Genomic DNA, 52,352 nt, shown 5'->3' with positions numbered 1-52,352 from the left:
CCTCTTCCCGGCTGAAGCCGGTCCCACTAACCAGTCAATGCCCGTGGCTACGGCCTACGTGGGAGTGTTCGACATCCGCGGTCACGACGCTGCCACTGATTTCCAGTCGATCCAGAATTCCACAGTGATCCGGCGCGCCTTCGCTGCAGCGTTGGCGCAGGTCGACCAGTTGCTCCTGCAGCGCTTGCAGGCTCGCAACGCGGGCGTTCACGTGCTGGATGTGTTCGTCGATCAGCGCGTTGACGTTCTCGCACTGATCCCGCGGACTGTCGCGCAGGGCCAGCAGGCTGCGGATTTCGTCCAGCGTCATATCCAGGCTTCGGCAATTGCGGATGAAGGTCAGGCGCTCGACGTGCTCCTGAGTGTACAAACGGTAGTTGCCTTCGCTGCGCGCGGGTTCGCTGAGGAGACCCTCTCGCTCGTAGTACCGAATCGTTTCCACCGGACATTCCGTGAGTTTTGCCAGTTCGCCGATTTTAAATGAAGGGTTCATGCGCAAGATCTCGATAGGACGCTTGACCCTATAGTGGCTACAGGGTGTTCACTTGGCAACAAGCACATCTAGAGACTCAATCCATGAGTGACTCTGTACACACATCTTCCCCGAACAAACCCGCTCACGACGCGCATAACCATGCCGATCACGATCACGCTGGCCATGACCATTCCGCCCATGACCACGCCGATCACGATCATGCCGGTCATGACCATGGGCAAGCCAAACTCACGCCCGTGCACAAACACGACCACGCTGCCCACGCCTGCTGCTCACACGACAGCGCGCCCGCCGTCGTGACCATCGATGGCGCATCAGACGCCGACGGTCAGCTCAGTAGCTTCCGTATCGAAGCCATGGACTGCCCCACCGAGCAGACGTTGATCCAGAACAAGCTCGGCAAGATGAAGGGCATTCAGAAGCTTGAATTCAACCTGATCAACCGCGTGCTGGGCGTGTGGCATGAGTTGCCGTCCACCGATCCCATCCGTGAAGCCATTGGCTCGCTGGGCATGCAGGCGGACCTGATCGAAGAGGGCGCTGACAAGGAAACCGCGTCGCTGCCGCCCGCCAACAAGCCGTGGTGGCCGTTGGCGTTGTCGGGTGTCGCTGCTTTGGCTGCGGAAGTTATCCATTTCACCAACGCCGCGCCCACTTGGGTGGTCGCCATCGTCGCGCTGGTCGCCATTTTCAGCGGCGGCCTGACCACGTACAAAAAGGGCTGGATCGCCCTGAAAAACTTCAACCTGAATATCAATGCGCTGATGAGCATCGCTGTCACCGGCGCGGTGCTGATCGGCCAGTGGCCGGAAGCGGCGATGGTGATGTTTCTGTTCACCGTCGCCGAGCTGATTGAAGCCAAATCCCTGGACCGTGCCCGCAACGCCATCGGCGGCCTGATGCAGCTGACGCCGGAAACCGCGACCGTGCAGCAGAACGGCGAGTGGTTCGAGCTTGAGGTCAAGGATATTGCGTTGGGCAGCGTCGTCCGGGTCAAGCCGGGCGAGCGCATCGGGCTGGACGGTGAAGTGGTTGCCGGCCAGTCGAGCATCGATCAAGCGCCGATCACCGGCGAAAGCTTGCCGGTCGAGAAAACCGTCGGCGACAAGGTTTTTGCCGGCACGATCAATCAGGCCGGTTCGCTGGAATACAAAGTGACCGCCGCTGCCAACAACTCGACGCTGGCGCGGATCATCCATGCCGTCGAGGCGGCCCAGGGTGCGCGCGCGCCGACTCAGCGGTTCGTGGACAGCTTTTCGAAAATCTACACCCCCGCCGTGTTCGCGTTGGCCTTGGCGATCGCCATCATCCCGCCGCTGTTCATGGGCGCGGTGTGGTTCGACTGGATCTACCGCGCGCTGGTGCTGCTGGTTGTCGCGTGCCCGTGTGCGCTGGTGATTTCGACGCCGGTGACGATCGTCAGCGGTCTGGCGGCGGCGGCGCGCAAAGGCATCCTGGTCAAGGGCGGCGTATACCTGGAGATGGGGCATAAGCTCGATTACCTGGCCCTCGACAAGACCGGCACCATCACCCACGGCAAGCCGGTGCAGACCGATTACGTATTGCTCGATACGTCACTGGGTGAGCAGGCTGTGGCGATCTCGGCGAGCCTTGCCGGTCGCTCGGATCACCCGGTGTCTCAAGCCATTGCCAAGGCGGCGCAAGAAGGCGCTCGCTTGCCGGTTGAGGCGTTCGAAGCCCTTGCGGGGCTTGGCGTGAAGGGCGAGGTGCAAGGGCGTTTGTATCACTTGGGCAACCACCGTCTGGTGCATGACGCCGGGTATTGCTCGCCGGAACTGGAAGCGCAGCTCGAAGCGCTGGAAAGCCAGGGCAAAACCGTGGTGCTGCTGTTCGACGCCTCCGGCCCGCTGGCGTTGTTTGCGGTCGCCGACACGGTCAAGGACAGCAGCCGCGAGGCCATCGAGCAACTGCATGCGCTGGGCGTGAGGACGATGATGCTGACGGGCGACAACCCGCACACGGCCAAGGCCATCGCCGCTCAGGTGGGGATCGATCAGGCGCAGGGCAATCTGATGCCGACCGACAAGCTGCAAGCCATCGAAGCCCTGTACGCGCAGAACCACCGCGTAGGCATGGTCGGGGATGGCATCAACGATGCGCCGGCGCTGGCCCGGGCGGAGATCGGTTTTGCCATGGCGGCGGCGGGGACGGACACCGCCATCGAAACCGCCGACGTGGCGCTGATGGACGATGATCTGCGCAAGATCCCGACGTTTATTCGCCTGTCGCGGGACACGGCTGCTGTGCTCAAGCAGAACATTGCGCTGGCGCTGGTGATCAAGTTGATCTTTCTGGCGGTGACCTTCGCCGGGATGGCGACCATGTGGATGGCAGTGTTTGCCGACATGGGCGTGAGTTTGCTGGTGGTGGCCAATGGATTGCGGTTGTTGAAGAAGTAACGCTGACGATCAGGAAGCTGACGGCGCTCAGACAGGCCTCTTCCCGGCTGAAGCCGGTCCCACTAACGGCACGTGCGCATCCAGTGGGATTGTGATCGTGCCCACGCTCTGCGTGGGCACGCGGGTGGCGGACGCTCCGCGTCCTTTGACGCGGAGCGTCAGGGGGATTGGTTCCCACGCAGAGCGTGGGAACCATCAAGAAAATCATCAACCCAGGCCTACTTCCCGTACGTCTCCCGCCCCCAGGCGATCATTTCTTCCAGCAGCCCTTTCAGCACCAACTGCGTCGGCTCGGCCAGATCGGGGCGGTAGTGGAAGGGCACGAACTCGTCCATGTACGTGCTCTGCGCCAGTTCCAGTTGCACCGCGTGGATGTGGTTGGCCGGGTCGCCATAGTGGCGGGTGATATGGCCGCCCTTGAAGCGCCCGTTGAGCACATGGCTGTAGTTCTTCGCGGCGGCGCACGTTGAATCCAGACGCTGAGCCAGCGCTTCATCACAACTCGCACCATTGAACGTCCCGAGATTGAAGTCCGGCAGCCGACCGTCAAACAGATGCGGAATGTGCCCACGAATGGAATGCGCATCAAACAGCAACGCATAACCGAACTCGGCGCGCAGGCGTTCGAGCTCGTTGCGTAGCGTCTCGTGATACGGCGTCCAGATCTTCTCCAGATAGCTCGCGCGTTCTTCCTGGCTCGGCGCCAAACCCTCTTTGAACAGCGGATCGCCCTCAAACAGCGTCGAGGGGAACAGCCCGGTGGTCGCGCCGGCGTACAGCGGCGTGTCGTCGGAGGGGCGGTTGAGGTCGATGACGAAGCGTGAGTATTCCGCCGCAAGCACGCTTGCCCCCAGATCAGACGCAAAGTCATACAGACGCGGGATGTGCCAGTCGGTGTCCGGCAGGCTCACCGCCTCGTCCACCAGGCCATCACGCACGGCGGGCGTCAGGTGCAGTCCCGGGTGCGGCATGCTGATCAGCAGCGGTACGCGACCGCGAGTGAAACTCAGAACCTTGTCCACAGTATTCCCCTGATTAGAGAGTGCGTTCCACGCCATGACGCACGACGCGTTTGTCCAGATCGCCGCCCAGCCAATAGGCGAGGTCGGCAGGCCGTTCGATGTGCCAGGCGACGAAATCCGCCGTTTTGCCCACTTCCAGCGAACCATGGGTCTCGGCCATGCCCAGCGCCTGCGCCGCGTGAATGGTTACCCCGGCCAAGGCTTCTTCTGGCGTCATGCGGAACAGTGTGCAGGCCATGTTCAGCATCAGCCGCAGCGACAGGCCCGGCGATGTGCCCGGATTAAGGTCGGTGGAAATGGCGATCTTCACCCCGTGTTTGCGCAGGGCATCCATCGGCGGCAATTGAGTTTCGCGCAGGAAATAAAACGCCCCCGGCAGCAAAACGGCGACTGTGCCTGAGGCCGCCATCGCGATGGCGTCTTCTTCGGTCATGAACTCAAGATGGTCAGCCGAAAGCGCTTGATAACGCGCCGCCAGACTCGAGCCGTGCAGCGAAGACAACTGCTCGGCATGCAGCTTCACCGGCAGGCCTAACTGGCCGGCAGTGATGAACACCTGTTCGACCTGCGCCGGCGAGAACGCCAGGTATTCGCAGAACGCATCGACCGCATCCACCAGATTTTCTGCCGCCAACGCCGGCAGCATTTCGCTGCAGATGTGGGCGATGTAGTCATCGGCGCGGTCTTTGTACTCCGGCGGCAAGGCGTGGGCGGCGAGACAGGTGCTGCGCACGGTGATCGGCAGGTTTTCACCCAGTTGGCGAATCACCCGCAGGATTTTGCGTTCGCTGGCGAGGTCCAGGCCGTAGCCGGATTTCATCTCGATGGTGGTCACGCCATCTCTGAGCAGGTGCACCAGACGACGCTCGGCGCTGGCGTAGAGCTCTTCTTCACTGGCAGCCCGGGTAGCCCGCACGGTGCTGGCAATGCCGCCGCCCGCTGCGGCGATCTCGGCGTAGCTGACGCCCTGCAACCGCTGTTCGAACTCACCGCTGCGGTTACCGCCGAACACTGTGTGGGTGTGGCAATCGATCAGTCCCGGCGTCACCCACGCACCGTTCAGGTCGACGCGCTTGATGTCGCCCTGGTCCGGAAACTCCTGGAGAGGACCGATCCAGACGATCTGCGCTCCGTCGGTCACGATGGCGGCGTCCTCGATGATCGAGTACGTGGCGTTCGCCATGGTTGCTGCGTGACAGTGGTGCCAGAGCGTTTTCATCGATCTCTCCAAGAGTGGGTCAATTAATCAGCTATTCGATGGGGCCTTGATCAGGTTCTGCTTCGGCTTGACCCAGATCCAGTACGCAGCCACCAGCAGAGCAATCCACACCGCTCCCACCACCAGCGCCGCCTGGCTGTCCGGGAAATAACCCAGCACGCCAAACACAAACACCATGAACAACGTGGCAACAATCGGTGCGACGGGCCAGAACGGCACCGGGAATTTCAGCTGGGCGACTTCTTCTGCGCTCATCGAGCGGCGCATGGCGATCTGCGTGACCAGAATCATCAGCCACACCCAGACCGTCGCGAAGGTCGCGATCGAGGCGATCAGCAGGAACACGTTTTCCGGAATCAGGTAATTCAGCACAACGCCGCAGAGCAGCGCGACACCCATCACCAGCACGGTCATCCACGGCACGCCCTGAGCGGACAACTGAGCAAAACCCTTTGGCGCCTGACCTTGTATCGCCAGTCCGTACATCATGCGTCCGGCACCGAAGATGTCGCTGTTGATCGCCGAAACGGCTGCGGTGATCACTACGATGTTGAGGACGGTGGCTGCTGATGAAATCCCCAGGTGATCGAAGATCTGGACGAACGGGCTGCCCTGGCTGCCGATCTGCTGCCACGGGTACAGCGACATCAGGACGAACAGCGTGAGAACGTAAAACAGCAGAATTCGCAGCGGGACCGCGTTGATCGCGCGGGGAATCACGCGCTCCGGGTTCCGAGCTTCACCGGCGGTGATGCCGATGATTTCGATGCCGCCAAAGGCGAACATCACCACGGCCAGCGAGGCCACGAGACCGCCGATGCCGTTGGGCATGAAGCCGCCGTAGGCCCACAGATTGCTCACGCTGCTGACGCCGCCGCCCGAGACCGAGCCGAGGCCGAACAGCATGATGCCGAAGCCGGCGAGGATCATCGCGATGATCGCGCCGACCTTGAGCAGCGAAAGCCAGAACTCGGTTTCACCGAAGACTTTGACGCTGCACAGGTTAAGCGCGCCGATCAGAAAGACGATGCCGAGCACCCAGATCCAGCGTGGCACCTCTGGAAACCAGAAGCCCATGTAAATACCGAAGGCGGTGACGTCGGCCAGGCAGACGATGACCATTTCGAAGGCGTAGGTCCAGCCGAGGACGAACCCTGCTAGCGGACCCAGATAGGTGGTGGCGTACTCGCCGAACGAGCCGGACACTGGATTGCGCACGGCCATCTCGCCCAAGGCGCGCATGACCATGTAAACCGCAGCACCGGCAATGATGTACACCAGCAGAACGGCGGGACCGGCCAGCTTGATGGCCGACGCGGAGCCGTAGAACAACCCGGTGCCAATGGCCGAGCCCAGCGCCATGAAGCGAATGTGGCGAGCGCTGAGCCCGCGTTTCAGATCTGTAGCGTTTTGCGATGTCATTTCACACGTTCCTAGTCTTACTTTTTGCTGCGAAACGAGCGGCTCTTGTAGGAGTGAGCTTGCTCGCGATTGCGGTGTGTCAGACGGCAAATGCGTTTCTGACCTATTGCATCGCGAGCAAGCTCACTCCTACAGGGGTAAATCCCCTTCACTCATTTCAACGACAGGCCATCCCGGCCTGTCCCGATCAGAAGCTCGGCAGCAGGTCAGCAGAAACCAGGTCGCTCAGGCAGTTGGAAGCCAGCAGCTCGATGGCGGCCTCGATATCAGGGGCGAAGAAGCGGTCTTTCTCGTAGAACGGGACTTTGCCGCGCAGCGTGGTGCGGGCGACTTCCAGTTTTTCCGAGGTCTTCAGACCGTTGCGCAAGTCCAGACCCTGACACGCAGCCAGCCATTCTACAGCCAGCACGCCGCGAGTGTTCTCCGCCATTTCCCACAGACGCTTGCCAGCGGCAGGTGCCATCGACACATGGTCTTCCTGGTTGGCGGAGGTCGGCAGGCTGTCGACGCTGTGCGGGTGGGACAGCGCCTTGTTTTCACTGGCCAGCGCTGCGGCCGTGACCTGAGCGATCATGAAACCCGAGTTAACCCCGCCGTTGGCCACCAGGAACGGCGGCAGCTGCGACATGTGCTTGTCCATCATCAGCGAGATGCGGCGTTCGCTCAGCGAGCCGATTTCGGCGATGGCCAGGGCGATGTTGTCGGCCGCCATGGCAACGGGTTCGGCGTGGAAGTTACCGCCGGAAATGACTTCGCCTTCGGCTGCGAACACCAGCGGGTTGTCCGACACCGCGTTGGATTCTATCGCCAGCACTTCGGCGGCCTGACGCAATTGGGTCAGGCAGGCGCCCATGACTTGTGGCTGGCAGCGCAGGGAGTAGGGGTCCTGAACCTTGTCGCAGTCGCGGTGGGAGTCGGAAACCTGACTGCCTTCGCCGAGCAGGTTGCGATAGGCCGCTGCCGAATCGATCTGGCCGCGCTGACCGCGTGCCGCATGAATGCGTGCGTCGAAGGGCGCGCGGGAGCCGAGCACGGCTTCAACGGTCAGGGCGCCGCAGCTCAGGGCACCGGCGAACAGGTCTTCGGCTTCGAACAGGCCGCGCAGCGCGTACGCCGTCGATACTTGCGTGCCGTTAAGCAGCGCCAGGCCTTCTTTGGCCGCGAGTGTCAGCGGCTTAAGCCCGGCAACCGCCAGCGCTTCCACGGCATTCAGCCATTCGCCCTTGTGGCGCGCCTTGCCTTCGCCCAGCAGCACCAGCGACATGTGCGCCAGTGGTGCGAGGTCGCCGGATGCGCCAACGGAACCCTTGAGCGGGATGTGTGGGTAAACCTCGGCGTTGATCAGGGCGATCAGCGCGTCGATGACCTGACGGCGAATCCCGGAGAAGCCCCGGCTCAGGCTGTTGACCTTGAGCACCATGATCAGGCGCACCAGCTCATCGCTGATCGGCCCGCCAACGCCTGCGGCGTGAGACAGCACCAGCGAACGCTGCAGGTTCTCCAGGTCGGCGCTGGCGATGCGCGTCGACGCCAGCAGGCCGAAACCGGTATTGATGCCGTAAGCGGTGCGGTTTTCGGCGAGGATCTGTTCAACGCAGGCCACGCTGTCTTCGATCTGGCGATCGGCGCTGGCGTCGAGGGTCAGCGTTACCGGCCGCTGATAGATCGCGCGCAATTGGGCGAGGCTCAACTGGCCAGGGATCAGATTCAGCGGGGTCGCCTGTTGGGTATCGGTCACGATGCTGCTACTCCTTAATGGGTATCGGTCGTCTGCGCTGAACCGGCTCCTGCCTGTCCCGCGCGGGGGGCGCTTGCGCTGCGACCGTTGTTGTCGGTGTCGGGGTTAGCGCCTGCCGCGTAGTCGCGGCAGCGCTGGAATACGGTTTCCAATGACTCTTCGTTCTTCAGCAGCGTCACGCTGCTGGCGATGTCCGGGGCCAGCCAGCGGTCTTCGTCGTAGGCCGGCACGCGCTCGCGCAAAAGACGCCACGCGACTTCTGTGCCGACGCCAAAACGCGGGCCCTTGAAAAACTCGAACGCCTGGGCGGCCAGCAGATACTCGATGGCGAGGATCTGCGTCACGTTCTCCAGCACCTTGTGCAGCTTCAAGGCGGCGCTGGTGCCCATGCTCAGATGATCCTCCTGCAGGCCAGACGTCACGTAGTTATCAATGACCGCCGGTTGTGCCAACTGGCGGTTTTCGGCACACAGCGAGGCGGCGACGTATTGGGTGATCATCATCCCGGAGTTGACCCCCGGCTGGCTGACCAGAAACGCCGGAAGTCCGCTGACTGTCGGGTTGATCAGCCGATCCAGGCGCCGCTCGGCAATCGAGCCCAGTTCGGCCATGGCAATCGCCAGCAAGTCAGCGGCCATCGCCACGGACTGGCCGTGGGGGTTGGCCTGGGAAACCACCCGATACGCTTCGGGTGTGCCCATCAGCAGCGGGTTGTCGGTGGCCGAGTTGAGCTCTATTTCGATCTGCCGCGTCGCGTGGGCCAACTGGTCGCGGGTGGCGCCGTGGACCTGCGGGATCGAGCGGATGCTCAAGGCGTCTTGAGTGCGGATGCCCTGACTGTTGGCGAGCACCTCGCTGCCGGCGAGCAGGCCGCGCAGGTTTTTGCCGACCTGCTGCATGCCGGGGTGCGGCTTGAGCGCAATGATGGTTTCGTCAAAGGCGTCGAGCTGGCCCCGCAGACCTTCGAAGGTCATGGCGCTGATAACATCGGCCCACTGCATCAGGCGATTCACGTCGGCAATCGCCAGGCAACTGAGGCCGGTCATGCACGGCGTGCCGTTGACCAGACACAGACCGTCCTTGGCTCCCAGCTCTACCGGCGACAGGCCTTCTTCGCTGAGCGCCTGCAACGCCGACATCACTTGCCCGCGATAACTCACCTGACCGACGCCCAACAGCGCGACGCCGATGTGTGCCATGTGCGTGAGATATCCCACGGACCCCTGGGACGGCACTTGCGGTGTGATGCGGCGATTGAGCAAGGCGAGCAAGGCCTCGACGACCTGACGATGAATCCCGGACTTGCCCTGGCTGTAGTTGATGATCGCGGCGCAGGTGATCGCGCGGGTCTGCTCGTCCGGTAACGCCGGACCGACGCCGCAGGCATGGCTGAGCAAGGTGTTGCGCGACAGCCGACCCAGTTGCTCGCCGGCCAGCGACACATTGCACAGCGCGCCGAGGCCGGTGTTCACGCCGTAGGCGCGCTCCCCGCTGGCAACGATGCGCTGGACGATCGCCTGGGCATTGTCGATGCGCGCCCAGGCGCCTTCCGACAACGAAAGTGTCGCGCCATGACGGGCAACGGCGGTCACCTCCTGCCAGCTGACCGGGCCCTCGCCGATGATGATCAGTTCTGCTCGCGACATGACCACAGCGTCCTTAGAGAGTCGCCACGCGCCGCTGCACGAAACGATCAACGTAATCGTCGGCAGGCGAGTAGAGGATTTCTTTCGGCGTCCCGACCTGGATCAACTGACCGTCCTTCAAAATCGCGATGCGGTTGCCGATGCGCACGGCTTCGTCGAGGTCGTGGGTGATGAAAACGATGGTCTTCTTCAGGTTCGACTGCAGCTCCAGCAACTGGTCCTGCATCTCCGCGCGGATCAGCGGATCGAGGGCGCTGAACGCTTCGTCCATCAGGATGATGTCAGTGTCAGCCGCCAGCGCCCGTGCCAGGCCGACACGCTGCCGCATGCCGCCGGAGAGCTGATGGGGGTACTTCTTCTCGTAGCCCTTCAGGCCCACGGTGGTGATCCAGTGCTGCGCGCGCTCGGCGCATTGCGCTTTGCTTTCGCCACGAACGGTCAGGCCGTAGGCGACGTTGTCGATCACGGTCTTGTGCGGCAGCAGGCCGAAGCTCTGGAACACCATGCTGATCTTGTGCCGACGGAAGTTGCGCAGCGCTTCCATGTCGTAGGTCAGGATGTTCTCGCCATCGACCAGAATCTCGCCGCTGGTGGGATCGATCAGGCGGTTGAAGTGGCGCACCAGGGTCGATTTGCCGGAACCCGACAGGCCCATGATCACGAAGATCTCGCCGCTGGAGATGGACAGCGACAGGTCGTTCACGCCGACCACGCAGCCCGTCTGCGCCAGGACCTGATCCTTGGTCTGGTTGTTCTGAACCATCGCCAGGGCATCCTTGGCGCGGTTGCCGAAGATCTTGTACACGTTCTTGACGACGATTTTGCCGCCCGGGCTCACCGCACTGTCTGGGCCGCCCGAGCTCGCTGGATTGATAGTCTCGACGCTCATTTGTTCGCCTCATGCCGTGGACGGCCGTAGGCCTGCGTAATACGGTCGATCACGACCGCCAGAATGACGATGGCCAGGCCCGCTTCCAGGCCGCGTCCGACGTTGAGGGTCTGGATGCCGACCAGCACGTCTTCGCCCAGACCGCGCGCACCGATCATCGAGGCGATCACCACCATCGACAGCGCCATCATCGTGGTCTGGTTGATCCCGGCCATGATGCTCGGCAGCGCCAGCGGCAGTTGCACGCCAAACAGTTGCTGCCAGCGGTTGGCGCCGAACGCGTTGATCGCTTCCATGACCTCGCCGTCGACCTGACGAATGCCCAGGTCTGTCAGACGAATCAACGGCGGCGCGGCGTAGATGACGGTGGCGAAAATCGCCGGGACTTTGCCCAGACCAAACAGCATCAGCACCGGAATCAGGTACACGAAGCTGGGCATGGTCTGCATGATGTCCAACAGCGGCATCAACACCGAACGCAGGCGATTGCTGCGCGCCGACAGAATGCCGAGCGGTATGCCGATGATTACCGAAATGAGCGTGGCCACCAGCATCAGCGCCAGGGTCTGCATCAGCTTGTCCCACAGGCCTACGGCGCCGACCAGAAACAGCAGGCCGACGATGACGACTGTGGTGGTGATCTTGCGGGTCGCGTGCCAGGCGATCAGGCCGACGATGGCCAGCAGCAGCCACCACGGCGCAACGCGCAACAGGCCTTCGAGCTTGACGATGGCCCACAGCAGCGTGTCGGAGATGTGCCGGAATACGTCGCCGTAGTTGGTGACCAGCTTGTCGACCCAGTCATTGACCCAATCGGCGATGGAGAACGTGAAGCTTTCGGGGAACATATCGTTATCTCGATGTTTAGAGTGGCGGCCTGGTTCCTGTAGGAGCGTGGCTTGTCCCGCGATCTGCCGCGAAGCGGCAGCAAAATCAAACGCTGCGGTGTGTCTGACATACCGCGTTCGGCTTATCTACGACCGGTTCCCGGCCGATCGCGGGACAAACCACGCTCCTACAGACAGTGGTGCCTGTCAGAGAGAGGCATCCACCTTCTTCGCCGCATCCTCGCTCACCCACTGATGCCACACTTCCGGGTGTTCCTTGAGGAAGATCTTCGCCAGCTTCGGCGACTCGATGCGCTCCTTGGTCATGCGCGCCAGATTCTGGTTGAGCAGGTCGATCGGGATGTTGACCTTCTCCATCACTGACACCAGTTCAGGCGCCTGTTCGTGGAACGCCTTGGACAGGCCGACCTTGATCTCAATGGTCTTGTTCACGCCGGCTTTCTCTTCCAGACGCACCATGTCCACCTGGCCCATCAGCGGGGTCGGCGACCAGTAGTAAGCCAGGATCGGCTCGCCACGCTTGTAGCTGGACAGGATCGCCGCATCCAGCGCCGGGCCGGTGCCCGGGCGGAAGTTGGTGTACTTGCTTTCCAGGCCATAGCTTTTCAGCATCTCGCTGTTTTCCAGCTCGCAGGTCCAGCCGGCCGGGCAGTTATAGAAACGGCCTTTTTCCGGCTCCTCGGCGTCTTTGAACAGGGCTGCGTATTTGCCCAGATCGGCGATGGACTTGAGGTCCGGTGCCTTGGCTTCCAGCTTGCGCTTGGCGTCGCCTTCGATCACGTAACGCGGCACGTACCAGCCTTCCACCGCACCCTTCACCGGTGAGCCGACGCCGACCACTTTGCCGGCGGCTTCAGCCTTGTTCCAGACCTCGCTGCGGCCGACCCATTCTTCGGCAAACACTTGAATATCGTTGGTGCTCAGGGCGTTTTCCATGGTGATGGAGTTGCCCGGCAGACTATCCACTTCGCAGCCATAGCCCTTGTTCAGCACAACTTGCAGCACGTCGGTCAGCAGCATTGCGCTTTCCCAGTTCAGGCCGGCGAATTTCACCGGCTTGCCGGACTCGCACCATCCCGCCGCCTGACTGGCGCCACTGGCGAGCACGCCCGCGGTGAGCAACGTGGATAGCAGGGCCTTTTTCGTGTTCATTGAGTGACGCTCCGGTCTTTTAGTGGATGACGGCAGTAGCGAAAACAGACGGCTTCCAGCCAAGGGGAGAGGCACTTGTCGGCCTCGTCCCGCTTCTCTCTCCAGCATGCCTCCTGCAACAGACGTGCATGACGAACGGTCAGTTCACCGCGACGTGCGCAGGGGCAACGGTGCAGCTTGCCTGAAGCGCCTCGGAATCCGTCGGCAGGATCAGGCGATCGGCCACGTTGCCCGGCCACTTCTTCGCCGCCACGTAGTACAGCACAGCGGGCACGATGAGGCCGATGATCCACGAAATGTCGGTGTCATCAAGGCTCGCCACCAGCGGGCCGGTATAAAAATGGGTGGAGATGAACGGCATTTGAATCAGCACGCCCAGCACGTAAATTCCGATGCCCATCCCGTTCCAGCGGCCATAGCGACCGTTCGGGTCCGAGAGCGCCGGGATGTCGTAGCGTTCTTTGGTGATGCAGTAGAAGTCCACCAGATTGATCGCGCTCCACGGTGTGAAGAACGCCAGCAGAAACAGGATGAAGGCCGAGAAGTCCTTGAGGAACGAGTCCTTGCCCAGCAGCGCCAGGGCCGTTGCGATGCCGACCATGGCGAAAATGTACGTCAGCCGCAGCGCGCTGGAGATGTGCCGATTGCCACGGAAGCCGCTGACAATGGTGGCGATGGACATGAAGCTGCCGTAGGCGTTGAGCGTAGTGATGGTCACCTTGCCGAACGCAATGCTGAAATACAGCGCTGCCGCGACCGCGCCTGTCCCGCCAAGGCCGACGATGAACGAGACCTCGTGATGGGCGAAGTTTTTGCCGGCCAGCGCCGCCGCGAACACGCCGAACACCATCGACGCCTGCGCGCCGATCACCGACCCCAGACCTACCGCCCAGAACGTTTTGCCGGCTGAGGTGCTACGCGGCAGATAGCGCGAGTAGTCCGCGACGTAGGGACCGAAGGCTATCTGCCAGGACGCCGAGAGGGAAATCGCCAGCAGGAAGCTGCTCAGCGAAAAGTGCTTGTTGCCCAGCAACGCGCCAACGTCATTGCCCGCCAGCAGCGCGGCGAACAGGTAGACGAAGGCGATCACGCCGATGAGGCTGGCGACCCGGCCGATCAGGTGGATGACCCGGTAGCCCAGAATCGTCAGTACCACGATGGCCGCCGCGAAGATCACCACGCCTTGCCAGTCCGGCACGTTGATCAGTTGTGCCACCGCTTGACCGGCAAGCAACGAGCCGCTGGCAGAAAAACCGATGTACATCAGGCACACCAGCACCAGCGGAATCACCGCGCCGTAGACGCCGAACTGCACCCGGCTGGAAATCATCTGCGGCAGGCCGAGCTTCGGGCCTTGTGCCGCGTGGAGCGCCATGACGCCGCCGCCGATGAGTTGCCCGATGAAAAGCCCGATCAGCGACCAGTGCACATCACCGCCCAGCACCACGGCCAGCGCCCCGGTGACGATCGCGGTGATCTGCAGGTTGGCGCCCAGCCAGAGGGTGAACTGGCTGAACAGACGACCGTGTCGCTCGGCATCAGGGATGTAATCGATCGAACGCCGCTCGATCACGGAAGCAGGTGCAGCACGATCATCTTGAACAGCCATTGCGAAGATCCCCGTAAGTCGAATGTTGGGACGCATAACTGCGGAATGCATCTCTCCGTAGGAGTGGGCTTGCTCGCGATTTCGTAATGTCGGGCGCCATCAATGTTGAATGGTCCGACGCTATCGCGAGCAAGGTGGAGCGCCACCGCGGTCACTCCTATAGGGAAGTGCTTTAGCCGTTAATCATCGGCAGGTTGAGACCCTGCTCTTTGGCGCAGTCGATCGCGATCTGATACCCCGCATCGGCATGACGCATCACACCGGTGGCCGGGTCGTTGTGCAGGACTCGGGCGATACGTTCGGCAGCTTCATCGGTGCCGTCGCAGACGATGACCATGCCCGAGTGCTGCGAGAAACCCATGCCGACGCCGCCGCCATGGTGCAGCGAGACCCAGGTCGCGCCGCTCGCGGTGTTGAGCAGGGCGTTGAGCAGCGGCCAGTCGGACACGGCGTCGGAGCCGTCCTGCATCGACTCGGTCTCGCGGTTGGGGCTGGCCACGGAGCCGGAGTCGAGGTGATCACGACCGATCACCACCGGCGCCGACAGCTCGCCGCTGCGGACCATTTCGTTGAAGGCCAGGCCCAGTTTGGCGCGCTGGCCCAGGCCGACCCAGCAGATACGCGCCGGCAGACCCTGGAAGCTGATGCGCTCGCGGGCCATGTCCAGCCAGTTGTGCAGGTGCGCGTCGTCCGGGATCAGCTCTTTGACTTTGGCGTCGGTCTTGTAGATGTCTTCAGGATTGCCCGACAGCGCGGCCCAGCGGAACGGACCGACGCCACGGCAGAACAGCGGGCGAATGTAAGCAGGCACAAAGCCGGGGAAGTCGAAGGCATGGGTTACGCCGACTTCTTTGGCCATCTGACGGATGTTGTTGCCGTAATCGAACGTCGGCACGCCCATTTTCTGGAACGCCAGCATGGCTTCGACGTGCTCGGCCATGGACTGCTTGGCAGCCTTGACCACTGCGGCAGGCTCGGTGGCGGCGCGCTCGCGGTACTGCTCCCAGGTCCAGCCTTTTGGCAGGTAGCCGTTGAGCGGATCGTGGGCGCTGGTCTGGTCGGTGACCATGTCCGGGCGCACGCCACGACGGACCATTTCCGGAAGGATCTCGGCGGCGTTGCCGCACAGGGCGATGGAGATCGCCTTGCCTTCGGCGGTGTATTTGGCGATGCGGGCGAGGGCGTCGTCGAGGTCCGTGGCTTGCTCGTCGACATAGCGGGTTTTCAGGCGGAAATCGATGCGGCTTTGCTGGCATTCGATGTTCAGCGAGCAGGCGCCCGCCATGCCGGCAGCGAGTGGCTGCGCGCCGCCCATGCCGCCGAGGCCTGCGGTCAGTACCCAACGGCCTTTCAGGTTGCCATCGTAATGCTGGCGGCCGGCTTCGACGAAGGTTTCGTAGGTGCCTTGAACGATGCCCTGGCTACCGATGTAGATCCAGCTGCCGGCGGTCATCTGGCCGTACATCGCCAGGCCTTTTGCATCCAGTTCGTTGAAGTGCTCCCAGCTCGCCCAGTGAGGGACCAGATTGGAGTTGGCGATCAGCACGCGGGGCGCGTTGCTGTGGGTCTTGAACACGCCGACCGGTTTGCCGGACTGCACCAGCAGGGTTTCGTCGTCATTCAGGTTCGTCAGGCTTTCGACGATCTTGTCATAGCATTCCCAGTTACGCGCCGCACGACCGATACCGCCGTAGACCACCAGTTCGTTCGGGTTCTCGGCGACTTCCGGGTCGAGGTTGTTCATCAACATCCGCAACGGCGCCTCGGTCATCCAGCTCTTGGCGGTCAGTTGCGTGCCACGGGCTGCGCGGATTTCCACATCGCGGCGTTTGGTCCATTGCGGAGCAGGGGTGTTGTGGTCAGTAGTCACTTAACAATCCTCGATGATCAATCCGGCCTGGACGCGGGGCCCGTGACGAACGTGGGAATAAGGTTCTGCATGAGTCTCGCCGTGTAATCCGAACTGATCGGGAGCGGCTTTTATCGACTCATGCTTACTTGTACATACAAGCATATGCAACCAAGAGGCCAATGTTGGTTTCGCAGGCGCAGAAATCCCGTCGGCCCGCATTGCGTCGGGCTTGCCAGGGATTCAGTCGTGCGAAGGGTTATGGATGCAAGGAAGGTGAAAAGAAGGAAATTGTTACTTTTCGGTGCGCGCGCCCCAGCACAGTGCGTGGCTGGGGGTAACAGAGAGTCTGCTGTCAGAGCTGGATCAGTGCTGAGCCAGCTTGCTGCGCAACAGCCACACCCCGGCAAGCGCCGACGCGATCGAGCCCAGCAACACGCCCACTTTCACTTCATCGATCAAATGCGCTGCGCCCGGGAAGGCCAGGTTGCCGATGAACAGGCTCATGGTGAAGCCGATCCCGCAGAGCAGGGCTACGCCATACAGCTGCGTCCAGTTGCTGCCTTCCGGCAGTGTCGCCAGCCCGGATCGGATCGCCAGCACCGCCGCGAGAAATACACCGATCTGCTTGCCGACAAACAACCCCAGCGCGACACCCAGCGGCACCGGGTCGACCAGATTGCCGAGGGTAATCCCCGACAGGGACACGCCCGCGTTGGCAAAGCCGAAAATTGGCACCACCGCAAATGCCACCCAGTAGTGCATTTTTTCTTCGAGAAACAGCAGCGGCGAGCGGGCTTCTTCTTTACGCGTGCCCAGCGGAATGCACAGGGCCAGCGCCACACCGGCCAACGTTGCGTGCACGCCTGATTGCAGCACGAAGAACCACAACAACAGACCCAGCAGCAGATACGGCAGCAATCGCTGCACGCCCATGCGGTTCATGATCACCAGCACGGCCAGCGTCGCGAACGAGGCGCCGAGCATCGGCATGTTCAGGCCGGTGCTGTAAAACAGCGCGATGATGGTGACGGCGCCCAGGTCATCGAGAATCGCCAGTGCGGCCAGAAACACCTTCAGCGACGTCGGCACCCGCTTGCCCAGCAACGACAGCACGCCAAGGGCAAAGGCAATGTCGGTGGCGGCAGGGATCGCCCAGCCACTCATGGTTTCGGCGTTGCCCATGTTGACGCCGATGTAGATCAGCGCCGGCACCAACATGCCACCCGCTGCCGCAAAACCGGGGAGCGCACGCTGGCCCCAGGTGGAAAGACCACCGGCCAATACTTCGCGTTTGATTTCCAGACCGACCATCAGAAAGAAGATCGCCATCAGCCCGTCGTTGATCCATAGCTCGATCGACAGCCCGCCCCAGACACTGTGCAGTGCGGCGAAGTACGAGGGGGCGAGGGGGGAGTTGGCGACGATGATCGCTGCGAGGGCGGCACCCATCAGCACGAGGCCGCCTGCCGATTCCGATGCGAGAAAACTGGCAAGGATGGCGAGGGCTCGTGGGCTTTCTTTGTTGTCGTTGAGCGTCGTCATGGTCGTCCCTGTGCTGGCGAAAAAAAGACGCAATCTAACACAGGGGTGGCGGGACTCAGACGCGCGACAGCTCGATCACGCACACGCGGCTGGCGCGCGGGGCGTAGAGCACCGTCTCCAGCAGCGTGCCCGGGGCATTGTCCAATTGTAAGCAGTCATGTTTTTCGAGCACTTGCGGCGGGTGCTCGCCGACATTGGCGGCCATCTGCTCGGCGGTGCTGAACACCAGAAACACATCGGCCGAACTAAAAAAACGCTGGGGCTGCATCACATCGATCCACTGCAGGCGCGCGCGGTAGCGGGCTGGCGAGTAGATCAGGTTGAAGTCGCGGATCGGGCCGTCGAGCAGTGTGCACGACACCGCGCTGTCGCCGCTGAACGCGAACGGATCGGACGGCAGCAGTGGCTCGCTGTCCTTGCCATCGATATTCAGCGTCATGCCTGTGCCTTGCAGCACGGTAATGATGCGCTGATAACCGGCGAACACCGAAAAGCCGCCCGACTGGCCGATGTCGGCAATCGACAGCCGCCAGCCGAAACCTTCCAGGCCTTCGCCGGCATCGCGGGTGATTTCCTCGGTGCTGCCGCCACCGTTTTTCCAGGGCATGCGCGGGTAGTCCGCAGCGCGCAGAACAGTCAGTTGAGTCATTTACTGAAGCGTCCTTCCAGGCGGTGGCGTGAGCCGGGGTGAATCAGGCGGGCGGCGGTCACCGGTTGACGGCCGGACCAGGTGCGTCGACGCACCAGCAGGCACGGCTCGCCCTTCTCGATCTGTAGCAACTTGCATTCGTCGGGCTCGGCGAGAATCGCCTCAACCACGTGCTCACCTTCGGTCAGCGGCGCGACCTGGGATAGGTAGGCGTAGGGCGTTTGTTGGGTGAAATCCTGCTGTAGGTAGTCCGGCGCGACGAGGGCGTTGACGAAACGGTCTTCGATTTGCACGGGAATGTCGTTTTCGAAATGCACGATCAGCGAATGAAACACCCGCTGGCCTTCACGCATGTCCAGCGCCAGCGCGCGTTCGGAACCGGCAGCTTCTTCGGTGAGGATGATGACCTGGCAGGTGTGGGCGTGACCGCGGGCGGCGATCTCGTCGGCAATGTTATGCACCTCGAACAGCGCGGATTGAGTCTTGGGCTCGGCGACGAACGTGCCGACGCCCTGCATGCGCACCAACATCCCTTCGGCGGTCATCTCGCGCAGGGCACGGTTGATGGTCATGCGGCTGAAGCCCAGTTGCGTCACCAGTTCGCTCTCGGACGGCACGCGGTGGTGCGGCGGCCAAGTGCCGTTCTGAATCTGCTGGGTGATCATGTGCTTCACCCTGGCGTACAGCGGCGCCGGACTGTCACCCATCTGGGAAGCCAGCGGCAAATTGGCAGGCGGAGTCGGCACAGAGAAATCCTTGTTATGGCGTTATTCAGGCGAAAGAGATTACAGCGTCCACGCTAGCGATTAACACGTGTGCCGACAAGCGCGGCGAAGTTTACCGACCGTATAAACGTCTGTATATGTATAGACAATTTCAAGCGAGGGGTGCCGAGTCATGTCCGTTTTCTTTGCCGAACGCGCGTTATTGCCCACCGGCTGGGCCAGCAACGTACGTTTCGAGGTCAGCGCTGATGGGCTGTTGAGTCATGTTCAGGCCGACGCCGATGCCGGTGACGCCGAACTGCTCAACGGGCCTGTCGTGCCGGGTATGCCCAATCTGCACTCCCACGCTTTTCAGCGCGCCATGGCGGGCCTGGCGGAAGTGGCCGGCAATCCCAATGACAGTTTCTGGACCTGGCGCGACCTGATGTATCGCCTCGTCGGGCAGATCAGCCCGCAGCAGCTCGGCGTCATCGCGCGGCAGCTGTATATCGAAATGCTCAAGGGCGGCTTCACCTCAGTGGCGGAATTCCACTACGTCCATCAGGACACCTCCGGCAAGCCCTATGCCGACCCTGCCGAGCTGGCGCTGCAGGTCAGTCAGGCCGCGAGTTCGGTCGGCATCGGCATGACCCTGCTGCCGGTGCTCTACAGCCACTCCGGTTTTGGCGGCCTGACGCCGAACGGGGGCCAGCGCCGGTTCATCAATAGCACCGACAGTTACCTGGATCTGCAGTCCCGCCTGAAGCCCGTCATCGCCGCGGAACCCGCCCAGGCGCTGGGGCTGTGCTTTCATTCGTTGCGCGCCGTGACCCCGCAGCAGATCAGCGACGTGACGGCCGCCAGCGACCGCCATTGCCCGATCCACATCCATATCGCCGAGCAGCAAAAGGAAGTCGACGATTGCCTGAGCTGGAGCGGTCGCCGGCCATTGCAATGGCTGTACGAAAACGTCGAGGTCGATGGGCGCTGGTGCCTGGTTCATGCGACCCATGCCCAGCCGGACGAAGTGGCGTTGATGGCGAAAAGTCGTGCGATCGCGGGACTGTGCCTGACCACCGAAGCGAACCTGGGCGACGGGATTTTTCCGGCGGTGGATTACATCGCCCAGGGCGGGCGTTGGGGCATTGGCTCTGACAGCCATGTGTCGCTGAGCGTGGTGGAAGAGTTGCGTTGGCTGGAATACGGCCAGCGTCTGCGCGATCAACGTCGAAATCGCCTGTACCGGCCGGATCAACCGATGGTCGGACGCACGCTGTACGATGCGGCGTTGTTGGGCGGTGCACAAGCGATGGGGCAACCGGTAGGCGCTTTGGAAGTTGGCAAACGTGCGGACTGGCTGGTGCTGGACGGCAACGATCCGTATCTCGCGACGGCGTCCGGCGATGCCATTCTCAATCGCTGGCTGTTCGCCGGTAGTGATCGTCAGATCAAGGATGTGATGGTCAATGGCCGCTGGGTGATCCGCGACGGCCATCATGCCGATGAAGGCCCTTGCAGCCGTGCGTTCACTCAGGTATTGCGGGAATTGCTGGGCTGATGCATCTGCGGTGAGTGCCCCGAGACACTCGCAAGCAATGTGGAGCGCCACACCGGTCGCTTCCACAGACATATGAACATCCTGTGGGAGCGAGCTTGCTCGCGAAGGGTTAGTCTGCCTTGCCTACTTTTGAATCCGCCACCCGCCAGATCAGCTTGGTGGTGTCGTAACCCTGCTGCTGCGCTCTCATCAGCATGTCGTTACGGACTGAGTCCGACACCTGAGGCGTGCGCGACAGCAGCCACAGGAACTTGCGGCTCGGGCTGCCGACCAGAGCGACTTTGTAATCGGGGCTCACGTACAGCACCCAGTAATCACCCTTCGCCACACCCGGGAAGAGGTTCGAGAACCAGTTATCGAACACGACCCACAGCTTGTCGGTCTTGCCCTGAATCTGCGGCGAAGCCGTCCCGCTTGCCTCCTCCCACTTGCCCTCGATCGTACGGCAGCGGTTGGTGACGGCAATATTCCCATCATCCTTCAGCGTGTAGTGCGCTTCGGACTGCGCGCAGTTGCGCTGGAAGAACATCGGCAGCCTCGCCACTTCGTACCAAGTGCCCTGGTAACGCTTGAGGTCGACGTGATCAACCGTCTTCGGCGCCATGGATTCGCTTTCAGACTTGACCGCACAGCCAGCCAGCCAAACCGCCGCTATCGCCACAGCGCCGAACTTCAATGCCTGACGAATACTCATTCAAGGCCCTGCGCGGAAAACAGCACGACCTTGTCGGCGGCGTACTGGACGCTGATGAACGTCTTCGCATCGCCCCATGTGCAGCTGGACATGCCCAACGCGCCGGAGCACTCGGTCGGGCTGCCGAGCAATTGCTCGACCTGCGCCTTGGGCATGCCGGCCGTGATTTTCGAGTAGTTTTCCTGAGTGACCTTGCTGCAGGCCGCCAGCAGAACGCAGAACGACAACACCGCGAGAGTGCGTAAAGACATGAGATGAAGCTCCTGAATCGAAGGGGGGGCAGCGTCGCAGCGCCTAACGTCAGTCATTGATGTTGATGACGGACTCAGCGCTCGCCGCGAACCCTGTAGGAGCGCGCTTGCCCGCGATTACGTTTTGTCGGTCACGAATAGGTTGCTGACCCACCGCATTTCGCGGGCAAGCGCGCTCCTACAGAGTGGTGCGGCGGGCATGCCATTCACGTCGTAGGCCAAAAGCGGCCATTCAGAACTTTATTCCTTGTGATACGCCGTGGCGCGCTCGACTTCTTCTTTGGAACCCAGAAACACGGCGACCCGCTGGTGCAGGCCTTCGGGCTGGATGTCGAGGATGCGCTGATGGCCGTCGGTCGATGCGCCGCCGGCCTGTTCAACCAGGAACGACATCGGGTTGGCTTCGTACATCAGGCGCAGCTTGCCCGGCTTGGAAGGCTCGCGGGAGTCGCGCGGGTACATGAACAGACCGCCACGGGTCAGGATGCGGTGGACGTCGCCCACCATCGCCGCGACCCAACGCATGTTGTAGTTCTTCTTCAGCGGGCCGTCTTCGCCAGCCAGCAGCTCTTCGACGTAGCGCTTGACCGGGGCTTCCCAGTGACGCTGATTGGACATGTTGACCGCGAATTCCTGGGTGGACTCCGGGATCTTGATGTCTTCGTGGCTGAGGACAAAGCTGCCCATCTCGCGGTCCAGGGTGAAGCCCTTGACGCCGTCACCCAGGGTCAGTACCAGCATGGTCTGCGGGCCGTAGATGGCGTAACCGGCGGCGACTTGCTGAGTGCCTGGCTGCAGAAACGCCTTCTCGTTCAGCGCTTCGTTCTGGCTCAGATACTCGTTGGGGCAACGCAGCACCGAGAAGATCGTGCCGACCGGGGCGTTGATGTCGATGTTGGACGAACCGTCCAGTGGGTCGAACACCAGCAGGTAGGCGCCTTTCGGGTATTTACCGGGGATCTGGTAGGCGTTGTCCATTTCTTCGGACGCCATGCCGGCCAGGTGACCACCCCATTCGTTGGCTTCGAGCAGAATCTCGTTGGACATCACATCCAGTTTCTTCTGCACTTCACCCTGCACGTTTTCGGTGCCCATGCTGCCGAGCACGCCGCCCAGAGCACCTTTGGATACCGCGTGGCTGATCTCCTTGCACGCACGCGCCACGACTTCAATCAGAAAGCGCAGATCGGCAGGGGTGTTGTTGGTGCGGGTCTGCTCGATCAGATAACGACTCAAGGTAACGCGGGACATGGAGAGCTCCGAAATGGGGGATAAAAACGCGCACAGTCTAGCGTGAGCGGAGATTTAATACTGCCTGTCAGACCGGGCAGGTAGTGATTCAGTTCACGGGCTACATCCTGGTGGGACCGGCTTTAGCCGGGAAGACGCCAGTGTGAACACTACAAATCTTGCAGCGTGACGACCGACGCCTTCCCGGCTGAAGCCGATCCCACAAGGGATCGCAGTACCCAGTCGCATAGGTTGTACGTTAAGCGTAACGCGGACGGGGTGACGAATTGGTGGGCATCGTCTGCAATTTTTTCGATACCGGATCGATTCAGCGTCATCACCCCGACACTTATTCTCTGGCGCCTCAGTTGAGCGCCTCGGTTGGCGCTTTATCGTGCGCGTTACTTGCCACGAGAACCACGCAGCGTGCCAAGCGCCATCCATGCCAGAAAAACCACCCCGATTATCAGCACGGCCCACAGACCGATGCGCTTCAGGTCAGGCATGGCCTCCACGGGCGCAGCCGCAGCAACTGGCGCGACCGGTGTGGAGGCCATTGACGCACTGCCCAGTGCTGCCAGCTTCTCCGGGCTGACACCGGGAATCAGCGTCGCCAGTGGCAACGCCGCACTTTTCACCGTGGCGTTGCCGACGGCCAGGCTGTAAGGCGGCGCGCCGCGACCGAGGAACACCAGTTGCGTGGCGCGCACGGCAAAGCTCAGCGTCGGCGCGTCATTGCCCAGGCCGCCGCCGCGGTCATCGACCTCAAGTTTAAGCTGTTGCACGACATTGCCGGGCAGCTCCATTTCGTCCTGCACAACGTCCTGACCGTTCTGGCTGAGCCGATAAAGCAGGCCGTTGTCGATCATTTGCCAAGGCGCGTTGCTGTCGCGACGCCCATAGAGCGTGGCGGGGGCGAGGCTGTTGGGTTGCGCGATATCGATCCGCATGCGTTCCAGCGGCAGGGCCACCGGCAGTTGCCATACATAAACGCCGGGTTTTTCGACGCGTCCATTGATGGCCGGCGACCAGCTCAACGGCAGCACGCCGGGTTGCGTGCTGATCAGTTGCACGGCGTTCAACGTCGGCGCGGACTGGGGCGATTTCCACAGCAAGCGTAGGTAGCGAGCGCTGCGCCCCGGCAGATTAACAACGCGCTGCTCAACCAACTCTTCCGCGAATGAAAGCCTCGCGACCTGACCTTCGCCCCAGCGCTGCCAATGCTGGAGGTCGTCACTGGCCTCGATGCTGAACCGCTGAAAACCGTCGCGCTCGCTGCTCCAGTCCAGAATCAGTTGATCCAGCGGCGCGTTGATCGCGCTGGTGTCCAGCAACCAGCCGCGCAGGATCTCTTCGCCCGCCTCGATCTCACCCTGAGGCTGAACCTCTACCAGCGTGCCGGTGGGCGTGCGCTCGATGCGGATTTTCGGCTCGGCGTCTTTCGCGGCATCACTGTTGTACAGCGGGAACCACTTCACCGAGACCGGGGTTGCCTCGGCTGCGCGCTGGGGCGGGCTTTGGGTGATTGCGTAGGGTTGGGCCTGGCCGTCGGCATTGAAAACGCGCACGTCGTTGAGAGTGCTTTGGCGCGCGTTCAGCTGCACGCCGAGGGGCAATTCCAGCCGATACCAAGGCCCTTCGCCGCTGACGGTCAGCGGCGCATGGGTGGTGAAATCATCCGGCAGATCCTCCGCCTGGCTGAGCGGCGCCGCGCACAGCAGCGAGCCCAGCAACGGGGCAAGCAGGGCGGCCTTGATGACGAACTGACGACTCAACTGAACACTCCTTACGCGCTTCATTTTGATGCCCGGTCCGCCGCGTCGGCATCGGTCAGGCCCTCTCTTCGGGCCGGATGCCGGGGCGGAAGGGGGGCGAAATATCCCACCACCAGCAACAGAACGCCAACGCCGATAAAGGAAATGATTCGCTCCAGACCGCCACGATTGCTCAGCTCGACGAAGAACAGCTTGGCCACGACGACGCCGATCAGTGCGGCGCCGACGATCCACAGGTCGCGGCGGGCGCGCAGATGGCCGCCGATCATCAGCGCCAGCGCGGTCAGGGTCCAGACGATGGAAAGGCCGGCCTGCACGCGCATTGATTCAAACAGCGCGTCGGGGTACCAGGCCACGCCGGCCCAGTGATGCGCCGTGCGCAGCACCATGGCGGTGATCAGCGCGAACAGCGATGCGCCGGCAATCACCAGCGCCGCTTTCTGCGCACGCCCCTCGCTGACGCCCAATTGCGGAAGTTGCTGGCGGGTCCAGCTGAAGATGCCGGTCAGCGTGATCAGCAAGCCCAGCTCCAGCGGGTTCAGCAATGGCAGATAGGGCAGGGGATCGGCAGCGCCGTCGCTGAACCCGTTCGCCAGCCAGAACCAGGCGAGCATCAATGCAGCCAGCGGCGCCGCAGCCCAGACGCGGTACTCACGCGGATACGCACTGACAGGCCAGGGCCACGTGCGGGATGCCGTCATCGCCAGCAAATACAAGCTTGGCAGCAACGCCCAGCCCAGCCAGCGCCAAGCGTTATACGCCTCCGACAACACCAGCAACCCGTAACGAAGTTGCAGCGAGAGCACGCCGATGATCAGCCAGCAGCCGATCACGTGGGCAGCACCGCGCAGGCGCGGGAGCAGCAGTTTGTCGAGCCGCTTCAAGGACCAGAGGTGAACCGCAAACACCGCAAGCCAGCCCAGCCAGCCCCAATCGGCGGCAGGGTTGTAATAGGAGTTGAAGCTCATCAGCGCGAGCAACACAGCGCTCATCGGCGTCAACAGCGTCGATAGCTGAGCGATTCCCGTCCAGTTCAGGCGCAGGGCAGCCATTGTCCACAGCCCGGCGCTGACCGCACCCAGCACCAGCAACGCCGAGAACACGTTAGTGCCTGCTACATGGTCAGTCATGATGAACAGCGCGACAGACCACCACAGCGTCCCCCACATCAACAACGCAGGTTGCAATACACGCTCGCTTAGCGACAGACGCAAAGTCCCGATGCGTTCCACGGTGAACGCGCTTACCAAGCCAGCCAGCGCGATGATCAAGGGGGTCCAGAAATCCCCCTGATTGAACGTAGGGACATACCAACGCCCGACCACGCCCATGAACGCGATCCCTGCGCCCAGTTGCAACAGCAGCCCGAAACCTCGAGCCAGCACGCGGTTCTGGCGCATACCGAGCCAGAACACCGCCGCGCCTTCGACCGCCCAGGCGACGGTCGTCCATTGCGCGCTCAGGCCAAGGGGAATCGCCAGCGTCCCGAACACCACGCCCAGCGACAGGCACGTTTCAACCAGCAGCAACGCCCGACCCGGTGCGCGCCCGGCCAGGAACCGGGCGATGCCCATGTACAGCAAGCCCAGCGCCAGTGCGCTCAACGCAGCGCCGAATTCCAGATGTTTGACGAGCGCGTACTGCAGGCCGAAACCGACGATGGGCGTGCCGAACAACAGGCTGCCATCGACGTAGTGGGTTTGGCGTGCGGACCAGCGCAGGGTCGCTTCCCGGCTGTCGTCGTCGGGCCCGGCGGCGTGTTCCTGCAGCTTGCGCCGGGCGAACAGCAGACCGATGGCCAGGTACATCAGGAAGAACAGAATCAGGAAGGGTTCGGTGCTCCAGAACAGCTCGGGCGTGTACGCGTCCATGCCCCAGGCGAAGCCGATGCCGAATGTGCCGATGAAGCCGATCAGGTTCAGCGGGCGCCATGCCTTGAACCAGGCGATGGCGAAGATGCCAGCATTGAGCAGGGCGAAATAACTGAACAGCGCGACGTGACTGCCCTCGCCCGAGGACGTCAGCAGCGGCGCGGCAAATCCGCCCAGGGCGGCGACGCAGGCGAGGGCCAGGGAGTTTTGCGTGACGGCGAGAATGGCCGAAAACACGGTGACCGCAACCAGCAGGCTGAATGCCATGCCCGGCGCCAGCAGGGTGTGAACTTTCATCGCGGCGAACACGGTCAGGTACAGCACCGCGACGCCCGTCCCCTGCAGCATCAGCGCGAAGGATTCATTGCGATGACGCAGCCACCAACCCAGACCCAGCAGCGCCAGCGCTGCCACTGCGACGCCGGCATAACGGGCCTCAATCGGCACGACCATGCCTTCGGTGGCGTAGCGCAGCAGAAACGCCAGGCCGAGAAACAGCAGCACCACGCCGACCCGCAGCACGGTGTTGCCGCCGAGCAGCCAGTTTTTCGCGCGCAGTAAGGCGCTTTCGAAAAGGCTGTGCTGGGGAGGAGCGGGCTGGGTTGAAGCGTGCTGAGAGGCGGGCACGTAACTCGGGGCTGTGGATGATGGCGCCGGTGCAGGGCGACTCCATTCCGAATCGCCGACATCCGGGGTGACTGGCTCGAGGTCCGGAAGATCCCACAGCAGTTCCGGGCCGTCGTCTGCGATGGGCTGAACATTTAACGGCGCTGACACGGGCGCATCCGGCAACTGGGCGGCGGCGGAATCCAGCTGGCTTAAGCGTTGTTGTACGGCGTCCAGGTCCAGCCGGGTCTTGGCAAGTTCGGCTTTCTGCGCGGCGGTTTCCCGTGTCAATGCGCTCAGCCGGAAGCTCAAACCCGCGGCCAGACCAATGACCGCACCGACAGCGCCGCCCAACAGCGACTCATCAAGAAGCGCCCCGAGAACAAGCCCGGCCAGCAGAAGAATCCATTGCACGCGACGACATCCCTTTTCGGCCGATTACCGGCGATGCCGAAAAGTATATCGGGGCTCAGGAAAGGGGAAACATTTTGTGTCGGGGAAGGAGAACTGAGTCGCTGGTGCATCAGGGCGCAAACATATCCGGCGTTCGAATGCTGATCTGTTGATGCTGCTGGCCCAAACGGTGGGTTGAGAGAACGTTGCGTGGTCGGCGCAGACCTGTAGGAGCGCGCTTGCCCGCGAAAGCATTCCGTCAGCAAATAATTAGCCGTCTGATCCACCGCAATCGCGGGCAAGCGCGCTCCTACAGTGGATTTATGTCGTTGGCGAGAGGTGTGATCGACGCGATTCTGCGGGACCTTCAGCCAGTCATCTCAGTGAGCAGCCTATGCAAAGCAGCGGTGGTCGTTTCGGGGAGAAACGACCACCTCCAGGCTTTTAATCCAGCGCGTTCCAGATTTCGGTCGCGTACTCGCGGATGGTCCGGTCCGAGGAGAACCAGCCCATGCGCGCGGTGTTGAGCACCGCCGAGCGCCACCATTCTTTCGAATCGTGCCAGCGCGCTTCGACCTTGGCCTGTGCGTGCCAGTACGACTCGAAGTCAGCGCAGACGAAGAAGCGGTCGTAGTTGATCAACTGATCGATCAACCCGGCGTAGCGATAAGGATCATCCGGCGAGAACACCCCGCCCCGAATCGCTTGCAGCACGTCATTCAAACGCCCGGATGCGGCGATGTCCTGATGCGCGTTGAACTCACCGGCATGCTTGCGCGCTTCGACTTCCTGCGAGGTCATGCCGAAGATGAACATGTGCTCCAGGCCGACCTGCTCGCTCATCTCCACGTTGGCGCCGTCGAGGGTGCCGATGGTCAGTGCGCCGTTGAGGCCGAACTTCATATTGCTGGTGCCGGACGCTTCCAGGCCCGCCGTGGAAATCTGCTCCGACAAATCCGCCGCCGGAATGATGCTTTCCGCCAGGCTGACGTTGTAGTTGGGCATGAACACCACTTTCAAACGGCCGCGCAGCGTAGGGTCGTTGTTGACCGTGCGCGCGATGTCGTTGGTCAGCTTGATGATCAGCTTGGCCGAGTGATAACTGGCCGCCGCCTTGCCGCCGAAGATCTTCACGCGAGGCACCCAATCGGTGCTCGGGTCGGCACGCATGGCCTGATACAGCGCCACGGTGTGGAACAGGTTCAGCAACTGACGCTTGTATTCGTGGATACGTTTGACCTGGACGTCAAACATCGCCTCAGGGTTAACCACGATGCCCATGCGGTCCTGAATGATCGTCGCCAGGGCCTGTTTGCTTTGCAGGCGTTGGGCAGCGAATTCCTTCTGGAATCGTGCGTCGTCGGCTAGGGGCTCCAGTTTCAGCAGCGCGGTCTCGTGGTTGTCGAGCACCTGCTCGCCCAACTCGTTGACCAGCATGGACGTCAGTTGCGGGTTGGACTGGAACAACCAGCGGCGGAAGGTGATGCCGTTGGTTTTGTTGTTGATGCGATCCGGGTGAAGCTTGTGCAGGTGGGCGAAAACGGTCTTGCGCATCAGCTGAGTGTGCAGGGCCGACACACCGTTCACGCTGTGCGAACCCAGGAAAGCCAGGTTCCCCATGCGCACGCGACGGCCGTTGTCTTCTTCGATCAGCGAGACGGCGCGCAACAGGTCGAACAGCGCAGGATCGTCTTTGAAGTCCAGGCGAACCTTGTCGATGTGCTGGGCGTTGATCATGTAAATGATCTGCATGTGGCGCGGCAACATGCGCTCCATCAGGCCGACGGACCAGGTCTCCAGCGCTTCAGGCAGCAGCGTGTGGTTGGTGTAGGCCAGGGTGCCGACGGTGATGCGCCAGGCCTCGTCCCACTCCACCTCGTGCAGGTCGATCAAGACGCGCATCAGCTCTGCCACAGCGATCGACGGGTGCGTGTCGTTCATCTGGATGGCCACGTGTTCCGGCAGGCTACTGATGCTGTAGCCCATGTTCTTGTGGCGGCGCAGCAAGTCCTGCAGCGACGCCGAGACGAAGAAGAACTCCTGACGCAGGCGCAGTTCCTGGCCGGCTTCGGTGCTGTCGTTTGGATACAGCACGCGGGAAATACTTTCTGCCCGCACCACTTCCGCCACCGCACCGACGTGGTCGCCGGCGTTGAAGCGTTCCAGGTGCAGATCCTCCACTGCACGGGCACGCCACAGGCGCAGCGTGTTGACCGCTTTGCCGCGCCAGCCCACTACCGGCGTGTCGTACGCGATCGCGCGGACGGTTTCGCCTGCGGTCCAGACCTGCCGGGTTTCGCCCGAAGCATCCAGAACCGGTGCGCCGGCTGCATCAAGCTGGGGCTGTACGCTGCCGCCGAAGCCGATTTGGTAAATCACTTCAGGGCGTTCGAATTCCCACGGGTTACCAAAGTCCAGCCAGTTCTCGGTCTGCTCCTGCTGCCAGCCATCAACGATGGCCTGACGGAAGAGACCGTGCTCGTAACGAATGCCATAGCCATGACCGGCAATGCCGAGGGTCGACATGCTTTCCATGAAGCACGCAGCCAGACGGCCAAGGCCGCCATTGCCCAGTGCAGCGTCAGGCTCCAGCGAGCGAATCTGCTCCAGGTCGACGTTCAGCCCTTTCAATGCTTCGCGCGCGGTTTCGAGGATGCCCAGGTTGCTCAGGCTGTCGAACATCAGACGGCCGATCAGGAACTCGAGGGAGAGGTAATAGACGCGCTTTTTTTCCTGCCGGTAGACGTAGCGCGTGTGGTTCATCCAGCGCTCCGCCATTTTGTCGCGAGTCGCCAAGGCAATTGCCATGAACCAGTCATGGTCGAAGGCATGGTCGGGGTCTTTACCGACGGCAAACTCGAGTTTGTTCAGCACAGCTTCTCGGAAGGCTGCCACTTCAGCGTCACGAACGTTGGGTTCCGGAGACATCGGGTACGACCTCAAGTTGTTTTGACGATTAAATGGGTGCGTAGACTGTAGGGCGTGTCATTGGTTATTTCCTCCCGGTCGGGTGAAAAATACGCGAATGCACGACCCTCGGTTCGACTCGAACAAGCTACCTCGGTTCGCCGTCATTGCACACAGGCGGCGAATCTCTGGCGCTTTCCCATGATCTTGGGACGCCTTGCATTGATCGTTCCACTCTGGCGCTGATCTTGCTCATGCTTGCTGCCAGCGGGGATGTGCCCGCGATACAGGGGATGACAGTTGGTCAGAATCAGGCAGGCATGTTCATTCGCCGATTCAGGTTTATGATGCCCAACGGCAGATAGATCGCAGCCCCTGAACTGGACTTTTGGAGCACCTATGCAGACTTTGTACCCGCAGATCAAACCTTACGCCCGGCACGATCTGGCAGTGGAAGAGCCGCATGTGCTGTACGTCGATGAAAGCGGCTCGCCGGACGGCTTGCCGGTAGTGTTCCTTCACGGCGGGCCGGGTTCGGGATGCGACGCGCAGAGCCGGCGATATTTCGATCCGAACCTCTATCGCATCATCACCTTCGATCAGCGCGGCTGCGGCCGCTCAACGCCACACGCCAGTCTGGAAAACAACACCACCTGGCACCTGGTCGATGACCTCGAGCGCATCCGCACCCATCTGGGCATCGACAAGTGGGTGGTGTTCGGTGGTTCGTGGGGGTCGACGCTTTCCCTCGCCTACGCGCAGAAGCACCCTGACCGGGTTCATGCACTGATTCTGCGCGGCATCTTTCTGAGCCGGCCCCAGGACATCAAGTGGTTCTATCAGGAAGGTGCGAGCCGCCTGTTCCCGGATTACTGGCAGGACTACATGGCGCCGATTCCGCCGGACGAGCGCCACGACGTGCTCGGTGCATTCCACAAACGCCTCACCGGCAACGATCAAATCGCCCAGATGCACGCCGCCAAGGCATGGTCGACGTGGGAAGGTCGCACCGCCACGCTACGTCCGAACCCGCAGGTGGTCGATCGCTTCACCGAGCCCCATCGTGCGCTGTCCATCGCGCGCATCGAATGTCATTACTTCACCAACGGCGCTTTCCTTGAAGAAAATCAGTTGATTCGCGACATGCCGAAAATTGCCCATCTGCCGGGCATCATCGTGCATGGCCGCTACGACATGATCTGCACGCTGGACAACGCCTGGGAGTTGCACCAGGCGTGGCCGAACAGTGAGCTGCAGGTCATCCGCGAAGCCGGTCACTCGGCGTCCGAGCCAGGCATCACCGATGCCCTGGTACGCGCGGCATCAGAAGTGGCGCGCCGCTTGCTGGATCTGCCGCCGGAAGAGGCATAAATGAAAGCCTTGCTTCAGCGCGTTTCCCAGGCGCGCGTCGACGTTGCCGGCCAGACCATTGGCGCGATTGATCAGGGTTTAATGGTCCTGATCGGTATTGAGCCTCAAGACACGCCGGCCAGCGCCGACAAGATGTTGCACAAGCTGCTTAACTACCGGGTATTCAGTGACGCCGACGGGAAGATGAATCTTTCGTTAGTCGACGTTAACGGCGGGTTACTGCTGGTCTCTCAGTTCACACTGGCGGCGGATACCAAAAGCGGGATGCGGCCGAGTTTTTCAAAAGCTGCACCCCCGGCCCTCGGCGCCGAGCTGTTTGGCTACTTGGTGACAAAGGCCAAAACCACTCACGCCACGGTGGAAACGGGCCAGTTTGGTGCAGATATGCAGGTTCACCTGATCAATGATGGCCCTGTGACATTTTTGCTTGAGGCCTGAACAGCCCGGTCTGTTTGATGGCCCCGGATTTACTCGCTCCAAACGCAATAAATAGTTTGCGTCCCCTGATGCGTTGTAACGCGAGCTACTGGATAATCGCGCGCTACAAGGACGGGCCAAGGCCCGTTAAATCGGTAAAACGCAGACTGGTCCGACACCGCTTGGGGAATCATTGGTCCCTTTTGGAGTCGGAACAATGCTCGCCAACCCGGCATTTGATAGCTGGCCGTTGGTTTCTTCATCTGTTTTCGGCGAGGGTTGCTCGTGATTGTTAGTCCATGTAATGCACCAAAGAACCCGGGCGGTCGCTTGCGCAGCGCACTGCTGGCAGGGTCGGCTTTGTTTTGTCTGTTCGGCGCCAGTCAGCTCTGGGCGTTCGATCTCGACGACGTGGCGACAAAGGCCAAAGATCTGGCCGGACAGAAATTCACCGCGCCGAAGAGCAATCTTCCGGCCGAATTCCGCGACATGAAGTTCGCGGATTATCAAAAGATCCGCTTCCTGCAAGACAAGGCCGAATGGGCCAATGACAAGACCCCGTTCAAGGTCTCGTTCTATCATCAGGGAATGCACTTCGACACCCCGGTCAAAATCAACGAAGTCACCGCCAACTCCGTCAACGAGATCAAGTACGACCCGAGTCGTTTCGATTTCGGCGATGTGAAGTTCGATCCCAAGTCGACCGAGAACCTGGGCTACGCCGGTTTCCGCGTCACTTACCCGATCAACAAAGACGACAAGCAAGACGAAATCATGACCATGCTGGGCGCGAGCTACTTCCGCGTCATCGGTAAAGGTCAGGTTTATGGCCTGTCGGCGCGCGGGATGGCGATCGACACAGCCATGCCGTCGGGTGAGGAATTCCCTCGTTTCACCGAGTTCTGGATCGAGAAGCCGGGCCCGGATGACAATCATCTGGTCATCTTCGCCTTGCTCGACTCCCCACGCGCCACTGGAGCGTACAAGCTGACCCTGCGTCCGGGCACCAACTCACTGGTTGATGTCCAGTCGCGCATGTACCTGCGTGACAAGGTCGGCAAACTGGGCGTGGCCCCGCTGACCAGCATGTTCCTGTTCGGTGCAAACCAGCCTTCGAAAGTCCTTAATTACCGTCGCGAGCTGCACGACTCCAGCGGTCTGTCGATTCAGGCAGCCAATGGCGAGTGGATCTGGCGCCCGCTGAACAACCCTAAACACCTCTCGGTCAGCAGCTTCTCTGTAGAGAACCCGCGCGGCTTCGGTCTGCTGCAACGTGGCCGCAACTTCAGCCATTACGAGGACCTGGACGACCGCTACGACAAACGTCCAAGCGCCTGGATCGAGCCGAAGGGCGACTGGGGCAAGGGCACCGTTGATCTGGTCGAGATTCCGACTGCCGACGAAACCAACGACAACATCGTTGCGTTCTGGAAGCCGGAAACCCAGCCAGAGCCGGGTCAGCCGGTCGACTTCAACTATCGTCTGCACTGGACCATGGATGAGGATGCCATTCACTCGCCTGACCTGGGTTGGGTCAAGCAGACCCTGCGCTCCACTGGCGACGTGAAGCAATCGAACCTGATTCGTCAACCGGACGGCAGCGTTGCCTACCTGGTCGATTTCGTTGGCCCGACCCTCGCCAAGCTGGGCGAAGATCCGTCGATCCGCAGTCAGGTCATCACCGATGACAACACCGATCTGGTCGAGAACAACCTGCGCTACAACCCGGTGACCAAAGGCTGGCGTCTGACGCTGCGCCTGAAGGTCAAGGATCCGGGCAAGTCGGTTGAAATGCGTGCTTACCTGCTGCGCGAAACCCCTGCCGAACCAGGCAAGGAGCCGGCGGTCATCACTGCTGACAAGTCGGACAAGAAGCCGGCCACCAAGGCTGACGCCAAAGCGGCTGTTGCTGCGGCGCCAGTGGTTGCTGCACCGAAGGACGAGAAAGCCGAAATCGTCAAAACCGACGCCTTGAAGGCCGGTGATGCGAAAGACGCGAAAGATATGAAAGACGCTAAAGGCCCTAAAGCCGACAGCAAAGATGCCGCCAAGGCAGCCGATGCCACCAAGGTTGCCGAAGCCAAGTCGGACGAGGCGTACAAGCCTGAAGCCGCTCTGGGCGACGCTGCCAAGGCCAACAAAGGCATGAAAGATACCCCGCAGCCAGCGGTACAGGCTGCATCCACCCCACAGGGGCCGGCCATGATTCAACAAGTCCTGACCGAAACCTGGAGCTACCAGTTGCCAGCCGATGAGTAATTCACACGCGGTGCCAGAGCCTTTGAATGAGTCTCTCAGCGAGTACCTGGCGCATTTGCCGATGACCGACGCGCAGCGGGCAGAACTTGCCAGCTGCACCTCGTTCGCTGAGCTGCACGAGCGCCTTTCGGCGCAAACCGTCGCTGATTCCGCCGAGGCCGCCCAGGCTTCGGTGGGTCGTCGCCTGACCTTGACGACCGCTGATGAACTGCACGAAGCCGAGATGCTGAGTGTTGACGCCAGCGGCCGCGTTGTCCTGAAAGCCACGCCGCCGATTCGTCGGACCAAAGTCGTGCCGGAGCCGTGGCGGACCAACATCCTGCACCGCGGCTGGCGTCGACTGACCGGCAAGAGCAATCCGCCACCGCCCAAGGACGATCTGCCGCGCGATCTGCCGAAGGCACGCTGGCGCACTGTGGGTTCGATCCGCCGTTACATCCTCCTGATCCTCATGCTGGGCCAGACCATCGTCGCCGGCTTCTACATGAAAGGCATCCTGCCATACCAGGGCTGGTCGCTGGTTTCGTTTGACGAAATCAGTCACCAGACGCTGTGGCAGACCGCTGTTCAGGTCATGCCGTACGCGCTGCAGACCAGCATCCTATTGCTGTTCGGGATTCTGTTCTGCTGGGTGTCGGCGGGTTTCTGGACCGCGCTGATGGGTTTCCTGGAACTGCTCACCGGCCACGACAAGTACCGTATTTCGGGTGCAAGCGCGGGCAATGAGCCAATCGAAGCCGGTGCGCGCACTGCGCTGGTCATGCCGATCTGCAACGAAGACGTACCTCGCGTATTTGCGGGTCTGCGGGCGACGTTTGAATCGGTCAAGGCCACGGGCGATCTGGATCGCTTCGACTTCTTCATTCTCAGCGACTCCAACGAAACCGACATCTGTGTAGCCGAGCAGCAAGCTTGGCTGGACGTGTGCCGTGAAACCGGTGGTTTCGGCAAGATCTTCTATCGTCGTCGCCGCCGTCGCGTTAAGCGCAAGAGCGGTAACCTTGATGACTTTTGCCGTCGCTGGGGCGGTGAATACCGCTACATGGTCGTGCTTGACGCTGACTCGGTGATGAGTGGCGAATGCCTGACCAGCCTCGTGCGTCTGATGGAAGCGACGCCGGACGCAGGTATCATCCAGACTGCGCCGCGTGCCTCGGGCATGGACACGCTCTATGCCCGCATGCAGCAGTTCGCGACTCGCGTGTACGGCCCGTTATTCACGGCCGGCCTGCACTTCTGGCAGCTGGGTGAATCCCACTATTGGGGTCACAACGCGATCATTCGCATGAAGCCTTTTATCGAGCACTGTGCCCTCGCGCCGCTGCCCGGGAAGGGTGCGTTTGCGGGCGCGATTCTGTCCCACGACTTCGTCGAAGCCGCGCTCATGCGCCGTGCCGGCTGGGGCGTTTGGATTGCCTACGACCTGCCGGGCAGTTATGAAGAGCTGCCGCCGAACCTGCTGGATGAGCTCAAGCGTGACCGTCGCTGGTGCCACGGTAACCTGATGAACTTCCGCCTGTTCCTGGTGAAAGGCATGCACCCGGTACACCGCGCCGTGTTCCTGACCGGCGTGATGTCCTATCTGTCGGCGCCGTTGTGGTTCTTCTTTCTGGTGTTGTCCACCGCGCTGCTGGCGGTGAACACGCTGATGGAGCCGACCTACTTCATGGAGCCGCGTCAGCTGTATCCGTTGTGGCCACAGTGGCACCCGGAAAAAGCCGTTGCGTTGTTCTCCACGACGGTGGTGCTGTTGTTCCTGCCGAAGCTGCTCAGCGTGATTCTGATCTGGGCCAAGGGCGCGACCGGCTTTGGTGGTCGCATCAAGGTCACCCTGTCCATGCTGCTGGAAATGCTGTTCTCCATGCTGCTGGCGCCAGTGCGCATGATCTTCCACACCCGCTTTGTACTGGCTGCGTTCCTGGGCTGGGCAGCGACGTGGAACTCGCCGCAGCGTGATGATGACTCGACGCCGTGGAGCGAAGCGGTCAAGCGCCACGGGCCGCAGACGCTGCTGGGCTTTTGCTGGGCGCTGCTGGTGGCCTGGCTGAACCCGAGCTTCCTCTGGTGGCTGGTGCCTATCGTGGGTTCGTTGATGCTGTCGATCCCGGTGTCGGTTATCTCCAGCCGTACGAATCTGGGCTTGAAGGCGCGCGACACCAAGCTGTTCCTGATTCCGGAAGAACACACGCCGCCGCAAGAGCTAGTGTCTACGGACCAGTACACCCATGAAAATCGCTGGCATGCGCTGAACGACGGCTTTGTTCGCGCTGTGGTTGATCCGCAGCAGAACGCTTTGGCCTGCGCCTTGGCAACTTCTCGCCATCGCGAGGCCGAGCCGATCGAGTGGATGCGTGTCGAGCGTGTACGTCATGCGATCAAAGGCGGCCCTGAGCTCCTGAACAACCACGAGCGCTTGCAGTTGCTGAGCGACCCGGTTGCACTGGCTCGGTTGCACGAGCTGGTCTGGAGCGAAGGCAATTCTGCCTGGCTCAATGCCTGGCGCGCTTCGGTGGAAGCCGATCCCCATGCGCCGCTGCTGCCCTTGCAGCCAGCGACCCATGTGAAAGACGTGACCCCCGTACACGCCTGATTCATGCGCTAAACAAAACGCCGCCGAAGAGCCATCTTCGGCGGCGTTTTTGTGTCCGGGCTTCGGACGTCTGCGCAGGGCCCATGGCCATGCGCAAATCAATTGTAGGAGCGCGCTCGCCCGCGAAAGCATTCCGTCAGCAAATAATGAGTCGTCTGATCCACCGCAATCGCGGGCAAGCGCGCTCCTACAGGTAAGGCGGTGGCACCTGCGCAATCAACTCACCCGAAACTTCCCGACCATCTCCTGCAACTGCACACCCAGCCGCGCCAGTTCGATGCTGGAAGCGGCGGTCTCTTCGCTGGACGCTGCAGTTTGCTCGGACACATCCCTGACGTTCAGCACGCTGCGGTTGATCTGCTCCGCCACGCTGCTCTGTTCCTCGCCCGCCGCGGCGATCTGCTGGTTCATCGCCTGAATCGTCGACACCGTGCGCGTGATATGTCCCAACGCGCTGCCGGCCTGGCGACTCAGTTCGACGCTGCTGTCGGTCAGGGTTCGGCTGGCATCAAGAGTCATCACCACTTGCTGGGTGCCGCTTTGCAAGGCCGCGATCAGCACTTCGATTTCTTCAGTCGATTCCTGGGTGCGCTGGGCCAGGCCTCGAACCTCATCGGCGACGACCGCAAAACCGCGTCCCGCTTCGCCTGCCCGGGCAGCTTCGATCGCGGCGTTCAGGGCAAGCAGGTTGGTCTGCTGCGACACTGACTTGATGACGTCGAGCACACCGCCGATCTTGTCGCTCTCCAGCTTCAGCTTGCCCATGGCTTCGGTCGAATTATTCACCTCCAGCGCCAGGCGCTCGATCTGCGCGATGGCGTCGTTGACCACCTTGTCGCCGTCCCGCGCCTGTTGATCGGCGTGTCGTGCCGCTTCACTGGCTTCTTCGGCATTGCGGGCGACTTCCATGACGGTCGAGGTCATCTGGTTCATCGCCGTGGCGACGCAGTCCGTTTCGTCTTTCTGGCTGGTGACGCCCACGCTGGTTTGCGCGGTAACGGCGGACAGTTGCTCCGCCGCGCTGGCGATCTGGGTTACGCCGTCGCTGATGCCACTGATGAGCTGGCGCAAGCTCAGTGTCATGTCCTGCATGCTGCGCTGGAGCATGCCCATCTCGTCTCGACGGCCGACTTCGAGGTCCTGACTCAGATCACCCTTGGCGATGCGCGCAGCGGCACTCAAGGTCTGCCGTAGCGGCGTGATGATCTGCTGGGTGATCATCCACGCCGCGAGCAGGCCGAGGAGCATTGCCAGCCCTGCGACACCGCTGAGTGTCTGCCGCGACTGAGTGGCTTCGGCATCACGGCGCTGACCTTGCAGTGCCGTGATCTCGCCGGTGGAGGTGAGCAGACTCTCGCTCAGCGCCTCCATGGACTCCTGAGCCGCTTCAACCTTGACCTGCAAGTCTTTGAACTGGCCCATGTGCTCACGGTACTTGAGCAGCGTCTTACGGGCATTGAGCAATTCACTGACATTGCCATCGGCCTGATCGGTAGCTATCTGCTCGACTTCCTTCAACGCTTCGTCGATGGCGGTGATGGCGGCAATCTCATAGGACTCTCTACCGCTGAACACGTACGCCTGGACTTCGTAACGAGCGTTTTGCACCTGTCCGCGCAATTGCTGGATGTTGGTGAACTCCCCGAGGCGCTCGCTGCTGTCCTGCTCCTGACTGACGGCTTTCAAGACCTCGCTTTCCACCTGACCGATGGAGTTGATCGCCTCTTCAGACAGAGCGGCCAGCTGTGCACGGGAGTCTGCTCGCGCACTTAACAGCTTGGCCAGATCGGCAAAGGTGGACTCGAGCGACCTGACAGTGTCGCTCTGCCCATTGAGCAACTTGAGGATGTCGGCAGGCGGGGCGTCCTCACGCAATACCACCAGATGCGCTTCGATCTCGTTGATGCGGTCAACGACCCGAGACGCGCTGTCAGCGGTGTTTTCGACCCGGAAGACGATGCGCTCGGCGCGCAGGTCCTTGGTCATCGCGTTGAGCTGGGCGATGGAGGTCAATGACTCCGAGCGCTCGATCATAGTGTCGAGCCCATGCCAGCCGGTCAGGGTAATGGCCAGGGTCAGAAGCAGAACCAGGCCGAAGCCCAGTGAGAGTTTGAGTTTGACGCTGGTGTTGGCCAGCGCCCGATTGATGCCTTGCAGCATGATGCGTCTCCTGCGGATGAGCGATAAACGCGCATCGGCAGGGGAAGCAGAGGCGTGACCTGATCAGGTCGTAGGAGATTTCCGAAGGGCGGGAAGGGGTGACGCGTGTCACAGATTCCGCCCCTGATGGGAGGTTTTCGGCAGGTTCGTTACTGAAACGGGTGCTGATCAGGTAACTGGATCAAACCCGGAAGCGACCCACCAGCGCTTGCAGATGGCTGCCCAATCGCGCCAGCTCGACGCTCGACGCGGCGGTTTCCTCGCTCGCGGCCGAGGTCTGTTCCGACACGTCGCGCACGTTGAGCACGCTGCGGTTGATCTCTTCGGCCGTAGCGCTCTGCTCCTCGACCGCTGCGGCAATCTGCTGGTTCATGGATTGAATCGCAGACACGGTCCGGGTGATGTTTTCCAGGGAGGTGCCGGCGCGACGGGTCAACTCAACGCTGCTGACGGTAAGCTCGCGGCTGTTGTCCATGATCGTTGCCACTTGCCGGGTGCCGTTCTGCAGCCCGGAAATCAGCTCTTCGATCTCTTCCGTGGACTTCTGCGTGCGCTGCGCGAGGCTGCGCACCTCGTCCGCGACCACGGCAAATCCCCGCCCGGCCTCGCCAGCCCGCGCGGCTTCGATCGCGGCGTTCAAGGCGAGGAGGTTGGTTTGCTGCGCAACCGACTTGATCACATCAAGAACGCTGCCGATCTTGTCGCTCTCGCGCTTGAGTTCAGCCATCGCCTCGGTGGAGTGACCGACTTCGGTCGCGAGAAGCTCGATCTGCGCGATGGCCTCGTTGACGACCTTGTCGCCTTCGCGCGCCTGAAGGTCAGCGGCTACAGCGGCCTCGGACGCCTCTTCGGCATTGCGCGCCACTTCCTGCACGGTGGCGGTCATCTCATGCATCGCGGTTGCCACCTGGTCAGTCTCGACCTTCTGGCTGTTGACCCCGGCACTGGTCTGTTCGGTCACCGCCGACAGTTCTTCGGCGGCGCTGGCGATCTGGGTCACGCCTTCGCCGATGCCGCCGATCAACTCGCGCAGCTCCACGGTCATGCGCTGGATGCTGCCCTGCAACTGGCCAAGCTCGTCGCGCCGGTCGACGCTTAAATTTTGAGTCAGATCACCAGACGCCACGCGCTCGACGGCAACGAGCGTCTGCCCCAGCGGCACCGTGATTTGCCGGGTAATGACCCAGGCGGCGAAAACACCGAGGATCAGGGCCACCAGGGTAGTAATGCCCAGGGTCGACTGGGCCTGACTGGTGTCTGCATCGCGCTTCGCGTTTTGCGAAACGTTCAATTGTTCGCTGGCGTCCAGCAGCTGTTCCCCCAGCTCGGTCATCTTGGCCAGGGCCTGAACGCTGACCAGTTGGGCTTCACGGTATTGGCCGACGGCGTCGCGGTAGCCTTTGAGCGCCAGGTTGGCCTTTTGCAACTGCGGGATGTATTGGGAGGAAACGTCGCCCGCCAGCGTGTTGACCCCGACGATGGCTTCGTCGATCGCAGCGGTGGCGTTCTTCTCGAAATCAGGTTTGCCGCTGAAGGTATAACCGCGCACCTGGAAGCGTGCCTGCTGAATCTGTTTGCTGACATCCACCGCGCTGTTGAATTGCAGGATGTTGTCGTGCTGCAGCAACGCCTGTTCGATCTTGTTGACGACATCAACTGCAGCGTCTGCGGAAGCACCCAAGTTGGTCCGGCTGGCTTCGCGGGTCTGGATAGCCTTGGTCATGTCGGCAAAGGCGCGGCGGTATTCGCCGGCGGCCTGTGCCTGAGCGTCCATCAATTTGAGATCGCCAAGGCCTTTGACCATGCTCTGGCCGGTTTTCAGGTCGGCATCGAGCTTGTCCAGCGCGGTCATGACAGCCGTCGCGGCTTCAGCGCTGTATTGAGTTTCATACACCATGCGTGCCGTGCGCAGATCCATCGTCCGCTCACTGATCTGGGAGATCATTCCCAGGTTGTCGCCGCGCTCGATCACCGCCTTCACGCTTGACCAGCCCGTCGCCGTGATAAGCAGCGTCAGCAACAGCACAAGGCCGAAACCGACACCAAGTTTGAGACGGACGCTCATATTTCCAAGGTGTTGGGTAAACCAGCGAGACATTATGATTCCTGCGAATTGTGGTTATGGACGCCTGTGCATCGGCCGATGCGCGTTGAACTGAAGCGTGGGGTGATGAAGGGCTTGGTGGGCAGGCTCAAGACTGCTGCGCAGCCGATCGCAGGCAAGCGCGCTCCTGCGCCTTCGGCAGAAGCGGGCCAGGCGTTGATCGGCAGAGATGGGTTCGGTATTGATTGTCAGGAGGAGTGCCGCTGGTGCGGATGCTTATTGCGTCTGCCGCTGGTACGGATGCTCATTGCGAGTGCTACGCGTCCGGATGTCGGCGTTCTGTCTTGGATTCTGCCCGAAGGGTGTAGGAGCGCGCTTGCCCGCGAACTGGCGCGAAGCGGCAGCAAACCAGGCGCCTCGCTCGAGTCAGATACAACGCAGCTCTAGAACAACCGGGCGAGCAACGCGGTCACGGCGGTTTCGACGCGCAGGATCCGCGCGCCCAACTGGACTGGATTCAGGCCAGAGGCCTGCAGAAGATCGACTTCGTAGGGAATCCAGCCACCTTCAGGGCCGATGGCCAGGGTGACAGGCTGCTCGACCGCGCGCGGGCAGGCGGGGAAATCACCCGGGTGGCCGACCAATCCCAGCGTCCCTTCGACCACAGCGGGGAGACGGTCCTCAACGAATGGCTTGAAGCGCTTCTCGATGACGATCTCCGGCAGCACGCTGTCCCGGGCCTGCTCCAGCCCGAGAATCAACTGCTCGCGAATCGCCGCAGGCTCCAGAAAGGGCGTCTGCCAGAAGCTTTTTTCGACGCGGTAACTGTTGACCAGGATGACTCGGGGCACACCCATCGTCGCCACGGTCTGAAACACCCGGCGGAGCATTTTCGGGCGGGGCAGGGCGAGGACCAGGGTCAGCGGCAGTTTGGCCGGCGGGGCGTGCTCGAAGCTCACCGAAAGCTCGGCTTCCCGAGGTTCCAGCCGCAACAACTGTGCGCTGCCGAGCAGCCCGTTAACCCGGCCAACCCGCAGGCTGTCGCCGACTTCGCTGCGATGCACTTCCTGCATGTGCTTGAGGCGTCGGTCACTCAGTACAACCCGGTCCGCCGCGATAAAGTCGGCGTCCTCAAGCAACAGCAGGTTCACGGCTGGGTCGCTGGCGGTTGGCTCTGTTCGTCTTCAGCTTTTTCGTCATCTTCATGATCACCGCGCTTGGTGATCATCGAACTGCACAGCACGCCGATTTCAAACAGCAGCCACATCGGCACGGCCAGCAGGGTCTGCGAAAAGATGTCCGGCGGGGTGAGAATCATGCCGACCACGAAGCAGCCGATCACCACGTACGGGCGAATCTTCTTCAGGTATTTGACGTCGACGATGCCGATCCACACCAGCAGCACAACTGCCACCGGGATCTCGAACGCGACGCCAAACGCCAGGAACAGCGTCATGACGAAGTCCAGGTAACTGGCGATGTCCGTCATCATCGACACGCCTTCCGGCGTGACACTGGCGAAGAAGTGGAAAATCAGCGGGAAGACCAGAAAGTACGCGAACGCCATGCCGGCGTAGAACAGGATGATGCTGGAGATCAACAGCGGCACTGCCACGCGCTTTTCATGCTTGTACAGGCCTGGCGCAATGAAGCCCCAGATCTGATACAGGATCACCGGCATCGCCAGGAACAGCGCCACCATCATCGTCAGCTTGAACGGCGTGATGAACGGCGAGGCCACATCGGTCGCGATCATCGTTGCGCCGTCAGGCAGAAACTTGCGCAGCGGGGCAGAAACGAAGGTGTAGATCTTCTGGGTGAAGTAGAACAGCGCGCCGAAGATCACAAAGATCGCCAGCACGCAGCGCAGTAGACGCGAGCGCAGTTCTGTCAGGTGCGAGACCAGCGGCATTTGCTGATCGTTTTCCGGGATTTCGCTCATGGGGCTCGTGGTGGCAGTGACGAATCGTTGGCAGAAGGCGCACTTTGCACCGCGGTCGCAGGGGTTGTGACCGGCGCAGTTACGGGAACAGATCCCGGCCCGGCAGGCGAAGGTGCCGACGCAGGCGCAGCAGGCTCGACATGAACGGGCGGCGGCGTGACCGAAGCGCTCTCAGCCGGAGCAGCCGGGCCAATGTCGGCGCTCTGTACCGGGGAGGCTGCACCCATGACCGGCGCCGTGGATGGCCCTTCCGATGCCGGGGCCGGCGAAACGGGCTTCTCGGCAGTCGGCTCAGCCGGCGCGGGTGTCACGGGCGCAGCAGGCGGTTGTTGCGGCTGCATGATCTTGCGAGCTTCCTCTTCCAGCGAAAGAATGTGCTCGTTGTGCAACTGACGCCGAATCTCGTCAGCGCCGATTTCGCGCTCAACTTCCTGTTTGATCGCATTGAAGCTGCGTTTCAGGCGGCCGATCCAGAGCCCGGCCGTCCGTGCTGCGCCTGGCAGACGCTCGGGGCCCAGGACCAGCAGGGCAACGAGGCCGACCAGCAGCAGTTCAGAAAAGCTGATACCAAACATGCGTCACGACCTAGTCTTTGCGGAGGGGGTCTTCGACTCGTTGCGCTTGAGCGTCGATCGTGTGCGGCTGGTGCAGCGGCTGAGTCGGAGGCACCGGCTGCGCGGTTGGCTGTGGCTGAACAGGCGGCTGCACCGTCGGCTCTTCCGGATGCTTGTCGTCGTCATTCATGGCCTTGCGAAAGCCCTTGATCGACTCACCCACGTCAGTCCCCAGGTTCTTGAGTTTCTTGGTGCCGAACACCAGCACGACAACCACAAGAATGACGATCCAGTGTTTCCAGTCAAAAATGCCCATAACGCGTTCCTCACAAGAAATTTCGGGCCGCAGCCCCTGTGTTTATTCCGCCGAGCGAGACGCTTTCTCGGCGTGGCCGGACAGGCCGAAACGGCGGTCCAGCTCATCGAGCACGGCTTGCGGGTGTTGGCCCAGTTGGGCAAGCATCACCATACTGTGGAACCACAAATCGGCGGTTTCGTAGACGACATCACTGCAGTCACCGCTGATGGCAGCGTCCTTGGCAGCGATTATGGTTTCGACCGACTCTTCGCCGACCTTTTCCAGAATCTTGTTCAGTCCCTTGTGATAAAGGCTGGCGACGTAAGACGAGTCGGCAGCCGCGCCCTTGCGCGATTCAAGCACCTCGGCAAGGCGTGACAAGGTATCAGTCATGTTCAGTGTCCTGCTTGGTAAATGGCGTCCGGGTCTTTGAGCACCGGGTCCACGGTCTTCCAGCCGGCATCATCGTAGACGCGGTAGAAGCAGCTCTCGCGGCCGGTATGGCAAGCGATGCCGCCGATCTGCTCGACCATCAAGATAATGACGTCGGCATCACAGTCCAGGCGCAGTTCATGAAGCTTTTGCACGTGGCCCGATTCTTCGCCCTTACGCCACAACTTGCCACGCGAACGTGACCAGTAGATAGCGCGCTGTTCGCTGGCAGTCAGGCTCAAGGCTTCGCGGTTCATCCAGGCCATCATCAGCACGCGACCGGTCTTGTGGTCCTGCGCGATGGCGGGCACCAGACCGTCTTTGTCCCACTTAATCTCGTCCAGCCAGTCTTTCATCATCGGCTCCGGCCGCTCCAGGGGAGGGTTAGTGTGCCAGCGGCTCGCGCCGATGGCTATCGGCGAACGACCAGATAGACCCCTGCCGCCAGCATCAGCAAGGCAGGCCAGGCACTCAATGTGTTCAGCGCCGCGCCGGTCTGGGTATGGGTGATCGCCAACAGCACGCCGCCGGCCAGCAGGCTGGCGCCCAGCAAGCGCAGGGCCCAGTGATCGCCATCACGCCGATAGGGCGGGGGAGGATCGTGGCGATGGGGCTGCGACAGACGCTCGAGCAGGTCTCGGGTCATGTTGGCCAGATGCGGAATCTGTTCGACCTGAGATTGCAAGTTGCCCAGCAGGGTTTTCGGGCTGACGCGTTCGCGCATCCAGCGTTCGAGGAACGGCTGCGCGGTCGCCCAGAGATCCAGCTCCGGGTACAGCTGACGGCCGAGGCCTTCGATGTTGAGCAGCGTCTTTTGCAGCAGCACCAGTTGCGGCTGCACTTCCATGTTGAAGCGGCGAGCGGTCTGGAACAGGCGCATTAGCACCTGCCCGAAGGAAATGTCCTTCAACGGTTTCTCGAAAATCGGCTCGCAGACCGTCCGGATGGCCGCTTCGAATTCATTCAGCTTGGTCTCGGCGGGCACCCAGCCCGAGTCGATGTGCAGCTGTGCAACGCGGCGGTAGTCGCGCTTGAAGAAAGCAAACAGGTTGCGCGCCAGATAGTCCTGATCCTCAGGGGTCAGGCTGCCGACGATGCCGCAGTCGATGGCGATGTACTGCGGATCCCACGGCGTGACCGTGCTGACGAAAATGTTGCCAGGGTGCATGTCGGCGTGGAAAAAGCTGTCACGGAAGACCTGGGTGAAGAACAGTTCAACGCCGCGCTCGGCGAGCTTCTTCATGTCGGTGCGCTGATCGGCCAGGGTCGCCAGATCGGTCACTTGCACGCCGTAGATGCGCTCCATGACCAACACCTTCGGCCGGCACCAGTCCCAATAGACCTGCGGCACGTAAAGCATGGTCGAGCCCTCGAAGTTGCGGCGCAGCTGGCTGGAGTTGGCCGCCTCGCGCAACAGGTCGAGTTCGTCGTAGATAGTTTTTTCGTAATCGGCGACGACGGCCACCGGATGCAGCAGTCTCGCGTCTGCGGAAACCCGCTCGGCAATCTTCGCCAGGATGAACAGCCAGGCAAGATCGGAGCCGATGATCGGCTTCAAGCCCGGCCGCACGACCTTCACCACCACCTCTTCGCCCGTCTTCAGGCGCGCGGCGTGGACTTGGGCGACAGACGCCGAAGCCAGCGGAGCTACGTCGAAACGGCTGAACACTTCGCTGATCTTTGCGCCCAACTGCGATTCGATCAGCGCCACGGCCTTGGCGGAGTCGAACGGCGGCACGCGGTCCTGCAGCATCATCAGCTCGTCGGCGACGTCTTCGGGCAGCAGGTCGCGGCGGGTGGACAGCAACTGCCCGAACTTGATGAAAATCGGCCCCAGGTCCTGCAACGCCAGACGCAGACGCGCGCCACGGCTCAGTTCGTTCTTGCGCCGCGGCAGCCAGCGCCATGGCAGCACGAAGCGCACGGCCAACAGCCACCACGGCAGGGGCAGGGCGAACAACAGGTCATCGAGGCGGTAACGGATTACGACACGCTGGATGCGAAACAGACGGCGGACGGCAAGCAGGCTCATGCGTTATCGCTGGATTTGAGGGAGTGGGCCAGACGCTCGAAGCGGGCTTCGAGGCGTTCCAGGTCTTGTTTGGTCTGATCCAGTTCGGCGAAGCGGGCTTCGGCCTCGCGTTTGCCGACCAGCGTGCGGGATTCTTCGGCCAGGTATTCGGCCAGGTTGTGGCTGAGGCTGGTTGCGCTGTCGCGGGTCCAGCGCGCGCTGTTGCGCAGATGCCCGCCGATCAAGGGCGCCGCGACGGGACCGAGCCAGCGTTGCAGGTCGTACTCCCAGTCGAGGTCCAGGTCCTGCAGCACGCCCACCAGCTCAAGCAGCACGGCACTTTCGCCATCCAGCTCGACTTCCGGGCTGTGCAGCACGGCATTTTTGTCTTTGCTCATCGCCAGACGCATCAGGCTCGCAGCGGGGGCGCGCAGGGTTACATCTGCGCCGCCATCCCAGTTCGCCGCCAGCATCAGGCCGTCGTCACTGGGCAGCACGTGCAGATGAAACGCCGGGCTGGTGCATTCGATCGCGATGACCTTGCCGCTCAGCCGGTCAAGGCGTGGCAGGGCGGTGCTGTCCATGCGCAGCACGCGATTGACGCCGTGCTCGGCACTGGCGAGCAAGCCGTTGATCAGCATCAGGGCTTGATGCCCCGATGCAGCGCGACGATGCCGGAGGTCATGTTGTGGTAAGTCACGCGGTCGAAACCGGCCTGAACCATCATCGACTTCAGGGTTTCCTGATCGGGGTGCATGCGGATCGACTCTGCCAGATAGCGGTAGCTTTCCGAATCGTTGGTGATCAGCTTGCCGGCCAGCGGCATGAAAGCGAACGAGTAGGCGTCGTAGATCTTGGACATGACTTTGCTGGTTGGCTTGGAGAATTCAAGCACCAGCAACCGACCACCCGGCTTGAGCACGCGCAGCATGGAGCGGATGGCGTCTTCTTTGTGCGTCACGTTGCGCAGGCCGAAGGCGATGGTCACGCAGTCGAAGTGGTTGTCAGGGAACGGCAGCTTTTCAGCGTCGGCCTGGACGAACTTGATGTTGCCGGCCACCCCGCGATCCAACAGGCGGTCACGACCCACCTTGAGCATCGAAGCGTTGATGTCGGCCAGTACGACTTCGCCGGTCGGGCCGACAAGATGGGAGAACTTCTTCGCCAGATCACCGGTGCCGCCCGCGATGTCGAGTACGCGGTTGCCGCTGCGAACGCCGGACAGTTCGATGGTGAAGCGCTTCCAGAGGCGATGCATGCCGCCGGACAGTACGTCGTTCATCAGGTCATATTTGGCCGCGACGGAGTGAAATACCTCGGCGACTTTCTCGGCCTTCTGGCTTTCCGGTACGTTTTTGTAACCGAAGTGGGTGATGGGTTCGGCATCGCTGCCTTTGCGCGGATCATTCATATCGCTGTCACCGGAATAAAGTGGTGCCATTCTAATCGTCGGGGCTGGCTTTGTCTTGACAAGGCGCACGGCCAACAGTTTCTTCGCTCCGGGCCGCTGGTATAGTGCGCCGACGATTTAAGCCGAAGCAGGAGCCCGTCAGTGGCCAGAATTACCGTGGAACGCCAGCACACGCTGGGAAAGGAAAAGGCTCGCGAGAAGGCTGAGATCATGCTGCAGAAACTGTCCGACAAGTACGGCATCGAGCACGAATGGACAGGCGACACCGTGGGTCTGGAAGGCAAGGGCGCCAAGGGCACTGTCGCGGTCGAAGATGAGTGGGTGCGGGTGAATATCGACCTCAACTTCTTCCTCTCTCCCATGAGCAGCTCTATTCAGACCGAAGTTGAACGGCAGCTCGACAAGGTACTCACTGCCTGAAGCTTGTAGAGACGGCTAGAGCATCAGCTTGATGACTTGCTCGGAAGGGTCGCGGGATTTGCCGGCGGCCTTGAGTTCGGCCAGATACTCCTCCCACAGTTGCGCCTGGCGTTGCGCCAGTTGCTCCAGGTATTCCCAAGTGAACAAGCCGCTGTCATGACCATCGTCGAAGGTCAGCTTCAGCGCGTACTGGCCGGCGGGCTCTACCTTGGTGAGCCCGACGCCCAGCTTGCCAAATTGCAGAATCGGATTGCCGTGGCCCTGCACCTCCGCCGAAGGCGAGTGCACCCGCAGAAATTCCGCCGGCAAGCGGTATTCCTCATCCGGCCCGTATTTCAGGCTGAGGACTTTCGAGGCTTTGTGTAGCTGGATGGCGGTGGGGATGCGGGTCATGGAGGTGGTCTCAACGGCGAGCTGTGAGCTACAAGCGGCAAGCTACAAGCCAAGCAGATTTCGGTAGCCAGTGAAATCTGCTTGCAGCTTGAAGCTCACAGCTTGCAGCTGCTATCAAAGAATGTAGCGCGACAGATCTTCGTCTTCCGCCAGCTCACCCAAGTGGCTGTTCACGTATTCAGCGTCGATCTGAATCGTCCCGCCATCCTGCGTACCCGCCAAGTCGCCGGCACTGAAAGAAACCTCCTCCAGCAACCGCTCAAGCAGCGTGTGCAGGCGACGCGCACCGATGTTCTCGGTCTTCTCGTTGACCTGCCAGGCAATCTCGGCCAGGCGCTTGATGCCATCCGGCAGGAACGCGATGTTCAGGCCTTCGGTCTTCAACAGCTCGCGGTATTGCTCGGTCAGCGACGCATGGGGTTCGGTCAGAATGCGTTCGAAATCCTGCGGGCTCAGCGCTTTCAGTTCGACACGAATCGGCAGACGACCCTGCAGCTCAGGCACCAGATCGCTTGGCTTGCTCAGGTGGAACGCACCGGAGGCGATGAACAGGATGTGATCGGTCTTGACCATGCCCAGCTTGGTGTTGACGGTGCAGCCTTCGATCAGCGGCAGCAAGTCGCGCTGCACGCCTTCGCGGGACACATCGGCGCCACCGACGTTGCCGCGCTTGGCCACTTTGTCGATCTCGTCGATGAACACGATGCCGTGCTGCTCAACCGCTTCCAGCGCCTTGGCTTTCAGTTCTTCGTCGTTCACCAGACGGCCCGCTTCTTCATCGCGAACCATTTTCAGCGCGTCTTTGACTTTCAGCTTGCGGCTCTTCTTCTTGCCCTTGCCCATGTTGGCAAACAGGCTTTGCAGCTGGTTGGTCATCTCTTCCATGCCTGGCGGCGCGGAAATATCGACGCCGCCCATCTCGGCGACCTCGATTTCGATTTCCTTGTCGTCCAGCTGACCCTCGCGCAGACGCTTGCGGAACAGCTGACGGGTGTTGGAATCGCTGCCCGACGTGGCGTCTTCGTTGAAGCCCGCGCGTGCCGGTGGCAGCAGGGCGTCGAGAATGCGGTCTTCTGCGGCGTCTTCGGCGCGGTGGCGAACCTTGGTGATTTCCTGCTCGCGCAGCAGCTTCATTGCGGCGTCGGCCAGATCACGGATGATCGACTCGACATCGCGGCCGACATAGCCGACCTCGGTGAACTTGGTCGCTTCGACCTTGATAAACGGCGCGTTGGCGAGCTTGGCCAGACGACGGGCGATTTCGGTTTTACCGACGCCGGTCGGACCGATCATCAGGATGTTCTTGGGGGTGACTTCGACGCGCAGCTCTTCAGGCAGCTGCATCCGGCGCCAGCGGTTACGCAGCGCAATGGCGACGGCGCGTTTGGCATCGTCCTGGCCGATGATATGGCGATTGAGTTCGTGGACGATTTCACGGGGAGTCATGGACATGGTTTTCAACGGTCCTCGGCAGAATGCAAGTCGGGCAGGCCGCGATGAATGGCGGCCATCACCCTACGCTTACTCGGCGAGGTCCTGCTCCTCAATAGTGATGTTGTGGTTGGTGAAGACGCAGATGTCGCCGGCAATGTGCAGGGCGGTTTCGGCGATTTCACGGGCAGAGAGTTCGGTCTTCAGCAGCAGCGCGCGGGCTGCGGCCTGGGCAAAGGCGCCGCCGGAACCCATGGCGATCAGGCCGTCTTCGGGCTCAACGACGTCGCCGTTGCCGGTAATGATCAGCGAAGCGTCTTTGTTGGCAACGGCCAGCATGGCTTCAAGGCGGCTCAGGGAGCGATCGGTACGCCATTCTTTCGCCAGTTCTACGGCGGCACGCACAAGGTGACCCTGGTGTTTTTCCAGCTGGGCTTCGAAACGCTCGAACAGGGTGAAGGCGTCAGCGGTGGCGCCTGCGAATCCGGCGATGACCTGGCCGTGGTAAAGGCGCCGGACTTTCTTGGCGTTGCCTTTCATGACGGTATTGCCCAGAGAAACCTGGCCGTCACCGGCCATGACGACTTTGCCTTGGCGGCGCACTGAAACGATGGTGGTCAAGGGGAGAGTCTCCACGCTGCGGGGCGAAAATGCCCTGATGGAAACTCATATGGGGGTGGGGGCGGGTATTTCAACCGTTGAGCGGGTTGAGAGATGAATGGCGGTGCGTCAGTTTGCTTCAAGTTTGTGTAGGAGTGAGCTTGCTCGCGATTGCGGTGAATCAGGCACCCATTATGTTGGATGTGCCAATGTCATCGCGAGCAAGCTCACTCCTACAACTGATCGTGCCCGCGTGGAGCGGGACCGATCGTTGGTCCTGCGGTGGGCGACAGTGCCCTAGCGAGCCTGGCGCTGTTGCAGCAGCAGGTTGCTGAAGCCGCCGCCCGCCAGTTGCTTCTGCGCTATGGTCAGCTGTTCGCGGTTGCTGAACGGGCCGACCAGTACGCGGTACCAGGTTTCATCCTTCACCGTGCCCGACTCTACCGTCGACGTTTGCCCCAGCAGAATGATCTGCGCGCGCACTTTCTCGGCGTCGGCCTGTTTGCGGAACGAGCCCGCTTGCAGGAAGAACGTCGTCACGGCCGCCGGTTTGGTCACCGGAGGTGCGGGTGGCGGGGTCAGACCGCTGAGCGCGGCCTGGGCCCGAGCCGTGTCGATCTTCGCGGCCACTTCAGGTGTAACCGGCGTGCTTGGCGCCACGACCGGCGGCGTCTTCTCGGGCACCGCTTCGTTCGGCACGATGACTTCCGACTCAGGCAGTAGCGTGTAGAAGTCGTATTTCGGCTTCACAGGCGCGGTCGGGCTGGGCGGCGTCTTGTTCGCTTCGGCGATCTTCGCGGCCTTGGCTTCAGCCCTCACGCGCTTGATGTCGTCGCCGCTGCCGGGTTCGAGCTTCATCAGGAAAACGACGAAAGCGCCGACGGTCAGGCCGATCGCCATCCACACCCAGCCCGGAATCGGTGTCTTTGCAGGAGCCTGATACCGGCTGGCGCCGCGCTTGGGAGCAGGTTTCTTTTTAACGGCCAACTTACATACGCTCCAGAGTGTCCAGACCCAGCAACTGCAGGCCTTGCTTGAGGGTGCGACCGGTCAGGGCGGCGAGGCGCAGACGGCTTTGCTGTTGTTCAGGGTTTTCTGCCGCCAGGATCGGGCAGTTCTCGTAAAAACTGGAGAACAGACCGGCGAGGTCGTACACATAGGCGCAGAGCACATGGGGCGTGCCCTTGTCGGCCACGGTGTTGACGGTCTCGCCGAACTGCGCCAGACGCGCGGCCAGGTCTTGCTCCTGGGGTGCGTCCAGGATGATTTGGCCCTGGCTCGCGTCGAAGGTTTCGCCCTTTTCTTCGAGCTTGCGGAACACGCCGGCCACACGGGTGTAGGCGTACAGCAGATAAGGCGCGGTGTTGCCTTCGAAGCTGAGCATCTGGTCGAAGTTAAAGCTGTAGTCGCTGGCGCGATGCTTGGACAGGTCGGCATATTTCACCGCACTGATGCCCACGACCTTGGCGATCGAGCGCAACTCGTCTTCGGCGACGTCCGGGTTTTTCTCTTTCACCAGGGTGTAG

General features: G+C 61.6%; 43 protein-coding genes and 2 pseudogenes (1 of these 45 only partly in view). 7 read left to right on the top strand and 38 right to left on the bottom strand.

Annotated features, from left to right (window positions below; all coding sequences use genetic code 11):
- Nucleotides 1-34: 34 nt before the first annotated feature.
- Complete coding sequence (cadR, locus tag BMY98_RS16150; RefSeq protein ID WP_074890843.1) at nucleotides 35-493, bottom strand: Cd(II)/Pb(II)-responsive transcriptional regulator; 459 nt, start codon at nucleotides 491-493, stop codon at nucleotides 35-37.
- A gap of 83 nt (nucleotides 494-576) precedes the next feature.
- Here cadR and BMY98_RS16145 point away from each other — a divergent pair, with 83 nt between their 5' ends.
- On the top strand, nucleotides 577-2,916 hold the full coding sequence (locus BMY98_RS16145; protein WP_074890841.1) for a heavy metal translocating P-type ATPase: 2,340 nt from the start codon (nucleotides 577-579) through the stop codon (nucleotides 2,914-2,916).
- Nucleotides 2,917-3,134: 218 nt separating this feature from the next.
- Here BMY98_RS16145 and hutG read toward each other — a convergent pair whose 3' ends face one another.
- From hutG to hutC, 13 genes are all read right to left on the bottom strand, one after another.
- Nucleotides 3,135-3,938 (bottom strand): N-formylglutamate deformylase, encoded by an 804-nt coding sequence (gene hutG / locus BMY98_RS16140; protein WP_074890839.1) that lies wholly within the window; start codon nucleotides 3,936-3,938, stop codon nucleotides 3,135-3,137.
- Nucleotides 3,939-3,951: 13 nt separating this feature from the next.
- Nucleotides 3,952-5,157 carry an imidazolonepropionase gene (hutI, locus tag BMY98_RS16135; protein ID WP_074890837.1) on the bottom strand — a complete coding sequence of 402 codons (1,206 nt, stop codon included), beginning with the start codon at nucleotides 5,155-5,157 and terminating at the stop codon, nucleotides 3,952-3,954.
- Nucleotides 5,158-5,184: 27 nt separating this feature from the next.
- The gene (locus BMY98_RS16130) at nucleotides 5,185-6,579 is read right to left on the bottom strand and encodes an amino acid permease (protein ID WP_074890835.1); all 1,395 of its coding nucleotides are present in this window, start codon (nucleotides 6,577-6,579) and stop codon (nucleotides 5,185-5,187) included.
- A 187-nt stretch (nucleotides 6,580-6,766) separates the two neighbouring features.
- Complete coding sequence (gene hutH, locus BMY98_RS16125) at nucleotides 6,767-8,317, bottom strand: histidine ammonia-lyase (RefSeq protein WP_074890834.1); 1,551 nt, start codon at nucleotides 8,315-8,317, stop codon at nucleotides 6,767-6,769.
- 14 nt (nucleotides 8,318-8,331) lie between these two features.
- Entirely contained in the window at nucleotides 8,332-9,963 is a 1,632-nt protein-coding gene (hutH, locus tag BMY98_RS16120; RefSeq protein WP_074890832.1) for a histidine ammonia-lyase, read from the bottom strand.
- A 13-nt stretch (nucleotides 9,964-9,976) separates the two neighbouring features.
- Nucleotides 9,977-10,852 (bottom strand): quaternary amine ABC transporter ATP-binding protein, encoded by an 876-nt coding sequence (locus tag BMY98_RS16115; protein WP_074890831.1) that lies wholly within the window; start codon nucleotides 10,850-10,852, stop codon nucleotides 9,977-9,979.
- On the bottom strand, nucleotides 10,849-11,700 hold the full coding sequence (locus tag BMY98_RS16110; protein WP_074890829.1) for an ABC transporter permease: 852 nt from the start codon (nucleotides 11,698-11,700) through the stop codon (nucleotides 10,849-10,851). The genes BMY98_RS16115 and BMY98_RS16110 overlap by 4 nt, the downstream gene beginning before the upstream one ends.
- 186 nt (nucleotides 11,701-11,886) lie before the next feature.
- Entirely contained in the window at nucleotides 11,887-12,852 is a 966-nt protein-coding gene (locus tag BMY98_RS16105) for an ABC transporter substrate-binding protein (RefSeq protein ID WP_065986702.1), read from the bottom strand.
- A gap of 139 nt (nucleotides 12,853-12,991) precedes the next feature.
- Complete coding sequence (locus tag BMY98_RS16100; RefSeq protein ID WP_074890828.1) at nucleotides 12,992-14,461, bottom strand: purine-cytosine permease family protein; 1,470 nt, start codon at nucleotides 14,459-14,461, stop codon at nucleotides 12,992-12,994.
- A 172-nt stretch (nucleotides 14,462-14,633) separates the two neighbouring features.
- Complete coding sequence (hutU, locus tag BMY98_RS16095) at nucleotides 14,634-16,331, bottom strand: urocanate hydratase (protein WP_074890826.1); 1,698 nt, start codon at nucleotides 16,329-16,331, stop codon at nucleotides 14,634-14,636.
- 345 nt (nucleotides 16,332-16,676) lie between these two features.
- A complete protein-coding gene (nhaA, locus tag BMY98_RS16090; protein WP_074890824.1) occupies nucleotides 16,677-17,855 on the bottom strand; it encodes a Na+/H+ antiporter NhaA in 1,179 nt (392 codons plus the stop codon).
- Between the two features lie 55 nt (nucleotides 17,856-17,910).
- A complete protein-coding gene (locus tag BMY98_RS16085) occupies nucleotides 17,911-18,504 on the bottom strand; it encodes a HutD/Ves family protein (RefSeq protein ID WP_074890822.1) in 594 nt (197 codons plus the stop codon).
- A complete protein-coding gene (hutC, locus tag BMY98_RS16080; RefSeq protein WP_166650545.1) occupies nucleotides 18,501-19,211 on the bottom strand; it encodes a histidine utilization transcriptional repressor HutC in 711 nt (236 codons plus the stop codon). The genes BMY98_RS16085 and hutC overlap by 4 nt, the downstream gene beginning before the upstream one ends.
- A gap of 190 nt (nucleotides 19,212-19,401) precedes the next feature.
- On the opposite strand from hutC, the gene BMY98_RS16075 reads away from it, so the two are divergent.
- Nucleotides 19,402-20,766, top strand: coding sequence for a formimidoylglutamate deiminase (locus BMY98_RS16075; protein ID WP_074890818.1), 1,365 nt, complete (start codon nucleotides 19,402-19,404; stop codon nucleotides 20,764-20,766).
- Nucleotides 20,767-20,875: 109 nt separating this feature from the next.
- Here BMY98_RS16075 and BMY98_RS16070 read toward each other — a convergent pair whose 3' ends face one another.
- From BMY98_RS16070 to BMY98_RS16045, 6 genes are all read right to left on the bottom strand, one after another.
- Nucleotides 20,876-21,370, bottom strand: a complete 495-nt coding sequence (locus BMY98_RS16070) for a lipocalin family protein (protein WP_245760079.1) — start codon at nucleotides 21,368-21,370, stop codon at nucleotides 20,876-20,878.
- 86 nt (nucleotides 21,371-21,456) lie between these two features.
- Nucleotides 21,457-21,711 (bottom strand): outer membrane protein assembly factor BamE domain-containing protein, encoded by a 255-nt coding sequence (bamE, locus tag BMY98_RS16065; protein WP_065986688.1) that lies wholly within the window; start codon nucleotides 21,709-21,711, stop codon nucleotides 21,457-21,459.
- A gap of 240 nt (nucleotides 21,712-21,951) precedes the next feature.
- A complete protein-coding gene (locus tag BMY98_RS16060) occupies nucleotides 21,952-22,962 on the bottom strand; it encodes a class 1 fructose-bisphosphatase (RefSeq protein WP_065986681.1) in 1,011 nt (336 codons plus the stop codon).
- A 380-nt stretch (nucleotides 22,963-23,342) separates the two neighbouring features.
- Nucleotides 23,343-24,740, bottom strand: a complete 1,398-nt coding sequence (locus BMY98_RS16055) for a DUF3999 domain-containing protein (protein WP_083398803.1) — start codon at nucleotides 24,738-24,740, stop codon at nucleotides 23,343-23,345.
- Nucleotides 24,737-27,607, bottom strand: a complete 2,871-nt coding sequence (locus tag BMY98_RS16050; protein WP_074890814.1) for a DUF2339 domain-containing protein — start codon at nucleotides 27,605-27,607, stop codon at nucleotides 24,737-24,739. Before BMY98_RS16050 ends, BMY98_RS16055 begins: the two co-directional genes overlap by 4 nt.
- A 423-nt stretch (nucleotides 27,608-28,030) precedes the next feature.
- Nucleotides 28,031-30,514 (bottom strand): glycogen/starch/alpha-glucan phosphorylase, encoded by a 2,484-nt coding sequence (locus BMY98_RS16045; protein WP_074890812.1) that lies wholly within the window; start codon nucleotides 30,512-30,514, stop codon nucleotides 28,031-28,033.
- Nucleotides 30,515-30,892: 378 nt separating this feature from the next.
- Between BMY98_RS16045 and pip the strand changes: the two genes are divergently transcribed.
- From pip to mdoH, 4 genes are all read left to right on the top strand, one after another.
- A complete protein-coding gene (gene pip / locus BMY98_RS16040) occupies nucleotides 30,893-31,864 on the top strand; it encodes a prolyl aminopeptidase (RefSeq protein WP_074890811.1) in 972 nt (323 codons plus the stop codon).
- A complete protein-coding gene (gene dtd / locus BMY98_RS16035; RefSeq protein ID WP_074890809.1) occupies nucleotides 31,865-32,302 on the top strand; it encodes a D-aminoacyl-tRNA deacylase in 438 nt (145 codons plus the stop codon). It abuts the gene before it with no gap.
- A gap of 264 nt (nucleotides 32,303-32,566) precedes the next feature.
- The gene (locus tag BMY98_RS16030; protein ID WP_139214513.1) at nucleotides 32,567-34,540 is read left to right on the top strand and encodes a glucan biosynthesis protein G; all 1,974 of its coding nucleotides are present in this window, start codon (nucleotides 32,567-32,569) and stop codon (nucleotides 34,538-34,540) included.
- Nucleotides 34,533-37,130: a glucans biosynthesis glucosyltransferase MdoH gene (gene mdoH, locus BMY98_RS16025; protein WP_074890805.1), complete on the top strand. Its 2,598-nt coding sequence runs from the start codon at nucleotides 34,533-34,535 to the stop codon at nucleotides 37,128-37,130. The genes BMY98_RS16030 and mdoH overlap by 8 nt, the downstream gene beginning before the upstream one ends.
- 216 nt (nucleotides 37,131-37,346) lie before the next feature.
- Here the strand turns inward: mdoH and BMY98_RS28130 are convergent, their stop codons facing one another.
- The 13 genes and pseudogenes from BMY98_RS28130 to ubiE form a co-directional block, all read right to left on the bottom strand.
- The gene (locus BMY98_RS28130; RefSeq protein WP_425438884.1) at nucleotides 37,347-38,063 is read right to left on the bottom strand and encodes a methyl-accepting chemotaxis protein; all 717 of its coding nucleotides are present in this window, start codon (nucleotides 38,061-38,063) and stop codon (nucleotides 37,347-37,349) included.
- Nucleotides 38,064-38,204: 141 nt separating this feature from the next.
- Nucleotides 38,205-39,164 (bottom strand): annotated as a pseudogene (locus tag BMY98_RS28125) (methyl-accepting chemotaxis protein); the annotation flags it as partial.
- A 307-nt stretch (nucleotides 39,165-39,471) separates the two neighbouring features.
- On the bottom strand, nucleotides 39,472-40,176 hold the full coding sequence (locus BMY98_RS28260) for a methyl-accepting chemotaxis protein (protein ID WP_483878434.1): 705 nt from the start codon (nucleotides 40,174-40,176) through the stop codon (nucleotides 39,472-39,474).
- A 198-nt stretch (nucleotides 40,177-40,374) separates the two neighbouring features.
- Nucleotides 40,375-41,235 (bottom strand): annotated as a pseudogene (locus BMY98_RS28255) (methyl-accepting chemotaxis protein); the annotation flags it as partial.
- A 542-nt stretch (nucleotides 41,236-41,777) separates the two neighbouring features.
- Nucleotides 41,778-42,485 carry a 16S rRNA (uracil(1498)-N(3))-methyltransferase gene (locus BMY98_RS16005; protein WP_074890800.1) on the bottom strand — a complete coding sequence of 236 codons (708 nt, stop codon included), beginning with the start codon at nucleotides 42,483-42,485 and terminating at the stop codon, nucleotides 41,778-41,780.
- Nucleotides 42,482-43,276, bottom strand: coding sequence for a twin-arginine translocase subunit TatC (gene tatC, locus BMY98_RS16000; RefSeq protein WP_065986665.1), 795 nt, complete (start codon nucleotides 43,274-43,276; stop codon nucleotides 42,482-42,484). Before tatC ends, BMY98_RS16005 begins: the two co-directional genes overlap by 4 nt.
- The gene (gene tatB / locus BMY98_RS15995) at nucleotides 43,273-43,851 is read right to left on the bottom strand and encodes a Sec-independent protein translocase protein TatB (protein WP_074890799.1); all 579 of its coding nucleotides are present in this window, start codon (nucleotides 43,849-43,851) and stop codon (nucleotides 43,273-43,275) included. Before tatB ends, tatC begins: the two co-directional genes overlap by 4 nt.
- Before the next feature lie 10 nt (nucleotides 43,852-43,861).
- Nucleotides 43,862-44,146 (bottom strand): twin-arginine translocase TatA/TatE family subunit, encoded by a 285-nt coding sequence (locus BMY98_RS15990; protein WP_065986662.1) that lies wholly within the window; start codon nucleotides 44,144-44,146, stop codon nucleotides 43,862-43,864.
- 42 nt (nucleotides 44,147-44,188) lie between these two features.
- Nucleotides 44,189-44,521 carry a phosphoribosyl-ATP diphosphatase gene (locus BMY98_RS15985; protein WP_065986654.1) on the bottom strand — a complete coding sequence of 111 codons (333 nt, stop codon included), beginning with the start codon at nucleotides 44,519-44,521 and terminating at the stop codon, nucleotides 44,189-44,191.
- Between the two features lie 2 nt (nucleotides 44,522-44,523).
- Entirely contained in the window at nucleotides 44,524-44,916 is a 393-nt protein-coding gene (hisI, locus tag BMY98_RS15980; RefSeq protein WP_074890798.1) for a phosphoribosyl-AMP cyclohydrolase, read from the bottom strand.
- A gap of 56 nt (nucleotides 44,917-44,972) precedes the next feature.
- Nucleotides 44,973-46,592 carry a ubiquinone biosynthesis regulatory protein kinase UbiB gene (gene ubiB, locus BMY98_RS15975; RefSeq protein WP_074890797.1) on the bottom strand — a complete coding sequence of 540 codons (1,620 nt, stop codon included), beginning with the start codon at nucleotides 46,590-46,592 and terminating at the stop codon, nucleotides 44,973-44,975.
- Nucleotides 46,589-47,212 carry a ubiquinone biosynthesis accessory factor UbiJ gene (locus tag BMY98_RS15970; RefSeq protein WP_074890796.1) on the bottom strand — a complete coding sequence of 208 codons (624 nt, stop codon included), beginning with the start codon at nucleotides 47,210-47,212 and terminating at the stop codon, nucleotides 46,589-46,591. Before BMY98_RS15970 ends, ubiB begins: the two co-directional genes overlap by 4 nt.
- Complete coding sequence (gene ubiE / locus BMY98_RS15965; protein WP_065986646.1) at nucleotides 47,212-47,982, bottom strand: bifunctional demethylmenaquinone methyltransferase/2-methoxy-6-polyprenyl-1,4-benzoquinol methylase UbiE; 771 nt, start codon at nucleotides 47,980-47,982, stop codon at nucleotides 47,212-47,214. The genes BMY98_RS15970 and ubiE overlap by 1 nt, the downstream gene beginning before the upstream one ends.
- A gap of 141 nt (nucleotides 47,983-48,123) precedes the next feature.
- On the opposite strand from ubiE, the gene BMY98_RS15960 reads away from it, so the two are divergent.
- Complete coding sequence (locus BMY98_RS15960; RefSeq protein ID WP_074890795.1) at nucleotides 48,124-48,402, top strand: polyhydroxyalkanoic acid system family protein; 279 nt, start codon at nucleotides 48,124-48,126, stop codon at nucleotides 48,400-48,402.
- A 15-nt stretch (nucleotides 48,403-48,417) separates the two neighbouring features.
- Here BMY98_RS15960 and BMY98_RS15955 read toward each other — a convergent pair whose 3' ends face one another.
- The 5 genes from BMY98_RS15955 to argS form a co-directional block, all read right to left on the bottom strand.
- Nucleotides 48,418-48,795, bottom strand: coding sequence for a gamma-butyrobetaine hydroxylase family protein (locus tag BMY98_RS15955; RefSeq protein WP_074890794.1), 378 nt, complete (start codon nucleotides 48,793-48,795; stop codon nucleotides 48,418-48,420).
- 114 nt (nucleotides 48,796-48,909) lie between these two features.
- Nucleotides 48,910-50,247 (bottom strand): ATP-dependent protease ATPase subunit HslU, encoded by a 1,338-nt coding sequence (gene hslU / locus BMY98_RS15950; RefSeq protein WP_074890793.1) that lies wholly within the window; start codon nucleotides 50,245-50,247, stop codon nucleotides 48,910-48,912.
- A gap of 69 nt (nucleotides 50,248-50,316) precedes the next feature.
- Complete coding sequence (gene hslV / locus BMY98_RS15945; RefSeq protein ID WP_074890792.1) at nucleotides 50,317-50,847, bottom strand: ATP-dependent protease subunit HslV; 531 nt, start codon at nucleotides 50,845-50,847, stop codon at nucleotides 50,317-50,319.
- A 276-nt stretch (nucleotides 50,848-51,123) separates the two neighbouring features.
- Nucleotides 51,124-51,813 carry an SPOR domain-containing protein gene (locus BMY98_RS15940; protein WP_074890791.1) on the bottom strand — a complete coding sequence of 230 codons (690 nt, stop codon included), beginning with the start codon at nucleotides 51,811-51,813 and terminating at the stop codon, nucleotides 51,124-51,126.
- Between the two features lies 1 nt (nucleotide 51,814).
- Nucleotides 51,815-52,352, bottom strand: partial view of an arginine--tRNA ligase gene (argS, locus tag BMY98_RS15935; protein ID WP_074890790.1) — the 3' portion only. The gene runs 1,208 nt beyond the window's last position; only the last 538 of its 1,746 coding nucleotides appear in the window; the start codon falls outside the window, past its right edge — the gene reads right to left on this strand; its stop codon occupies nucleotides 51,815-51,817.

The sequence above is a fragment of the Pseudomonas graminis genome, assembly GCF_900111735.1.
Taxonomy (GTDB): Bacteria; Pseudomonadota; Gammaproteobacteria; order Pseudomonadales; family Pseudomonadaceae; genus Aquipseudomonas; species Aquipseudomonas graminis.
This window is presented reverse-complemented; position numbering and strand designations above follow the sequence as displayed.

Excerpts from the sequence above, each read along its gene's own strand:
- cadR (WP_074890843.1), bottom strand. The coding sequence starts at position 493 with ATGAACCCTTCATTTAAAATCGGCGAACTGGCAAAACTCACGGAATGT.
- BMY98_RS16145 (WP_074890841.1), top strand. The coding sequence starts at position 577 with ATGAGTGACTCTGTACACACATCTTCCCCGAACAAACCCGCTCACGAC.
- hutI (WP_074890837.1), bottom strand. The coding sequence starts at position 5,157 with ATGAAAACGCTCTGGCACCACTGTCACGCAGCAACCATGGCGAACGCC.
- BMY98_RS16130 (WP_074890835.1), bottom strand. The coding sequence starts at position 6,579 with ATGACATCGCAAAACGCTACAGATCTGAAACGCGGGCTCAGCGCTCGC.
- hutH (WP_074890832.1), bottom strand. The coding sequence starts at position 9,963 with ATGTCGCGAGCAGAACTGATCATCATCGGCGAGGGCCCGGTCAGCTGG.
- BMY98_RS16115 (WP_074890831.1), bottom strand. The coding sequence starts at position 10,852 with ATGAGCGTCGAGACTATCAATCCAGCGAGCTCGGGCGGCCCAGACAGT.
- BMY98_RS16110 (WP_074890829.1), bottom strand. The coding sequence starts at position 11,700 with ATGTTCCCCGAAAGCTTCACGTTCTCCATCGCCGATTGGGTCAATGAC.
- BMY98_RS16105 (WP_065986702.1), bottom strand. The coding sequence starts at position 12,852 with ATGAACACGAAAAAGGCCCTGCTATCCACGTTGCTCACCGCGGGCGTG.
- BMY98_RS16100 (WP_074890828.1), bottom strand. The coding sequence starts at position 14,461 with ATGGCTGTTCAAGATGATCGTGCTGCACCTGCTTCCGTGATCGAGCGG.
- nhaA (WP_074890824.1), bottom strand. The coding sequence starts at position 17,855 with ATGACGACGCTCAACGACAACAAAGAAAGCCCACGAGCCCTCGCCATC.
- BMY98_RS16085 (WP_074890822.1), bottom strand. The coding sequence starts at position 18,504 with ATGACTCAACTGACTGTTCTGCGCGCTGCGGACTACCCGCGCATGCCC.
- hutC (WP_166650545.1), bottom strand. The coding sequence starts at position 19,211 with ATGGGTGACAGTCCGGCGCCGCTGTACGCCAGGGTGAAGCACATGATC.
- BMY98_RS16075 (WP_074890818.1), top strand. The coding sequence starts at position 19,402 with ATGTCCGTTTTCTTTGCCGAACGCGCGTTATTGCCCACCGGCTGGGCC.
- BMY98_RS16070 (WP_245760079.1), bottom strand. The coding sequence starts at position 21,370 with ATGGCGCCGAAGACGGTTGATCACGTCGACCTCAAGCGTTACCAGGGC.
- bamE (WP_065986688.1), bottom strand. The coding sequence starts at position 21,711 with ATGTCTTTACGCACTCTCGCGGTGTTGTCGTTCTGCGTTCTGCTGGCG.
- BMY98_RS16060 (WP_065986681.1), bottom strand. The coding sequence starts at position 22,962 with ATGTCCCGCGTTACCTTGAGTCGTTATCTGATCGAGCAGACCCGCACC.
- BMY98_RS16055 (WP_083398803.1), bottom strand. The coding sequence starts at position 24,740 with ATGAAGCGCGTAAGGAGTGTTCAGTTGAGTCGTCAGTTCGTCATCAAG.
- BMY98_RS16045 (WP_074890812.1), bottom strand. The coding sequence starts at position 30,514 with ATGTCTCCGGAACCCAACGTTCGTGACGCTGAAGTGGCAGCCTTCCGA.
- pip (WP_074890811.1), top strand. The coding sequence starts at position 30,893 with ATGCAGACTTTGTACCCGCAGATCAAACCTTACGCCCGGCACGATCTG.
- dtd (WP_074890809.1), top strand. The coding sequence starts at position 31,865 with ATGAAAGCCTTGCTTCAGCGCGTTTCCCAGGCGCGCGTCGACGTTGCC.
- mdoH (WP_074890805.1), top strand. The coding sequence starts at position 34,533 with ATGAGTAATTCACACGCGGTGCCAGAGCCTTTGAATGAGTCTCTCAGC.
- BMY98_RS28130 (WP_425438884.1), bottom strand. The coding sequence starts at position 38,063 with ATGAACCAGATGACCTCGACCGTCATGGAAGTCGCCCGCAATGCCGAA.
- BMY98_RS28260 (WP_483878434.1), bottom strand. The coding sequence starts at position 40,176 with ATGACCGCCACCGTGCAGGAAGTGGCGCGCAATGCCGAAGAGGCGTCC.
- tatC (WP_065986665.1), bottom strand. The coding sequence starts at position 43,276 with ATGAGCGAAATCCCGGAAAACGATCAGCAAATGCCGCTGGTCTCGCAC.
- tatB (WP_074890799.1), bottom strand. The coding sequence starts at position 43,851 with ATGTTTGGTATCAGCTTTTCTGAACTGCTGCTGGTCGGCCTCGTTGCC.
- BMY98_RS15990 (WP_065986662.1), bottom strand. The coding sequence starts at position 44,146 with ATGGGCATTTTTGACTGGAAACACTGGATCGTCATTCTTGTGGTTGTC.
- BMY98_RS15985 (WP_065986654.1), bottom strand. The coding sequence starts at position 44,521 with ATGACTGATACCTTGTCACGCCTTGCCGAGGTGCTTGAATCGCGCAAG.
- hisI (WP_074890798.1), bottom strand. The coding sequence starts at position 44,916 with ATGAAAGACTGGCTGGACGAGATTAAGTGGGACAAAGACGGTCTGGTG.
- ubiB (WP_074890797.1), bottom strand. The coding sequence starts at position 46,592 with ATGAGCCTGCTTGCCGTCCGCCGTCTGTTTCGCATCCAGCGTGTCGTA.
- BMY98_RS15970 (WP_074890796.1), bottom strand. The coding sequence starts at position 47,212 with ATGCTGATCAACGGCTTGCTCGCCAGTGCCGAGCACGGCGTCAATCGC.
- ubiE (WP_065986646.1), bottom strand. The coding sequence starts at position 47,982 with ATGAATGATCCGCGCAAAGGCAGCGATGCCGAACCCATCACCCACTTC.
- BMY98_RS15955 (WP_074890794.1), bottom strand. The coding sequence starts at position 48,795 with ATGACCCGCATCCCCACCGCCATCCAGCTACACAAAGCCTCGAAAGTC.
- hslU (WP_074890793.1), bottom strand. The coding sequence starts at position 50,247 with ATGTCCATGACTCCCCGTGAAATCGTCCACGAACTCAATCGCCATATC.